The 56788-nt window shown below is 71.3% G+C and carries 52 protein-coding genes (2 of these 52 only partly in view); 18 read left to right on the forward strand and 34 right to left on the reverse strand.

Annotation, left to right across the window (positions count from 1 at the left end; genetic code table 11):
• Positions 1-1663 carry the 5' portion of a transketolase-like TK C-terminal-containing protein gene (locus tag BC793_RS25660; RefSeq protein ID WP_109596558.1) on the reverse strand. Its footprint begins 674 nt before the window's first position, so only the first 1663 of its 2337 coding nucleotides appear in the window; it begins with the start codon at positions 1661-1663; the stop codon falls past the left edge of the window.
• A complete protein-coding gene (locus BC793_RS25665) occupies positions 1660-2847 on the reverse strand; it encodes a trans-sulfuration enzyme family protein (protein ID WP_109596560.1) in 1188 nt (395 codons plus the stop codon). Before BC793_RS25665 ends, BC793_RS25660 begins: the two co-directional genes overlap by 4 nt.
• A 113-nt stretch (positions 2848-2960) precedes the next feature.
• On the opposite strand from BC793_RS25665, the gene BC793_RS25670 reads away from it, so the two are divergent.
• Positions 2961-3440, forward strand: coding sequence for an Lrp/AsnC family transcriptional regulator (locus BC793_RS25670; protein ID WP_109596937.1), 480 nt, complete (start codon positions 2961-2963; stop codon positions 3438-3440).
• 3 nt (positions 3441-3443) lie between these two features.
• Here BC793_RS25670 and BC793_RS25675 read toward each other — a convergent pair whose 3' ends face one another.
• Together BC793_RS25675 and BC793_RS25680 are read right to left on the reverse strand one after the other, a co-directional pair.
• The gene (locus tag BC793_RS25675) at positions 3444-4217 is read right to left on the reverse strand and encodes a hypothetical protein (RefSeq protein WP_239169915.1); all 774 of its coding nucleotides are present in this window, start codon (positions 4215-4217) and stop codon (positions 3444-3446) included.
• 83 nt (positions 4218-4300) lie between these two features.
• Positions 4301-4771 carry a GNAT family N-acetyltransferase gene (locus BC793_RS25680; protein ID WP_109596562.1) on the reverse strand — a complete coding sequence of 157 codons (471 nt, stop codon included), beginning with the start codon at positions 4769-4771 and terminating at the stop codon, positions 4301-4303.
• A gap of 319 nt (positions 4772-5090) precedes the next feature.
• Here BC793_RS25680 and BC793_RS25685 point away from each other — a divergent pair, with 319 nt between their 5' ends.
• Both BC793_RS25685 and BC793_RS25690 read left to right on the forward strand, forming a co-directional pair.
• A complete protein-coding gene (locus tag BC793_RS25685; RefSeq protein WP_109596564.1) occupies positions 5091-6317 on the forward strand; it encodes a L,D-transpeptidase in 1227 nt (408 codons plus the stop codon).
• 43 nt (positions 6318-6360) lie between these two features.
• Positions 6361-6975: a hypothetical protein gene (locus tag BC793_RS25690; protein WP_109596566.1), complete on the forward strand. Its 615-nt coding sequence runs from the start codon at positions 6361-6363 to the stop codon at positions 6973-6975.
• Between the two features lie 263 nt (positions 6976-7238).
• On the opposite strand, the gene BC793_RS25695 is transcribed toward BC793_RS25690, so the two are convergent.
• The gene (locus BC793_RS25695) at positions 7239-7619 is read right to left on the reverse strand and encodes a DUF2750 domain-containing protein (RefSeq protein ID WP_109596568.1); all 381 of its coding nucleotides are present in this window, start codon (positions 7617-7619) and stop codon (positions 7239-7241) included.
• Positions 7620-7860: 241 nt separating this feature from the next.
• Between BC793_RS25695 and BC793_RS25700 the strand changes: the two genes are divergently transcribed.
• Positions 7861-9456, forward strand: coding sequence for a lysyl oxidase family protein (locus tag BC793_RS25700; protein WP_109596941.1), 1596 nt, complete (start codon positions 7861-7863; stop codon positions 9454-9456).
• A gap of 46 nt (positions 9457-9502) precedes the next feature.
• Here BC793_RS25700 and BC793_RS25705 read toward each other — a convergent pair whose 3' ends face one another.
• A complete protein-coding gene (locus BC793_RS25705; RefSeq protein ID WP_203896133.1) occupies positions 9503-10000 on the reverse strand; it encodes a GAF domain-containing protein in 498 nt (165 codons plus the stop codon).
• A gap of 289 nt (positions 10001-10289) precedes the next feature.
• On the opposite strand from BC793_RS25705, the gene BC793_RS25710 reads away from it, so the two are divergent.
• Positions 10290-10664, forward strand: coding sequence for a hypothetical protein (locus BC793_RS25710; RefSeq protein WP_109596572.1), 375 nt, complete (start codon positions 10290-10292; stop codon positions 10662-10664).
• Positions 10661-11131, forward strand: a complete 471-nt coding sequence (locus tag BC793_RS25715) for a roadblock/LC7 domain-containing protein (RefSeq protein WP_109596574.1) — start codon at positions 10661-10663, stop codon at positions 11129-11131. The genes BC793_RS25710 and BC793_RS25715 overlap by 4 nt, the downstream gene beginning before the upstream one ends.
• Here the strand turns inward: BC793_RS25715 and BC793_RS25720 are convergent.
• Both BC793_RS25720 and BC793_RS25725 read right to left on the reverse strand, forming a co-directional pair.
• Positions 11122-12108, reverse strand: a complete 987-nt coding sequence (locus BC793_RS25720; RefSeq protein ID WP_109596576.1) for a phosphatidylinositol-specific phospholipase C — start codon at positions 12106-12108, stop codon at positions 11122-11124. The genes BC793_RS25715 and BC793_RS25720 overlap by 10 nt on opposite strands.
• Before the next feature lie 33 nt (positions 12109-12141).
• Positions 12142-12651, reverse strand: a complete 510-nt coding sequence (locus tag BC793_RS25725) for a peptidase M23 (protein WP_109596578.1) — start codon at positions 12649-12651, stop codon at positions 12142-12144.
• Between the two features lie 126 nt (positions 12652-12777).
• Here BC793_RS25725 and BC793_RS25730 point away from each other — a divergent pair, with 126 nt between their 5' ends.
• A complete protein-coding gene (locus BC793_RS25730) occupies positions 12778-15042 on the forward strand; it encodes a putative bifunctional diguanylate cyclase/phosphodiesterase (RefSeq protein WP_158319362.1) in 2265 nt (754 codons plus the stop codon).
• Here the strand turns inward: BC793_RS25730 and BC793_RS25735 are convergent.
• The 10 genes from BC793_RS25735 to BC793_RS25780 all read right to left on the reverse strand — a co-directional run bounded on the left by BC793_RS25735 (position 15039) and on the right by BC793_RS25780 (position 24436).
• Entirely contained in the window at positions 15039-15500 is a 462-nt protein-coding gene (locus BC793_RS25735) for a VOC family protein (RefSeq protein ID WP_109596582.1), read from the reverse strand. The two genes, BC793_RS25730 and BC793_RS25735, sit on opposite strands and share 4 nt — an antisense overlap.
• Positions 15497-15874 (reverse strand): nuclear transport factor 2 family protein, encoded by a 378-nt coding sequence (locus BC793_RS25740; protein WP_109596584.1) that lies wholly within the window; start codon positions 15872-15874, stop codon positions 15497-15499. The genes BC793_RS25735 and BC793_RS25740 overlap by 4 nt, the downstream gene beginning before the upstream one ends.
• Positions 15875-15887: 13 nt before the next feature.
• Positions 15888-16070: a nuclear transport factor 2 family protein gene (locus BC793_RS25745; RefSeq protein WP_109596586.1), complete on the reverse strand. Its 183-nt coding sequence runs from the start codon at positions 16068-16070 to the stop codon at positions 15888-15890.
• Positions 16067-16480 carry a nuclear transport factor 2-like protein gene (locus tag BC793_RS25750; RefSeq protein ID WP_109596588.1) on the reverse strand — a complete coding sequence of 138 codons (414 nt, stop codon included), beginning with the start codon at positions 16478-16480 and terminating at the stop codon, positions 16067-16069. The genes BC793_RS25745 and BC793_RS25750 overlap by 4 nt, the downstream gene beginning before the upstream one ends.
• Positions 16477-18204, reverse strand: coding sequence for a thiamine pyrophosphate-binding protein (locus tag BC793_RS25755; RefSeq protein WP_203896132.1), 1728 nt, complete (start codon positions 18202-18204; stop codon positions 16477-16479). The genes BC793_RS25750 and BC793_RS25755 overlap by 4 nt, the downstream gene beginning before the upstream one ends.
• Complete coding sequence (locus tag BC793_RS25760) at positions 18201-18800, reverse strand: DJ-1/PfpI family protein (protein ID WP_203896131.1); 600 nt, start codon at positions 18798-18800, stop codon at positions 18201-18203. The genes BC793_RS25755 and BC793_RS25760 overlap by 4 nt, the downstream gene beginning before the upstream one ends.
• On the reverse strand, positions 18797-19660 hold the full coding sequence (locus tag BC793_RS25765; protein WP_109596590.1) for a type 1 glutamine amidotransferase domain-containing protein: 864 nt from the start codon (positions 19658-19660) through the stop codon (positions 18797-18799). Before BC793_RS25765 ends, BC793_RS25760 begins: the two co-directional genes overlap by 4 nt.
• Positions 19657-21543 (reverse strand): AGE family epimerase/isomerase, encoded by a 1887-nt coding sequence (locus tag BC793_RS25770; protein WP_109596592.1) that lies wholly within the window; start codon positions 21541-21543, stop codon positions 19657-19659. The genes BC793_RS25765 and BC793_RS25770 overlap by 4 nt, the downstream gene beginning before the upstream one ends.
• Positions 21540-23585 (reverse strand): glycogen debranching protein GlgX, encoded by a 2046-nt coding sequence (gene glgX / locus BC793_RS25775; protein ID WP_109596594.1) that lies wholly within the window; start codon positions 23583-23585, stop codon positions 21540-21542. Before glgX ends, BC793_RS25770 begins: the two co-directional genes overlap by 4 nt.
• A 62-nt stretch (positions 23586-23647) precedes the next feature.
• Positions 23648-24436: a bestrophin-like domain gene (locus BC793_RS25780; RefSeq protein ID WP_158319363.1), complete on the reverse strand. Its 789-nt coding sequence runs from the start codon at positions 24434-24436 to the stop codon at positions 23648-23650.
• Positions 24437-24553: 117 nt separating this feature from the next.
• Here BC793_RS25780 and BC793_RS25785 point away from each other — a divergent pair, with 117 nt between their 5' ends.
• Positions 24554-25720: a serine hydrolase domain-containing protein gene (locus BC793_RS25785; RefSeq protein WP_109596598.1), complete on the forward strand. Its 1167-nt coding sequence runs from the start codon at positions 24554-24556 to the stop codon at positions 25718-25720.
• A 62-nt stretch (positions 25721-25782) separates the two neighbouring features.
• Here the strand turns inward: BC793_RS25785 and BC793_RS25790 are convergent, their stop codons facing one another.
• A complete protein-coding gene (locus BC793_RS25790; RefSeq protein ID WP_239169914.1) occupies positions 25783-27258 on the reverse strand; it encodes a DUF1996 domain-containing protein in 1476 nt (491 codons plus the stop codon).
• 286 nt (positions 27259-27544) lie between these two features.
• On the opposite strand from BC793_RS25790, the gene BC793_RS49740 reads away from it, so the two are divergent.
• Positions 27545-28024 carry a hypothetical protein gene (locus BC793_RS49740; RefSeq protein ID WP_158319364.1) on the forward strand — a complete coding sequence of 160 codons (480 nt, stop codon included), beginning with the start codon at positions 27545-27547 and terminating at the stop codon, positions 28022-28024.
• On the opposite strand, the gene BC793_RS52395 is transcribed toward BC793_RS49740, so the two are convergent.
• From BC793_RS52395 to BC793_RS25810, 3 genes are read right to left on the reverse strand one after another with little or no spacing between them, the layout of a single operon-like run.
• Positions 28011-30407 (reverse strand): M48 family metalloprotease, encoded by a 2397-nt coding sequence (locus BC793_RS52395; RefSeq protein WP_146246445.1) that lies wholly within the window; start codon positions 30405-30407, stop codon positions 28011-28013. The two genes, BC793_RS49740 and BC793_RS52395, sit on opposite strands and share 14 nt — an antisense overlap.
• Positions 30404-31258 (reverse strand): hypothetical protein, encoded by an 855-nt coding sequence (locus tag BC793_RS25805; RefSeq protein WP_109596604.1) that lies wholly within the window; start codon positions 31256-31258, stop codon positions 30404-30406. The genes BC793_RS52395 and BC793_RS25805 overlap by 4 nt, the downstream gene beginning before the upstream one ends.
• Positions 31255-32064 (reverse strand): hypothetical protein, encoded by an 810-nt coding sequence (locus BC793_RS25810; protein WP_146246446.1) that lies wholly within the window; start codon positions 32062-32064, stop codon positions 31255-31257. Before BC793_RS25810 ends, BC793_RS25805 begins: the two co-directional genes overlap by 4 nt.
• A 170-nt stretch (positions 32065-32234) precedes the next feature.
• On the opposite strand from BC793_RS25810, the gene BC793_RS25815 reads away from it, so the two are divergent.
• Both BC793_RS25815 and murJ read left to right on the forward strand, forming a co-directional pair.
• On the forward strand, positions 32235-32486 hold the full coding sequence (locus tag BC793_RS25815; protein ID WP_109596609.1) for a hypothetical protein: 252 nt from the start codon (positions 32235-32237) through the stop codon (positions 32484-32486).
• Between the two features lie 113 nt (positions 32487-32599).
• The gene (murJ, locus tag BC793_RS25820) at positions 32600-34156 is read left to right on the forward strand and encodes a murein biosynthesis integral membrane protein MurJ (protein ID WP_109596611.1); all 1557 of its coding nucleotides are present in this window, start codon (positions 32600-32602) and stop codon (positions 34154-34156) included.
• Between the two features lie 4 nt (positions 34157-34160).
• On the opposite strand, the gene BC793_RS25825 is transcribed toward murJ, so the two are convergent.
• Positions 34161-34745, reverse strand: a complete 585-nt coding sequence (locus BC793_RS25825) for a tyrosinase family oxidase copper chaperone (protein WP_158319365.1) — start codon at positions 34743-34745, stop codon at positions 34161-34163.
• A gap of 211 nt (positions 34746-34956) precedes the next feature.
• Between BC793_RS25825 and BC793_RS25830 the strand changes: the two genes are divergently transcribed.
• Together BC793_RS25830 and BC793_RS25835 are read left to right on the forward strand one after the other, a co-directional pair.
• Positions 34957-35427, forward strand: coding sequence for a tyrosinase family oxidase copper chaperone (locus BC793_RS25830; RefSeq protein ID WP_109596615.1), 471 nt, complete (start codon positions 34957-34959; stop codon positions 35425-35427).
• Between the two features lie 32 nt (positions 35428-35459).
• Positions 35460-36266, forward strand: coding sequence for a tyrosinase family protein (locus BC793_RS25835; RefSeq protein ID WP_109596617.1), 807 nt, complete (start codon positions 35460-35462; stop codon positions 36264-36266).
• Positions 36267-36269: 3 nt separating this feature from the next.
• Here the strand turns inward: BC793_RS25835 and BC793_RS25840 are convergent, their stop codons facing one another.
• On the reverse strand, positions 36270-36689 hold the full coding sequence (locus BC793_RS25840) for a hypothetical protein (protein ID WP_109596619.1): 420 nt from the start codon (positions 36687-36689) through the stop codon (positions 36270-36272).
• 171 nt (positions 36690-36860) lie between these two features.
• Here BC793_RS25840 and BC793_RS25845 point away from each other — a divergent pair, with 171 nt between their 5' ends.
• A complete protein-coding gene (locus BC793_RS25845; RefSeq protein WP_109596621.1) occupies positions 36861-38816 on the forward strand; it encodes an elongation factor G in 1956 nt (651 codons plus the stop codon).
• A 40-nt stretch (positions 38817-38856) separates the two neighbouring features.
• Here BC793_RS25845 and BC793_RS25850 read toward each other — a convergent pair whose 3' ends face one another.
• The 5 genes from BC793_RS25850 to BC793_RS25875 form a co-directional block, all read right to left on the reverse strand.
• A complete protein-coding gene (locus tag BC793_RS25850; RefSeq protein WP_109596623.1) occupies positions 38857-40086 on the reverse strand; it encodes a putative acyl-CoA thioester hydrolase in 1230 nt (409 codons plus the stop codon).
• 63 nt (positions 40087-40149) lie between these two features.
• Entirely contained in the window at positions 40150-40599 is a 450-nt protein-coding gene (locus tag BC793_RS25855) for a hypothetical protein (protein ID WP_109596625.1), read from the reverse strand.
• A 241-nt stretch (positions 40600-40840) separates the two neighbouring features.
• Complete coding sequence (locus BC793_RS25865) at positions 40841-41110, reverse strand: DUF2277 domain-containing protein (protein ID WP_109596629.1); 270 nt, start codon at positions 41108-41110, stop codon at positions 40841-40843.
• Between the two features lie 52 nt (positions 41111-41162).
• A complete protein-coding gene (locus tag BC793_RS25870) occupies positions 41163-42551 on the reverse strand; it encodes a DUF6114 domain-containing protein (RefSeq protein WP_109596631.1) in 1389 nt (462 codons plus the stop codon).
• A 70-nt stretch (positions 42552-42621) separates the two neighbouring features.
• Positions 42622-43260 carry a DUF6230 family protein gene (locus BC793_RS25875; RefSeq protein WP_109596633.1) on the reverse strand — a complete coding sequence of 213 codons (639 nt, stop codon included), beginning with the start codon at positions 43258-43260 and terminating at the stop codon, positions 42622-42624.
• A gap of 351 nt (positions 43261-43611) precedes the next feature.
• On the opposite strand from BC793_RS25875, the gene BC793_RS25880 reads away from it, so the two are divergent.
• A complete protein-coding gene (locus tag BC793_RS25880) occupies positions 43612-45543 on the forward strand; it encodes an ATP-binding protein (protein ID WP_109596635.1) in 1932 nt (643 codons plus the stop codon).
• Here BC793_RS25880 and BC793_RS51590 read toward each other — a convergent pair.
• The 4 genes from BC793_RS51590 to BC793_RS25900 form a co-directional block, all read right to left on the reverse strand.
• Positions 45488-47401, reverse strand: a complete 1914-nt coding sequence (locus BC793_RS51590; protein ID WP_239169913.1) for an amino acid ABC transporter ATP-binding/permease protein — start codon at positions 47399-47401, stop codon at positions 45488-45490. The genes BC793_RS25880 and BC793_RS51590 overlap by 56 nt on opposite strands.
• The gene (cydD, locus tag BC793_RS25890) at positions 47398-49041 is read right to left on the reverse strand and encodes a thiol reductant ABC exporter subunit CydD (protein ID WP_109596637.1); all 1644 of its coding nucleotides are present in this window, start codon (positions 49039-49041) and stop codon (positions 47398-47400) included. The genes BC793_RS51590 and cydD overlap by 4 nt, the downstream gene beginning before the upstream one ends.
• A gap of 98 nt (positions 49042-49139) precedes the next feature.
• On the reverse strand, positions 49140-50135 hold the full coding sequence (gene cydB, locus BC793_RS25895) for a cytochrome d ubiquinol oxidase subunit II (protein ID WP_109596639.1): 996 nt from the start codon (positions 50133-50135) through the stop codon (positions 49140-49142).
• 14 nt (positions 50136-50149) lie between these two features.
• Entirely contained in the window at positions 50150-51532 is a 1383-nt protein-coding gene (locus tag BC793_RS25900) for a cytochrome ubiquinol oxidase subunit I (RefSeq protein ID WP_109596641.1), read from the reverse strand.
• 154 nt (positions 51533-51686) lie between these two features.
• Between BC793_RS25900 and BC793_RS25905 the strand changes: the two genes are divergently transcribed.
• Complete coding sequence (locus BC793_RS25905) at positions 51687-52475, forward strand: FAD binding domain-containing protein (protein ID WP_109596643.1); 789 nt, start codon at positions 51687-51689, stop codon at positions 52473-52475.
• A gap of 46 nt (positions 52476-52521) precedes the next feature.
• Positions 52522-55185, forward strand: coding sequence for a molybdopterin-dependent oxidoreductase (locus BC793_RS25910; RefSeq protein ID WP_109596645.1), 2664 nt, complete (start codon positions 52522-52524; stop codon positions 55183-55185).
• Positions 55186-55259: 74 nt separating this feature from the next.
• Here the strand turns inward: BC793_RS25910 and BC793_RS25915 are convergent, their stop codons facing one another.
• Entirely contained in the window at positions 55260-55886 is a 627-nt protein-coding gene (locus BC793_RS25915) for a dihydrofolate reductase family protein (protein WP_109596647.1), read from the reverse strand.
• A gap of 167 nt (positions 55887-56053) precedes the next feature.
• Between BC793_RS25915 and BC793_RS25920 the strand changes: the two genes are divergently transcribed.
• Positions 56054-56788 carry the 5' portion of an alpha/beta fold hydrolase gene (locus BC793_RS25920; protein ID WP_109596649.1) on the forward strand. It continues 102 nt past the right edge of the window, so the window shows 735 of its 837 coding nt (coding positions 1-735); the start codon lies at positions 56054-56056; its stop codon lies beyond the right edge, outside the window.

Raw genomic sequence — 56788 nt, forward strand, 5'->3', positions numbered from 1 at the left:
CGCCCTCGGGTGCCAGGGTCACCCCGGACGGCGTGCCCACCAGGATCGACTGGCCGCCCGCGTAGATCCCGTACGACCAGGGTTCCAGCGCGCGGGAGACGAACGGGTCGTAGAGGGTCGCGATCGGGATCAGCCGCTCACCCCACCGGGACCAGGTCGCACCCAGCTCACCGAGCAGCGACACCAGGTTGACCTCGGCGATGCCCAGCTCGATGTGCTGGCCGTTGCGGTTCTCCTGCCAGCGCAGCACCCGCTCGGCGTCGTCGGCGAACCAGTCGTGCCGGTCCTGCACCGACCACACACCGGTCTTGTTGATCCAGCCGCCCAGATTGGTGGAGGACGCGACGTCGGGGGAGCAGGTGACCACCCGGGCCGCCGCCGCGGGGGCGTCCCGGGGCAGGTCGGCCAGGAGCCGGCCGAGCGCCGCCTGGGTGCTGATCGGCTTGCGGTAGGCGTGCCCCAACTGGGCCGGAACGGTCACCGGCGCCGGTGTGGCGACGGGCTCCCGGCGCAGTGCCCGCCCCCGGTCGGCACACAGCCGCCCGGCCGGGGTGTCCGGATCGAACCGCTGCCACGGCAGAGCCCGGTCCACGCCGGAGGCCACCGCCAGCTCCTCCATCTGCGCGCCGGTCAGCAGCGCCGAATGGTTGTTGGGGTGCCCCTCGGTCGGCAGGCCGCGGCCCTTCACGGTGTAGGCGAACACCACGGTGGGGCGGTCGGCGTCCGCGTCGACGGCCCGGAAGGTGTCGACCAGCAGCCCGATGTCGTGGCCACCGAGGTCACGCACGGCGGCGGCCAGCTCGGCCGGGTCGATCTCGTCCAGCAGCGCCTTCAGCTCGGACGCGCCCGGCAGAAGGTCACCGGCGGCCAGGATGCGCTCGGCGGTCTGCGCCGGCCCGGCCCGTAGCATCCGCTGGTACTCCTCGTTGGGCATCGCCTCGAGCCGGGCCCGCAGCGCCTGCCCGCCGGGCCGTTCGAACAGCTCGGAGATGATCCGGCCCCACTTGAGGACGACCACCTGCCAGCCCGCGGCGGCGAACATGCCCTGGAGCTTGGCGATCTGGATGTCCGGCACGACGCGGTCCAGCGACTGCCGGTTCAGGTCGACGACCCAGAGCAGCTCGCCCATCCGGGCCACCGCCGGGTCCATCACCGCCTCCCAGATGGCGCCCTCGTCGAGTTCGGCGTCCCCGAGCAGGCTGACGAACCGGCCGCCGTCGGGCGTACCGGAGAACTGCGAGGTCAGGTAGCGGTGGGCCATCGCCGCCCACAGCGCGGCCGTCGCCCCGATCCCGACCGACCCGGTGGAGAAGTCGACGGTGTCCGGGTCCTTCAGCCGCGACGGGTACGACTGGAGGCCACCCTTCTCCCGCAGCCGCGGCAGGTACGACTCGTCGAGATCACCGAGCAGGTAGTTGACCGCGTGCAGCACCGGCGAGGCGTGCGGCTTGACCGACACCCGGTCCTGCGCGGTCAGCTCGGCGAACCACAGCGCCACCATGATGTCGACCATCGACGCACTGGAGGCCTGGTGACCACCGACCTTCACCCCGGAGTCGTTGGGCCGGCCGGCGTTGGCGGCGTCGACGATCGACGCCGACAGCCACAGCACCCGGCGGGCGATCTCGCGCAGGACGTCGACGTCGGGGGCGGGACTGGTCATGACGGTCTCCGGGTCACGGTGGTGAGGGCTCGGTCGAGGTCGGCGATCAGGTCGTCGGCGTGCTCCAGCCCGACGGAGAGCCGCACCAGGTCGGCGGACGGGCGGGCGTGCGCCGCGACCGGCCGGTGGGTGAGCGCCGCCGGGTGCTGGATCAGCGAATCCACGCCGCCGAGCGAGACGGCGTGGGTGAACAGCCGGGTGCCGGTGGTCAGCCGGCAGGCGGCCTCGAACCCGCCGCGCAGCGCCACCGAGATCATCGCGCCCGGGCCGCGCGACTGCCGGCACAGCAGCCCGCGGGGGTCACCGTCGAGCCCGGGGTAGTACACCCGGGTGACGGCCGGGTGCCCGGCCAGCCAGGCGACGATCCGGCCTGCGGTGTCCTGCTGGGCGCGCATCCGGACCGGCAGCGTGGCCAGGCCGCGGTGCAGCAGATAGGCGCCCCACGGGTGCAGCAGCCCACCGGTGACCGCCCGGACCTGCCGCAGCCGGGCGGCGGTCTCCTCGCCACAGGCGATCACCCCGGCGACGACGTCGCCGTGGCCGCCGAGGTACTTGGTCGCGCTGTGCAGGGCCATGGTGGCCCCGAGAGTAACCGGATTCTGCAGGACCGGGGTGGCGAAGGTGTTGTCCACCAGCACCGGGACGCCACCGGCCCGCTCGACGACGGCCGCGATGTCGGCCAGGTCCAGGGTCGGGTTGGCCGGGGTCTCCAGGATCACCAGACCGGTGTCGCCACGGATCCGGTCGGCGACCTCCGCCTCGGTGCAGAACGTCACCTCGGTGCCGAGCAGCCCGGTGGCCAGCAGGTGGTCGGTGCCGCCGTACAGCGGGCGTACCGCCACCACGTGCCGCCGGCCGGTCATCGCGGTGTGCGCCAGGATCGCCGCGGTCATCGCCGCCATCCCGGAGCCGAACGCCACCGCCGTCGCGGTCTGTTCGAGCTGGGCCAGCGCCGCCTCGAACCGGGCCACCGTCGGATTCCACAGCCGGGCGTAGACGGCACCACCGTCGGCCAGCGGGTGGCCGCCGGTCGCCATCGCCTCGTACGACTCCCCGCCCCGTGCCGGATCCGGCAGGGGATAGGTCGACGAGAGGTCCAGAGGGGGAGCGTGTACGCCGAGCGCGGTGAGGTCCTCACGGCCGGCGTGCACGGCCACCGAGTCGCTGTGCAGGGGGCGCGTCATGCTCGTAGGGTTCCGGAATTCGCAACCCGAACATAGAGTCGCCGTCGAATCGGTAATCAGTCGGCCATAATTCGACTTTTTCAGCAGTCCGGCGACGGTTGGGAGCGATCACTTTGCGGAACCCGCAACGGCCGGTCACCCTCGACCACGTCGACCGGCGGCTGCTGCGGGCGCTCGCCGGGGACGCCGGCGTGACCAACAAGGCCCTGGCCGGCCGCCTCGGTCTGGCCGAGTCCACCTGCGCCTACCGGATCCGGGCGCTGCGCGAGGCCGGGGTGGTCACCGGCGCCCGCGCCCAGCTCGACCTCGCGCTGCTCGGTTACCCCCTGCAAGCGATGATCAAGGTACGGCTGGGCAGTCACACGATGGCCAACGTCAGCCAGCTGTACGACGCCCTGGCCGCGACCCCGGGGGTGTTGCAGGCCTTCCACGTGGCTGGTGCCGACGACTTCTACCTGCACGTCGCCGTCGAGAACGCCGAGGCGCTGCGCGACTTCGTGCTGCGCCACGTCACCAGCCACCGGGTCGTCCGCCAGACCGAGACGCACCTGGTCTTCGAGGTCCGCCCCGGTGCCGGTGTGCTGGGGGACTGACCGTCAGCAGCCCAGCCGTCGGGTGGCCAGGGCGATGTCGTCGATCCGGACGTCGAAGGTGCCCGGCGTGGTCCCGGCCTGGTAGAGCTGCCAGCCGATCTTCACGTCGGTCACCGACGGCAGCACGAACGGCACGTCGTTGCCGCCGTGCCGGGTGGTGGAGGCGGTCAGCTCCGGGTTCGCGACCCCGTCGATCCAGACGGCGACGCGGTTGCCGTCGGTGTCGAGCATCCACTCGAAGCACTGCCAGGTGTCTTCGGTGACCGGCGCCGACTGCCGCCAGTCGGTCCAGTCCCCGGTCGGCCCGCCGTCGGCACCGACACCCCAGAAGATGCCGGGAACCGTCGGCGCGTACTGACCGCCGACCGGGCGGACGACCTCCGTGCTGCCGGTCCCGGTCGCCTCGACGAGCGTGAAGTGCGCCCAGTCCGGAGCGATGGGGAAGGCGTCGACGCGCAACCGCATCCGGCCGTACAGCCGCGTACCGGTGACGGCGAGGTCGTCGACGCGGAGGAAGGCCCGGCCGTTGTCGACGGTGTGCACGTGCAGCACCCGGCCGCGGCGGGCGCGCTCCACGGTGAGAGTGCCGTTGCGGGTGTCCACGCCCCAGTCCAGCGTGGCCGGGCCGCCGAGTGGCTGCCTGTCGAAGTCCTCGCAGAAGAGCAGGTCACGAGTGCAGGACCCGCGGTGGGCGGCGTCCGCCGCGCCGGCCGGGACACTGGCGGCCGCGGTACTGAGCATCGCGGCCGTGACGACCGCGGCGAAGAGGGTGCGCAACGTTGCCTCCTACGATTGGGAGCGCTCCCGGGAATCGTAGAGCATCGATGTCCGAACGGCATCGCATCGTGGCGCGCGGCCTGTCAGGTGGTGAGCGGCAGGTAGTAGGCGGCGAACGTGTCCGGCTGGAAACCCTCGGAGCGGTAGAGGGCCTGCGCCACCTCGTTGTCCGGCGCGGTCTGCAACTGGACGGCCACCGCGCCCGCGGCCCGCGCTCCGTCGGCGCACGCCCGGACCAGCGCCCGGCCCGCGCCGGCGCCCCGGGCGACGGGTGCGACGAACAGGTCGTTGAGCGTCCACACCGGAGCCATCGAGAGTGACGAGAAGGTCGGGTAGACGTTGACGAACCCGGCCGGTGTGCCGTCCGCGGTGCGCGCCAGGAACACCACCGACTCGCCGCGCCCGTGCCGCTCCCGCAGGAACGCCAGCACCCGTTCGGCCGGGGCCGGGCGCCGGTAGAAGTCGAGGTATCCGGAGAACAGCGCGGCCACCTCGGGCAGATCCTCGGTGCCGGCGCGGCGAACCGTGATCACTTCGGCCGGGGTGCTGGTCATGGCGGCGTTCCTCTCCTCGACGTGTGGGGCGCGACCATCCTGCCCGCGCCGGATCCGGGCGGGCGGTGGCGGGCGTGGCCGTACCGCCCACCGGGACGCTGTGATGATCACCCCCGGCCGCTCCGAATCGGTGCCTTCGCCGCCGCCGTTCCGGGCGGTCGAGGCACAGATCCGGGATATCGCGGGAGATTCAGATCTGTCAGGATGATGGCCCTCGACGTTTTGATCGACTCGGCAGGCAACGTTTCCGGACGCAGCCCCGTCATCTATCTGTACGGCCATGGATGGCGCCGACCGGGACCCCTCGATTGTGAGAGCCATGATTCAGCGACGTAAAGTCATCATCGGCACACTGGGCGTGGCCGCAGCCGCCACCGTCACCGGGTGCACCACCTCCGGCAAGGGTGGCGAGGGCAACACGGCCTGGGTCGAGCCGGTGGCCGCCACCGAGCAGCCGGCCACGCCGGTCCGGCTCGCCATGACCCCGGTGAGCGGTGCCAAGGACGTGTCGCCGACGAGCCCGATCGTCGTGGCCGCCGAGGAGGGCACCCTCAAGTCGGTCACCGTCACCGCCGGTAAGGCGAAGATCAGCGGGTCGATCCAGTCCGACGGGACCTGGAAGTCCGACGACGAGCTGGCCTACGGCAAGAGTTACAAGGTGGTCGCGACGGCCGCCGACAGCAAGGGTGTGGACAGCGAGCACACCTCCACGTTCACCACGGTGAAACCGGCCAACGTCGCGAAGGTCACCTTTCAGGCGAACGCGATGACCGCCCTCAAGGACGGCAAGACGTACGGCGTGGGCCAGCCGGTGATCGTCGCGTTCAGCCGGGCCGTGAACAAGGCCGCGGCCGAGAAGGCGATCAAGATCGAGACATCGCCGGCCGTCGAGGGCAAGTTCTACTGGCGCGACGACAAGACCGTGCACTGGCGGCCGAAGAAGTACTGGGCCTCCGGCACGACGATCAAGGTCGCCGTGAACGCGTTCGGCGTCAAGCTCGGCAAGACGGTCTACGGGGCCAGGAACACGTCGGCCAGCTTCAAGATCGGGCGTGAGCTGATCGCGATCAGCGACAACCGCACGCACATGACGAAGGTCTACGTCGACGGCAAGCTGGTTCGTTCCATGCGCAGCAGTCTCGGCAAGGGCGGCTACACCACCGGGGCGAACGGGCAGAAGATCAATTACTGGACCGCGGGCGGCCCGCACGTCGTGCTCACCAAGGAACGCGTGCATGCCATGAGTTCGGCGAGCTACGGCGTCACCGACCCCAACGATCCGAACTTCTACGCGCCGAAGGACATCGAGTACTGCGCCCGGATCAGCTACTCCGGCGAGTTCCTGCACGCTGCCCCGTGGAACGGCTCGCTCGGCCGTGCCAACCTGTCGCACGGCTGCATCAACCTGAGCACCGCCGACGCCAAGTGGATGTACGAGAACCTCATGCTCGGTGACATCGTCGACGTCAAGAACAGCCCCCGGGACCTCGAGGTCTGGAACGGCATCGGCGACTGGATGGTCCCCTTCGACAAGTACGGCGACTGACCCGGCGGGGCGTGCCATGACCGAAGCGGCGGTGCGCTGACCGATGGACGTGCTCTTCGACGCCCTGGACCGCGCGATGGAGAGCGCCCGCCGCCGCTGGCCCACCACCCTGTTCGTCATCGGCGCGGTGCTGTGGGTCCTGGTCACGGCGGCCCTGGTCGGTTTCGCGCTGCTCGACAGCAACCCGACGGCCGGCGTCGTGCTGGCCGCGCCGCCGGCCGCCCTGCTCGCGATCGTCGTGGCGCGGGGCATCACCCGGCTGCGGTGGCCGGTCTGGCCGGTGGGCGTCGCACTGCCGGTGATGCTCGCCGGTCTGGTCGCCCCGCAGGCCGCGCGGTACGACGACGTGTTCCGCTGGGTGGTCCCGGTCGTGGTCTTCATCTACGCGCAGATCCTTCTGGGCACCGTCGCTGCCGGCGACGAGCTGTTCCGGCGCCGGGTGGGCCGGACCGGCAAGGGACGTGCCCTGATGAGCGCGATCGGCCGACGGCGGATCCTCCAGGTGAAGGTGCTGGTGGCGACGATCGTGGTGCTCGCCTCATCGCAGATCCCGGTGGGCGTCGGCATCGACGACTACGCGCCGGGCAACGCGGTCGGGTGGTCGACGTTCGAGTTCATGTTCTCGTGCGCGGCGGTGCCGATGTTCGTCGGCGTGTGATGGCGCAGGCCCGGCCTGGCCTGGTACGCGGTGGTCGTACTCCCGCTGGTCTTCGCTCTGAGTCTTCTGCCGCGCACCCCGGACGCGCGCTGGGAGGCCGTGCTGGGGCAGGGCTGGATCGTCGTCGCGGCGACGTGGCAGTGGTCCCGGGCAGCCGTCAAACCCTTCTGGCGCCGTCAAACGCGTCAGCGAATATGACCATGGTGCATCACGCCGCTCGTTTGCCGGCTACTCGGTGACCCAGCTGACCTGGGACCTGAGGCCTAGACCTTGAGGCGGGAGCGGAACTCGGCGAGCGTCACGACCGCCGCGTTCCGCTCCTCCACCGGGAAGATCGCGATGTCGGCGTCGTCCTCCTCGAGCTGCGGCAGCCACTCGGCGAGGAAGACCTTCACCGGGATCCGGATGGCGTGCTCGCCGTCGACGTCACCCTCGTTCTCCAGGCGGGCGACCGTCGCATACGGCCAGATCGGCAGGAGGTTGCGGCGGCGCCCGTCCTCGGTGAAGAGGATGTCGCCCTCGTCGCCCCAGACCCAGAGGGCACCGCGGTCGGCGATGGCCTCGAACGTGCGGGCCACGCGGGCCGGTTCGTCCAGCTCGCGCAGCTGCTCGGCCTCGCGGCGGGGGATGTCATCCGATGCCATGGAGCTGATCGTATCGGCCACCCGGCGGCCCGCTGCCGGCCACCCGGTGGGACCCGGATCAGGCCGATCGTGGTCGAGCCGGACCGCCCGCGGAGCGTGTCTCCGGGAGCGCTGCCGGCGTCGTACTTCTCTCCCCGTTTCGTGCCAACGGGTGTCTATTTCACAGCAAACGCATAGCTGTCCGATTTGGATGGTCCGGCTGCGGCCGGATCACCGCCGGCCGCCCGACCGGAAGGACAGCATGACTGAACCGACGAACCGTCGCAGTCGCTCGCGCCTGCTCACCGCGGGTGCCGTGACGGGCGCCCTCGCGCTCACCGCGGCCGGAGTGGGAGTGGCGCAGGCCGCGGCCGCCCCGCCGGCGCTCTCGTTCGTGGCCGCCACCACGGCGGTCACCGCGGAGCGGTACTCGTACGACGGCGACGTGTGGCTCTCGTTCGACCTCGGCCTGCACGTGATCGCCGGCAAGGACCCCTTCGAGATCTGGGCCAAGCGGTCCGGCTACGACAAGCCGATCGTCGCCGAACAGGTGGTCGTCCAGAACGGCAAGAAGAAGAAGGTCACCCTGCCGGCCGGCACGGTGTCCGACTTCAACGGTCTCAAGGACTTCACGAAGATCACCATCGTGGACGGGGCTGGCAAGCCGGTCACCGAGTACACGACGGCGTTCTGCGGCAACACCTGGGGTTCGGCGCGCACCCGGCCGGACGCCCCGGCGACCAGCCCCTACCCGACCAGCTGTGGCGGTTCCAACCCGTTCACGCTCGGGGCGGTCTGGGGTGTGCAGGCCGGCTGGAACGGGGCGGTGCGCGACCGGCCCGGTGACGAGCGCGACGATACCCCGTTCGACCTGGCGCCCGGCGAGTACACCGCCACGGCCACGGTGAACCCGACGTACCAGAAGATGTTCGGCATCCCGGAGAAGTCGGCGACCGTCAGCGTCGCCGTCACCGTGGTCGACATGACCGAAGAGGGCAAGGGCGGTCTGGCCCGGGCGAAGAAGGCCGACGTCGCCGAGGACCCGACCCTCGCGCCGCCCGCCGACGAGCACTCGCTGCACGCCGGCCAGGGTGACGCGGCCCGCCAGGTGTCGTCCTACCTGCCCGAGTTCCGGGCGCCCGCGAAGCGCCCCGCCACGCTGAAGGCCGCGCCCGCCGCCGGCCCGAAGCCGGACCTCCGGTCGCTGCCGGCCTGGGGGATGGAGCTGTCCGAAGAGGACGGCAAGTGGTACGTCAACTTCGGCGCCACCGTCTGGAACGCGGGCACCTCGCCCCTGCTCGTCGACGGCTTCCGGCGTTCCGGCACCGAACTGATGGACGCCTACCAGTACTTCTTCGACGCCAAGGGCAACCAGGTCGGCTCGAAGGAGGCCGGCACCATGGAGTGGGACCCGCGGGAGGGTCACAAGCACTGGCACTTCACCGACTTCGCCCAGTACAACCTGCTCTCCTCCGACCAGAAGCTGGCCGTGCGCAGTGGCAAGGAGGCGTTCTGCCTGGCCAACACGGACGCGGTCGACTACACCATCGCCGGTGCCAAGTGGCGGCCGGAGAACACCTCGCTGGAGACCTCGTGCGGCGCGGACACCGTCGTCGCGGTGCGTGAGGTCCTCGACATCGGCAACGGCGACACCTACAGCCAGAGCCGTCCGGGCCAGTCGTTCGAGATCACCGATCTGCCGAACGGCACCTACTACATCCAGGTGCTGGCCAACCCGGACAACAAGCTCGCCGAGCTGAACACCAAGAACAACTCGGCGCTGCGTGAGGTCATCCTCGGCGGCACCCCGGAGGCGCGGACGCTGACCGTGCCGCCGGTGCACGGCATCGAGGGCTGACCCTCGCCGACGGCCGCCCTTCGGCGAGGGGCGGCCGTTCACCGGCTCAGTATCGTGGCGTCTCCGGAAGCAGGCGCTCCAGTGCCGTGCCGGTCGCCTCGGCCAGCGTGGACAGCAACTCGACCTGCTCGTCGGTGGCCCGGCGTGCCGTCGACCAGTAGACGCCGACCGCGCCCAGCGGGTCGGCCGCCCGCACCGGGATCATCGCCAGCGAGCGGACGAAGGTGGGCCGGTACGCCTCCTGCGGGATGCGGTCGTCGACCCGGATGTCCGGGATGACGGCGGGCGTGCGGGACAGCATCGCCCAGCCGCTGATGCACTCGGTGATCGGGAAACGCTGGCCCTTCCACAACGGGCTGATCGCGTCCTCGTCGGCGTAGAAGCAGCGGTCCCCGTCGCGCAGGACGACGGTGGCGCCGTGCGCGTCGGACAGTGCCCGCGCGTTGCTGCGCACCAGATGCTGGACGACCGTCAGATTCCGTGCCCGGCCCAGGGCGGCGACCACATCCCGCAGCATGTCGTCCTTGGTATGCAGCCGACTCACCTCCGCGGACAACCTTAGGGGCGAGCGCGGATCTCTGCCGCCGTGCCACTCCGGAGAGTGACGGTGGCATCCGTTACATCCTATTCGTTCACGTTGCGCTCGAGCTGGACCGATGATCGAGCCCGATTCGGACCGTGAGGCGGACGCGGCCGACCGAACGGAGCCGTTGAAACGATCTTAAGTCCGGGTTGGGAGACAGTTGTTCCCCGGAACAAGTTTCCTGTGCCAGGGTTGGCCCTTCCCGCCGATCGGCGCCGGCGCGATCCGGCGCGAGAAATGTGGAGGACCCGTGGCGAACATCGAGACCGCGCTGAAAGAAGCCATGACTCTCGAAGGCGCCATCGGCGTCGCGCTGGTGGATTACACCAGCGGCCTCACTCTCGGCTACCTGGGCGGTGACGGCGTCATGGACATGACCGTCGCGGCGGCCGGCAACACCGACGTGGTCCGTGCCAAGATGCGCGCACTGGAGCTCCTCGGCCTCCAGGACGGCATCGAGGACATCCTGATCACCCTCGACTCGCAGTACCACCTGATCCGCCTGCTCCGCGCCCGCCGCGGCGGCGACGCGCTCTTCCTCTACCTGGCGCTGAACAAGAGCCGCGCGAACCTGGGCCTCGCCCGCCACCAGCTCCGCAAGATCGAGGCGGAACTGGACGTATGACCAGCCCTCATGGCGGTCTGCCGAGCAGGCTGGCCCCGCGGCACGCCGCACCGCAGGCCGCGGGACCCGTCCGGTTCGATCCCGCGACGGACCCGCGACGGCCGCTGCGCCTGGAGCTGGCCGGCCTGCGGCACCAGGTCGTCGGGGTCACCGGCTGCATCATCGCCGGTGTCGACGGCCTGCTGATCCTGCACGACTCGCGGTCGGCCGGTGAGCCGCACGACGTGGCCGCGATGGCGGCGGCCGCGCACGGCATCAGCCGTACCTGCGGTGGTGCCCTGGCGCAGGGGGAGTTCCAGGAGGTGACGATCCGCAACCGGCAGGGGTGCCTGGCGGTCTACGGGATCGGCGACCTGGCGCTGCTGGCCGTGGTCGGCGACGGCACGGTGAACATCGCCCGGCTGCACCTGGAGGCGCGGCCGGTGCTCGCCCGTCTGGCGACGATGCTCGACGTGACTCAGTTGTAGGAAATGATCTTGTTGATCAGCCCGCCGCCGGGGAAGTCGAGCATCATCACCCCGGTACGGGTGAACGAGCCGGCGTTGAGCCGGCCCAGCAGGTACGGGTTGACGCCCTGCTGGAACAGCGCCCCGCCGGCGACCCAGTAGGGCGGGGCGAGCGCGCCCGAGCCGCTGGTGAAGTTGACGTGGATGCGGCCGGGGTCGCCGGTGTTCGTGGTGGCGAGAAAGTTGTTCACGGCCGTGCGCTTGTCGGCGATCTGGGCGAACGTCGGCACGTTGTACCGGTCCTGGACGTAGGTCGACGATCCGTCGGCCCACCCGGAGAACTGGGCGAGCCCGTAGTCGGCGAAGCGGCCACCGCGCGGGCCGTTCAGCACCGCGAGGACGACCTTGCCGCGGACCGCGCCGAGGGTGGGTACCGCGGCGGCGGACGAGCGTGTCACCGACGGCGTCCAGAACAGGCCGGGCCGGGCGGCGACGTACGAGTCGAAGATGTCCGGGAAGCTGCGCTGCCCGGTCGCGTCGCTGCACGAGCCGGTCTCGCCGGTGCATTCGTGCTTGAAGCGGAGCAGGACGGTCTCGCCGGGGTGCGCGGTGAGGAACGCGGACAGCCTGTTCAGCACGTCGTCGAAGTTCGCCACCTGGTAGACGGCGCCGTGGTGGATGGTGAACGTGTTGCCGTCGTTGATCCGCGCCCGGATGTCGATCGCCCGGATGCCGGCGTTGAGCTGCGCGGTCAGGGTGCCACCGCTGTCGCCGAAGTTCTCCTGCGTCTGCGTGTAGTCGCCGCCGTGGATCGACATGGTCTCGTGGGTGCCCGGGATCGAGAGCGCGGCCAGGCTGGTCGCGGCGGGCACGCCGGCCATCCAGTCGGGGTGGTGCGCGCCGCTCAACGTCCGGTACGAGGTGTCGGCCGCATGGGCGGGCTGGGGGAACAGGAGCAGCGTGGCGGTGGCGACCGCGGCGGCGAGAAGGCGCTTCATGCGCGAGAAGATATCGACTGGGCTTTATAAGCGCTAGTCGCAGCCTTGATCAGTGTCCCCGCGCAGGCCGGCGACGAGCGCGGTGGCCGCGTCGGTGTGCTTCGTGTACGCCTCCGGGAAGGCCGAGATCTGCACGGCCTGGGCGGCCTCGGTGAGCCGCATCCGCTGCCAGCCGTCGACGTCGAGCAGCTTGTCGTAGAACTTCCCGGTCTGATAGGCCGGATCGGACAGCTGCTTCGGCGTGCCCCAGCCCTGGCTGGGGCGCTGCTGGAACAGGCCGATCGAGTCACGGTCGCCGCCGCGCAGGTTACGCAGCCGGGACTCCTGAAGGGCGGTCGCGACCGCGATCACCAGCCCCTGTTCGGGCACCCGCCGCTCGGTGCCGATGGTGACGATGGTGCGCGCGTTAGCGAGCTGTTCATCGGTCCACCGGTCGGCGGACGACGGAGCGGGATGGGGAGTGCAGCCGGCGTCGGCGCGTACCAGCGGGCTGATCAGGAAAGCGACGAGGACGGCGACGGCGGTCACGAACAACGCGCGCACAGAGAAGCTGCACCTTTCCGGGGAATGGGGGACTGGCGAAGGGTACCGATCTATCCCGGCCATGTGAATCCTCACGGGATCGGCTGTTCGGCCGATCAAGATTCTGTGGAGAGCACGGAGACGGTCGTGCCGCGGTGGAGGCCGACCCGCACACTCGTCGCGTCGATCGGCGTGGCCGCGGTCGCGTGGGCCTGGTTCGGGGTCGGGTTGTTCCGGCACATCCCGCCGGCGGTCGGCTGGGGGATGCTGATGTTCGCCGTGCCGATCGCGATCCTCGCCAGTTGGCGGGCCGGTGCGGCGGGGCGCACGTTCTGGCGGTACGTTTCGATCGGCATGGTGGGGCTGGGCCTGGCGTCGGTGTCCGCCGCCCGCGACTACTTCAGCGGCGAGCAGCCCGGCCAGCACATCGGGGGCGTCACCGCGACGTTCTACGTCACCGCCCTGATGCTGATGCTGTTCGGCCTGCTGCGCATCCCCGGGGCGCAGCGCTCCCGGATCGAATGGACCCGGTTCGGCCTGGACGTCGCCACCATGGTCGTCACCGTGACCACCTTCAGCTGGTACCTGATACTCCCTCGCTGGGAGAGCTGGACCGGAGGCAGCGCCGCCGGTGCCGCCTCGGTCGTGGTCATCGCCACCGCGGCGGTCATCGGCATGCTGGCCTTCGTCAAGGTCTCCTTCACCGGCACCGGCCCGATCGACCGCCGTGCCCTGTACATCCTCGCGCTGACCGGCGCGGTGGGGGCCGGTGGTGGCGCGATGGCGCCGTTGCTCGCCGAACGGCCGTACCTGAACACCGGGCACGTCCTGCTGCCCACCACGTGCATGCTGGTCTGCCTGGCCGCCGACCGCCAGATGCGGGCCTCCCGGGCCGGCGTCCCGGCGCCCCGGCCACTGTCCCGGCGGCCGAGCGTGATGCCGTACACCGCGGTCCTGGCCACCGGCGCGCTGCTGCTGACCGGCGCGGCGTCCGGCACCGGGGAGCTGCTGGCGGTCGCGGCCGGCTCGTTCGTCGTCACGCTGCTCGTCGCGGCGCGGCAGGTGATCGCGCTACGGGACAACGTCCGGCTGCTCGACGACCTGGACGCCCGCCAGCGGGAGCTAGCCCACCAGGCCGGTCACGACAGCCTCACCGGTCTCGCCAATCGCAACGTCCTGGTCGCGGAGATCACCGGGGCCCTCGCCGACGGCTCACCGGACGTGACCGTCGCGCTGCTCGACCTGGACGACTTCAAGGAGATCAACGACGACCTGGGCCACCCGGTGGGCGACGCCCTGCTCGCCGCCGTCGGGGAACGCGTCACCGCGCGGCTGCCGGCCGGCTGTCTGGTGGCCCGGCTCGGCGGCGACGAGTACGCGCTCCTGCTGCGCGGCGACCACACGGCCATGGTCGCCGCGATCGCCGCCGACCTGCGCCGGCCGGTGCGCGCCGACGGGCACGAGCTGGTCGTCGAGGCGAGCATCGGACTGGCCCCGGCCCACCCCGGTGACACCGCCGACGAGCTGCTGCGCCGTGCCGACGTCGCGATGTACGAGGCGAAGAGCCAGGGCAAGGGCCGGCAGGTGGTCTATGACGAGCGGATGGACCACCGGACCGCCGAGCAGTCGCGGGTGGCCGCCGATCTGCGCAGCGCGCTCGACACCGACCAGTTGCACCTGCTGTACCAGCCGATCGTGATGCTGCCCGGCGGTGAACTCTTCGGCGTGGAGGCGCTGGTCCGCTGGATGCATCCGGAGCGCGGCCCGATCGGCCCCGGCCTGTTCATCCCGGCCGCCGAACGTACCGGGCTGATCGTGCCGCTCGGTGCCTGGATCCTCGAGGAGGCGTGCCGGCAGGCGGCGCGCTGGCAGCACGAGCTGGGTGACGCCGCGCCACGGACCGTCACCGTGAACGTGTCGGCCCGGCAGCTTCGCGAGGCGGGGTTCGCCGGTGAGGTGGACGCGGTGCTGCGGCGGACCGGGTTGCCGGCGCATGTGCTGACCGTCGAGGTGACCGAGACCGCGGTGTTCGACGGCGGCACGGCGCTCGACGAGCTGAAGGCCATCGCCGCGCTGGGTGTGAAGATCGCCCTCGACGACTTCGGCACCGGCCACTCGTCGCTCGGCCTGCTGCGCACCTGCCCGGCCGACATCCTCAAGGTCGACAAGTCGTTCGTCGACGACGTCACCGAGGGCGGTGAGCCGGCCGTCATCGTGGCGGCGCTGCTCACGATCTGCGACGGCATGCGGCTGCGTGCCGTCGCCGAGGGTGTGGAGACCGCTGAACAGGCCGCTGAGCTGCACCGGCTCGGTTACCGCTACGCGCAGGGCTACCACTACGCCCGGCCGATGGCCGCGGAGGCGATCGCCGCGTACCGTCCGGCGCACAGCGCGCAGCGGGTCGCCGCCTAGACTCCCGGGTCGTCCGCGCCGGTGGCCGGCCCGCCGGGCGGCTCCTGGTCGGTGTAGCCCTGGCTGATCTCGACGATCACCCCGTCCGGGTCCCTCACCCACACGGTGCGCCAGCCCGGGATGAACTCGTCGAAGGCCAGCGGCCCCAGCGAGACGTCCAGTCCGCCGGCGGCGCGGGCCAGGAAACCGTCCAGGTCGTCGACCTGGAAGGCCAGGTGCCGGATCGTGCCCGGGTGCTGCGGCCCGTCCCCGTCGAAGGTCTCCGGCTCCCGGCTAGCGGCGTCGAACAGTTCCAGGTGCACGTCGCCCTGCCGCAGGAACACCACCTCGGCGCCGCCGGCGGTGACCACCCGGGACCGCCGGAAACCGAACACGTCGCGGTAGAAGCGTTCGGTCTCCCGCTGGTCCCGGCAGTTGAGGCCGACGTGCGCCCAGCGCACCGCCGCCGGGGCGGTCATCGGCTCCCGCTCCGGACCGGCCCGAACGGTACGGTGTCGTGGAAGTTGGCCATGTACGTGATGTGCCCGTCGCTGACCTCGAAGTAGTTGCATACGTCCGCCTCGACCGTGTCACCGTGCCGGGTCCGGCCGGAGATGTGCGAGACGACCGCCGCGTGGGTGTCCGACACGACGACGTGCCGGGGGAGGTTCGCGAAGCTGGCGTACGTCTGCGGGAAGCCCTTCATCATCGCCCGCAGGGTCTCCCGGCCCTCGACGTGCCCGGCGAGCTGCTCGTCCATGCGGGTGTCGGTGGCGAACAGGTCGCACCAGTCGTCCCACTGTCCGGCGTTGGCGAGTTCGTAGTAGCGGTCGATGACCTGCCTGGTGTCCATGTCGCTGGCTCCTTCACTGCGGGAGGGTGACGCCGACCTGGCGCATCAGCCCGGCCGTGTCGGCCTGCACCCAGCGTTCGGCCGGGTTGTGGTCGACGAAGTCCGGGGCGAACAGCGCGTCCATGTCGTCGTAGCGCCGGTCGTTGACGGCGTCGCTGACCCGCCGGCAGAGGTCGAGGTTCTGTGCGGTGGTCACAGGTCGGCCAGGTCGTCGACGCGGTACTCGGTGATCACCAGCCCCGGCCCGGACGGGGTGCGCGCCAGCCGCCAGGTCTGTTTCGCGCGCATCGCCAGGCGGGAGCCGTCGGCGGTCTGGGTGGCCCGCCAGATCACCGACACGGCCACGTCGATCCGGTCGTCGGCCACGGTGGGGGTGACCTCCTCGATCTCGTGCGTCTCGTCGGTGTAGAGGCCGCACACGGTCCGGTACCAGTCCCGGAACTCGTCGACCGAGCGCAGCGTGCGCTCCGGGAAGACCATCACCAGGCCGTCGGTGGCGAGGCAGCCGGCCAGCCGGTCGGCCGGCGCGTGCACGTCGAGATACTGGAACCACTGTGCGGCGAACGCCGACACGGCGTCGGACAGGGTTTCGGACTTGGTTGTCACCGGTTGTCTCCAGGTTCGTCGAGGACGGCCTCCACCAGGTAGGGACCGTCGTGGTCGAGCATCGTGCGCAGGACGCCGGGCAGGTCGGCGGCGTGCCGGACCCGGGCGGCGGGCACGCCCATGGCCGCCGCGAGGTGCACGTAGTCGACGCGCGGCTCGCGCACGTCGAAGAAGGACGGGAAGGCGGTGGCCGGGTCGTCGCCGCGGTCCCGCCGGTAGTGCGCGAGATTGTCCTTGAGCAGCTGGTAGCCACCGTTGTGGCAGACCACGAACTTCGCACCGACCCGGTGGTGGGCGGCGGTCCACAGTGCCTGGCAGGTGTACATGCCTCCGCCGTCGCCGGTGAAGCCGACGACCGTACGCTCCGGATGGGCGATCTTCGCGCCGATCGCGCCCGGGATGCCGACGCCGAGCGTGCCGCCGGGGGTCTGGAAGAAGTGTCCCGGCCGGGTCGGTGGCAGCCACCGGGTCAGCGCCGGCGAGTTGGTGAGCGCCTCGTCGAAGACGATCGCGTCGTCCGGCAGCAGCCCGGCCAGCGCGGCCGCGACGGCGGCCATCCGCAGCGGTGCGGAATCCGCCTCCAGACCGGTCCCCAGATCGTCGGTGAGCGCCTTGTCCAGTGCGGACGCCCGCAGCGCGGCGCGCCGCCGGACCCGTTCGGCCGCGGCCTGCCGTTGCGGTTCGGTCAGCGCCTCCCCGAGCGCCTCGGTCAGGGCCCGCAGCGTCAGCCGCGGGTCGCCGAGCATCCCGGCGGTCACCGGATGGTTCTTGGCGATCGCGTACGGGTCGAGGTCCACCTGGACGACCGCGGCGCCGGGCCGGAACGGGCTGCCCAGTGCCGGGAACACGTCGGGGAAGACGTAGGTGCCGACGACGAGCACCGCATCGGCGTGTGCCACCAGCTCGGCGCTGTCGGTGCCGAACATGTGCCCGGTCAGGCCGCCCCACAGGGGATGGGTCCACGGCATGAGCAGTTCCGACGCCATCGCGCCGTGCACCACGGCACCCCAGGTCTCGGCGAACCGGGTCAGCTCGTCGACCGCGCCGGAGGCGGCCACGCCGTCGCCGGCCAGGATCACCGGTGCGTGCGCGCCGGCCAGCAGCCGGGCCGCGGACTGGATCGCCGCCGGTTCCGGCACGACCCGGGTGTCCGGCACGCTCGTCGGCACGACCGCCTCGTCGGCGAGCTGGTCCAGGACGTCCTGCGGTACGGCGAGGAACACCGGCCCGCGCGGCGGTGTGGCGGCCACCTTGAGCGCCCGCCGGACCAGCCGCAGCAGGCTCTCCGGGTGGGTGACGCGGGTGGCGTACTTGGTGACCGGCCGGGCGAGGTCGACCAGGTTCACCGACATGTGCGCCTCCAGGGCGTCGTACGCGACCCCGGCCTCCCCGGCCAGCACGAGCATCGGCGTCTGCCGGTGCAGTGCGTGGTAGAGGCTGCCCACGGCGTTGCCCAGGCCCACCCCGCTGTGCAGCAGCACCACGGCGGGCCGGCCGGTGGCCTGCGCGTAACCGTCGGCGGTGCACACCACCGCGGCCTCCTGGAGACCGAGCACGTAGTCGATGTCCGGGAACCGGGCGATCTCCTCGAGCAGCCCCTCCTCGCTGGAGCCGGGGTTGCCGAACAGGTACCGGACCCCGTCGGCGCGCAGCTGCTCCAGGAGCCGGCGGTGCCCGGTGCGCAGGGTGCCGGCGACCGCCGGGCGGGTGGTGGCCGCGGTCACGACACACCCGCCGGGACGGCGGCCCGGGCGTGGATCTGCTCGATCACGGTACGGGCGAACACTCCCGCCTGCGCCCCGGTGCGCCCGGTGACCAGGTCGTCGTCGACCACCACGTCGGAGTCCACGTACTCGGCGCCCATGTTGAGTGCGTCGCCGTACAGGTTGGGGTGGCAGGTCAGCCGCCGCCCGCGGACCAGTTCGGGCACCCGCGACAGCAGCCAGAGCCCGTGGCAGATGATCCCCTTGACGATCCGTGGCTCGGCGAAGGCCCGGCGCACGAAGTCGGTCGCGGGCGGCAGCTTCGCGAGGTCCTCGCTGTAACGCAGCCGGTCGCTGACCATCGCCGAGGGCACGATGATCGCCGAGTACGACCGCAGAGTGTCGTCGTCCAGACCCTCGAACGACGCGGCGCAGACGAGCGGCGCCTTGTATTCGTGGCCGGTGAACGTGATCGACTCCTGGCCCCAGAGCCGGGTGAGGAAGTGCAGTTCGGCGCCCTCCTCCGGGAACCGGTACGAGTAGTACCAGATCTCGTGCTCGTAGAAGTCGCTCTCCACGAGCACGGCGATCCGGTGCCCGGCCAGCGGGCCGCTCACCAGCCGTACCTGCGCAGTCCGTGATCGAGGACGTCGACGATCGCCCGTCCGCACCCGACCGACGATTCGGTGGAGCGGGCCGTGATGAACGGGTGGTCGACGATGACGCTCTCGGCGTGCCCGACGTTGCCGATGAACTCGCCGTCCGGCCCGACCGCGTCCCGCAGGACGAATTCCAGCGGGTAGAACGGCGGCCCGAAATTGACGTACCCGTCGCCGAAGCCGGAGTTCGAGCCGTCCAGCGCGTGCGGTCCCTCGAAGCCGGTGCCGTCGTGGTAGTCGTAGTCGATCGGGTGGCCGGTCACCCGCCTGCCCTTGATGATGCTGAGTTTGCGCAGCGGGTCACGGGCGAAGGCCAGCGCCGCGACGCCGTAACAGACGGCGGCGACCGGCCGGTCCAGCCGGACGAAACCGAGGATCAGCTGGTGCAGGCGCTGGTTGTTGGCCAGGTCGACCATGGCGCCGCTGCCGCCGACGATCACCAGGGCGTCGTACGCGGGCAGGTCGTGGGTGACGATCCGTTCGATCTTGCGGTAGTACTCCTCGCTGTCCCGCAGATACGCCGGGGAGCTGGGGTAGGGCCGGGCCGGCACCCAGCCGGCCAGGTCGTGCGGTTTGTCCAGCCGGTCCGAGGCGTCCACCTCACGGGTCCGGCGGGCCATGTCCCCGGCGGTCACCGAGCGGCCCTGCGGCGGATCGACGTACGTCGTGTCCATGCTGACGGCCAGTGGGGTGGGCCGGGCTCCGGTCGGGGTGACGAACTCGACCTCGTACCCCGCGCGATCGCAGGCGTCGAGCGGCCCGATGAGTTCCTCACCCCAGTAGCCCCACTCGGAGACGGCGAACAGGATCTTGGTCATGCGAGTCCCCCGATCGCGCCCGCGCCGGCTCCGGCCAGTTCCTTGATCAGCGCGGTCGGGGTGAGCCGGACGCGGACGTTCTGCGGCTGGTCGCTGTGCGGCAGGGCCACCGTCATCGCCTCCGGATCGAAGTCCCGGTGCTCATGGCCGTTGACCCACACCTGCGAGATCCGCACCCGGCCGGCGGGCAGCAGGTCGGGTGCCACCCGCAGGGTCGCGCCGAACGCGCCGGGCTGCGGCTGGAACCACAGGTCCATCGGCTGCTCGCGGCGCAGCAGGTTGCCGTAGACGGCGGCCAGGTAGCCCAGTTCCGCGCTGTGGTACATGGCCATCGCGTGCGAGCCCTTGCTGCGCTCGCTGCCCAGTTCGAACGGGACACCGTTGGCCAGCACGTTGAAGTAGACACCGCCGGCGCCGGTGTCGAGCATCCACGCGTTGTAGAAGGCGGCGCCCTCCCGGGCCTGCTTGGCGTACTCGGGACGGTCCAGGACGCCGTCCAGGATCAGGTACGCCAGGATGCCCTGCTCCTGCTGCCACCAGGCCTTCCGGTCATGCCACACCAGACGGTGGAAGCGCTCGCCCGGCGCGGTGACCCGCTCGACCATGTCGTACCAGCCGCCGCGCTGCGGGTCGGCACCGACCGACGGCATCAGGTCGGCGATCCGGGTGGCCATCGCGACGTACGCGTCCTTGGGCCGCAGGCTGTTCATCCGGGTCAGGTTCCACGCGATCTTCAGGTTGTGCCCGACGATGGCCCGGTTCCGCTGCTGGCCGTACTCCTGGTCCTTGCGCCAGTCACCGAAGAACTTCTCCTGCACGAACGGGCTGTTGTCGTAGTCGGGGAACCGCTGGGTGATGGTGTCGCAGCAGTCCTCCAGCATGTCGGCGTACTTCTGCTCGCCGGTGGCGAGGAACAGGTTGATCAGGTACGCCGGGATGTGGTCGCCGACGGAGTTCCAGTTCTTCCGGTCGGCGTTGGTGTGACCGCCGGTGTCCAGCGCCGGGCTGCGCGGATCGAACGTGACCGGGTCGATGTGCGAGAAGTAGCCGCCGTGGTCCGGGTCCCGGAAGTACTTCTGGAACAGGTTGATCGTCAGGTCGATGATCTCGCGCAGCCGCGGCGCCCCGGTGAGCCGGTACAGCTGGGTGAGCCCGGCGATCGCGTAGATCTGTTCGTAGCAGGGGATGGCGTTGAAGTCGTCGCCGGACTCCGAGGCCAGGATCTTGCGTTCGCCGCCGTCCGGCAGCACGTCGATGGCGTGGTACCAGTAGGCGATCTGCTGACTGCGGTCCACCTGGCAGAAGTGCTCGATCAGGTAGTCGGCCCCGGCCCGCGCGGCGTCCAGATAGGGCTGACCGCCGTTGAGCAGGTAGGCGGTGGCCAGTCCGTACACCAGGCGGGAGATGGTGTCGGTCTCCTGCCGTACCGACTGGGTCTTGGTGCCGAGGATCGACAGGTCGGTCCGGTAGCCGCGGTAGTCGAAGATGCCGGCGCCGCCGAACTCGGCCTGGAGGTAGAAGTCGGCGATCGCCCGGACCTGCCGCTGCCACCAGTCCGGCGACTCGAAGCGGTACTCGTCGGCCTCCTTGGCGAACAACAGGACGTGCTTGGCCTCGAACCCGGTGCCGTTCGCCTCGCCGGGGTAGAAGACGCCGTAGACGTGGATGAAACGGCCCGGCTGGAGCAGGCCGCGGAACTGCGCGCCGGCGTCCACATAGGCCTCGCCGAGGTTGCGCAGCATCTCGGCGACGGTGTTCGGGGTGAGCCGGGCGGCGAACGGCCGGCCGTCGGAGGTGTTCAGCGTGACCGTGTCGGTGGACGGGTCGTAGCCGGTGACGTATCCGGCGACCAGGTCGGAAAAGGTGAAGGTGAGCTCGTTCACGAGGTTTCTCCAGAGAGGGTCCGCAGCAGCACGATGCTGTGCGCGGTGACCAGGTAGCCGGCGGTGGTGACGTGCTGCTCGGTGCCCGGTCCGGCGATGTCGGCCGGTGAGCCGAGGGCGGTGTCGACGACCCGCGCCCAGCGGCGCCGCGGGTCGAGGGTGAACTCCAGCGGCTCGGTGTGCATGTTCATCATCAGGTGCAGGTCGGGCTCGCCGCCGATTCCGGTGAGGGTGCAGGCGAAGGCGCGGCCCTGCGGGTCGTCGAAGTCCGGCGGCGACAGCAGGGTGCCGTGCCAGGTCACGTCGGCCGGGGTCCAGAACTCGTCGCGCCGCAGCACCTGATGGCGGCGGCGCAGCGCGATCAGTTCGGTCCAGAACCGCAGCAGCCCGGCCTGGGCATGCGGCAGTGACCAGTCGAACCAGCTGATCGGCCCGTCCTGGCAGTAGGCGTTGTTGTTGCCCTGCTGGGTCCGGGCCACCTCGTCACCGGCCGTGATCATCGGGACGCCCCGGGAGACCAGCAGCAGGGTGGCGAAGTTCTTCATCTGCCGGGTGCGCAGCGCCAGGATGCCGGGGTCGCCGGTGTCGCCCTCGGCACCGCAGTTCCAGCTCAGGTTGTCGTCGTTGCCGTCCCGGCCGCCCTCACCGTTGGCCTCGTTGTGCTTGCGGTCGTAGGAGACCAGATCGGCCAGTGTGAACCCGTCGTGGCAGGTGACGAAGTTGACGCCGTTGGTCGGCCGGTGCCCGCGGGGCTGGTAGAGGCCGGCGCTGCCGCCGAGACGTTCGGCCATCTCACCGATCAGCCCGGGATCGCCGCGCACGAACCGGCGCACGGTGTCGCGGAATCGCCCGTTCCACTCGGCCCAGCGGTAGCCGGGGTAGCTGCCGACCTCGTACGCCCCGGCCGCGTCCCACGCCTCCGCGATGATCTTCGTGGTGGCGAGCGTGTCGGACAGTTCGATCTGCCACACCACCGGCGGTTCGTCGAGGATCACCCCGCCCGGTCCCCGGGTCAGCACCGCGGCCTCGTCGAACCGGAAGCCGTCGACGTGCATCTCCCGGACCCAGTACTCCAGGCACTCGACGATCATCTTGGTGACGATCGGATGGTTGGTCATCAGTGTGTTGCCGCAGCCGGAGTAGTCGTCGTAGTACCGCCTGTCGGCCTGGTGCAGGTAGTAGTAGTTGGGGTTGTCCAGGCCGGCCCAGCAGAACAGCGGCCCCAGGTGGTTGCCCTCGTCGGTGTGGTTGAAGACGACGTCCAGAATCACCTCGATGCCGGCCGCGTGCAGCGCCTTGACCATGTCCCGGAACTCCCGGACGTGGCCGGCCGCCTCGGGCCGGTCGCAGTAGCCGGCGTGCGGCGCGAAGAAACCGGCCGTGCTGTAGCCCCAGTAGTTGTTCGTCGTGTGGTCGAAGTCGAAGACCGGCAGCAGTTCCACGGCGGTGACACCGAGCGCGGTGAGATACGGGATCTTCTCGATGACCGCGGCGAACGTGCCGGGCCGGTCCGTGCCCGCGCCGGGCGACCGGGTGAACCCGCCGACGTGCATCTCGTAGACGACCATTTCGGACATCGGACGATTCAGTGGCTGGTCGCCCGCCCAGTCGTAGCCGCGCTCGTCGATGACCGCGCAGCGCAGCGAGGTCGCCAGCGTGTCACCGGGCACGCAGGCGGCTTCTCTCTTCCAGAGACTCCGATCAAGACCACGGGCGTACGGATCGGCGAGCACCTTCTCCGGCTGGAAGCGCATCCCGTCACCGTCCGGGCCGGAGACCCGCAGCGCGTAGAAGGCGGGCGCCCGCAGGCCACGCAGATGCACGTGCCAGACGGCGAAGCTGCGGTGCGGTTCGGGGTCGAGGGCGACGGTCTGGACCGGCTCGATGTCGCCGGCGTTCGCGAAGATGAGTAGTTCCATCCCGGTGGCGTGTTCGGAGAAGAACGCGAAGTTCACGCCGTCGTCGTCAGTGGTGGCGCCGAGTGGATGGCTGCGCCCCGGTTCGGCCTGGTAGACGGGCCGTTGGAGCTGGCTCACGCTCATGGTCAGAGCCTAGGTAGCAGCGTGAATAATTTTCATGTTTCCGGGTATCCGCGTCGGCGGGATCAGCGCGACTGTTCGAGGTGTGCCACGACGCGCTCATAACTCTCCGGTTCGATCCGGACGGCGCCCGCGAACGGGTAGTTCAGCTCGACGGCCAGGAACACATTGACCCCGATCGTCGCGGCCACCCCGCCCACCAGCACCCGCCGCAGCATGTCGTCGCGGACGCCACAGGTCACGCAGAGCGACAGCACCACCATCGATCCGATCAGTACCGAGATCCACACGACGTCCGGCAGTTGCTGGTCGTGCGCCAGGCGTACCGCCTCGGCCCGCAGCTCGGTGGCCCGGGTGAGCCGCTCCATGGCATCGCGGACGAACGCCTCCTGCGCCGCGGTCTGCGGGGTGATGCCGCCGATCACGGTGAGCAGCGAATCCACCGCCTCGCCGACTGCCGGGACCGCCTCTCCGCGGACCCGTTGAGGCCAGGCCGCGAGCACGTCCCGGTTGTAGGCCAGCACCCCCGCGTCGATGGCCGCCCGCACCTGCGGATCGCAGACCCGGCCGCCCTCGGCCACGGCCAGCAGGTTCAGCGCCTCCGCCTCGGTGGCCACGCGGGCGTCGTTGCGCTTCTCCCACAGGGTCACCACGCACAGGCCGATCGCCACCGAATACACCACCGCCGCGGCGGACAGCATGATCCCGGTCGCGTCGTTGTGCTCCCCGCGCCGCCAGTGCGGCAGCCGCCGGTGGACCAGGGACTCGAGCAACACCATGAGTACGGGCAGCCCGATCACCAGGGCGATCAGGGTGACCCATTCCGGTAGTTCCGCCGCGAGCCACTTCGCCATCGCCCTGTATCCCATCCCGTCGAGGAGTTCACAGGCATTGTGTCCGCGGCACCCCGAACCGGACGTGTTTTCGCTGATAGTCGCCATGATCGCCGGCGAGCCGCGGACAATGGACAGATGCGACGCGCTCTTTTGTCCATCTTGATCGCCGGCGTGCTGGTGGCCCCCGCGGTCCCGGCGGTCGCCCGCACCGTTGATACCGGGTGCGCGCCGACCGCCCGCCCGGACGGCGTCGCCGCGCGGATCGCCGGGATCGCCGAGGCGGCCCGCCACGAGTTCGGCCTGAACGCGGTCATCCTCCGGGTCTCGGCCGGCGGGCGGGCGATCGTCACCGCCGCGACCGGCGAGTCGACGGCAGGTGTCCCGGCCACCACCGGCATGCGGTTCCGCACCGGGGCGGTCGGTATCACCTACATGACCACCCTGCTGCTGCAACTGGCCGGCAAGGGCGTGCTGGGCCTCGACGACCCGGTCGCCCGCTGGTACCCCGCATTGCCCAGGGCCCGCGACGTCACCCTGCGGATGCTCGGCAGCAGCACGTCGGGCTATCCCGACTACGTGACCTACCAGCCGTTCATCGACCGGATCTACGCCGACCCGTTCCGGCACTGGACCGAGCAGGAGCTGATCGACCTGGCCATGGAGCGGCGCCTCTGGTACGAGCCCGGCACCAACTGGAGCTACTCGCACGCCAACTTCGTCATCCTCGGCCGGATCCTGGCCCGCGCCACCGGCACCCCGCTCAAGGACCTGATCCAGCGGGACGTCCTGAACCCGCTGGGCCTGCGCACCACGGTCGTCGGCGACACCGCGGAGATTCCGTCGCCGGTGCTGCACGCCTACACCATCGAGCGGGACCGGTACGAGGACTCGACCTACTGGAACCCGTCGTGGACCACCGCGGCCGGCGCCGTCCTGACCTCCGACATCTGCGATCTGGAGACCTCGGCGCGGGCCGTCGGCACCGGCCGGCTGCTGTCCGCGGCCGATCAGCGCATCATGCTCGACCCGGGCACCGTGGGTCTCGGCGGGCCGACCGCCGGCTGCCCCGCGCCGATCTGCGTCCACCACACCGCGCAGCGCCACTACGGGCTCGGCGTCATGGTCGACGACGGCTGGATCCAGCAGACCCCGTCGTTCGCCGGCTACGCCGCGGTGCAGAGCTACCTGCCCGGCCGGGACATCGCCATCGCCGTCGCCACGACCCGTGGCCGTACCACCACCGAGGTGAACGCCGCCAAGACCGTGGCCGCGCGGATCGCCGCCGAACTCACCGCGGGCTGACGGCGACGCGGCCGCGCACGAGGCAGGGGAACGACCTGCTCGTGCGCAGCCGGCACGGATTCTCAGCCGAACGACGGCGTCGTACCGCACTTGGCGTCGGCATTGATGCAGACCTTCACCAGCGCGGCCAGCTTCGCCGGGTCCCACGCGTTCATGAAGTCGCCGTGGATCGAGGACGCCATTCCGGACGACAGGGTCAGCCCGTCACCGCCGAGCGAGTCGTAACCCAGCATCATCGAGATGTTCGGGACCGCCACCGGGTACTTTCCGGTGCAGACGCCGTTGACCGCCGGGCCCATGTGCGACCGGTGATCCGGCGAGTCGATGTGCTTGCCGTCCCAGCAGTCCTGGTAGGTGAGCTGGTAGATCAGGTTGCCGCCGGCCGCGCACTTCGGCCAGTTGCCGTCGGCGCTGCGGCCGATCTCGGCACTGCCCGCGCACCAGAACTGCCCGCTCGCGCCCTTCGGCGTCGCCACCTGCCGCTTGGCGTCGCCCTGCACCATGACCAGGCCGGGCGGGAACGGCACGACCGTCGCCGGATCCTTGACCTTCGCGCCGTAGTAGGCCCGGAAGTCCTTCATCTTCACCGGCCTGCCGTTCAGCAGCAGCGTCGGCGCCCAGTAGGCACTGTTGTCACCCGCCGCGTCACACGTGGTCGACTGCGTGCGCAGCTGGGCCGGTGTGCTGCCCGCGGTCACCTTCGGCCCGAAGAAGGTGTGCAGGTGCGACGCGCCCGGCAGGTTCGGCAGGACGATCGGGTCGTCCGCCGCCTCATTGGCGACGGTGCAGTTGGTGTGGAACTCCGGAACCCGCACGATGCCGGCCGGGACGGCCTTCGGCTGGACCGCCCGGTGCAGGGCGAGCGTCTCCTTCCAGGCCGCCTCGTCGACCGGCACCCAGCCACCCGGGCTCGCGGACGGGCTGGTGGGCGCGGCACCGGAGGCGGCGGGCCGGGCCGGAGTGGCACTGGCCGGGGCCGGGGTCGCCGGGGTCGCCGACGCGGAGGCGGCGACGCCCACGGTGAGGTGGTTGATGTTGACGAAGTCCGAGCGCGACCGGCTTTTCATGACCAGCACCAGCGTCTGCCTGCCGGCGGGCACGGCGGCGGCCTTCGCGGTGACCGTCGTCCACTTCTGCCATCCGCCGGTCGACGCGACCGGGAAGGTCGCCAGCAGCGTGCCGCTCCGGGTGCCCAGCCGCGCCTCGATCGAGCCGCCGTCGGGGTTGCCCGAGGCGATCCGGGCGCTGAGCGACGTGCTGCCGATCGTGACGTCGCGGTACTCCAGCCAGTCGCCGTTCGCCAGCCACCCGACGTTCCGGCCGCCGCCGGCGTCCGAGGTGTTCTCCGTCTTCGCGCCCGACTGCGCCGCGTACGCCTCGGCCTGCAGCGTCCCCGGGGTGGTCACCTCGCCGGCGCCCGCGGTGGCGATGTAGATGCCGCTCGCCCCGAGCGCGGCGACGACGGCGGCGCCCAGGACCACCCGGGTGGTACGGCGGCGGCGCCTCGGGCCGGGCGGGGCGGCGTGCTGGGATTCCATGCCCATATCGATCCTCAGAATGGCGGGGAAAGGGGTGCGGCACGAATTATGCAGACGCATCACAGGTAACTCAATACGTCAAGAACAAATTCATTTCCCCTGGTCAGAGCGGTGCTGGTGGCCGTCGTAACGCCTTTCAATAACAGTTTTTCGTACGCGCTTTCTTAAGTTCTCTTTAATTCGGTACGGGTCGATGCCCGGGTACTCCGAACGGGTGTGCCGGTCGCCAGGCACGGCTACGGTGGGAACCCGGTAGTGGCCGTCGAGCACCCCGGGAGCGCCGATCGTGCAGACCAGTGACCGCGAGTTCACCGTCGAGATCGCCCGTGCCATCGTCGGCGAGACGGAACCGGACCAGCTGCCCTATGTGGACGCCGACGCCGAGGCGTATTTCGCCGACCCGCGCCGGGCGCTGACCACCCGGCGACCGGGCACGCCCCTGGGCAGCGGCGTGGAGGTGGCGGTCGGACTGACCGCGGTGGCCCTCTACATCGCGAAGGCGGCCCTCGACGTCGTTCTCGAGGAATCGATCAAGAAGGGTGTCGACGGGGTCCGCGGATTCCTGAAACGCCGCCGCAAGCCGAAGGACGAACTCGTCGCCCGGTCCGACGTCCCCACCTTCAGCGACGAACAGATCGAGCGGGTCACCGACGCCGTCACCGGTCTGGCCAAGGGCCGCGGGCTCGATCCCGCGGCGGCCGCGGCACTGGCCGCCGCGGTGCGCGACCGGCTGCCCCGGGCACCCGGCCCCACTACTGGAGATTGAGCCAGGTCGCGGCGGCCAGCACGACGACGGCCGCGGCGGCGCCGGAGCCGATCAGCACGGTCACCGGCCGTCCCGGCGGTCGCCGCTCGGCCGACGGCGGCCGGCGCGGTGCCATCGCCACCAGACCGGCCACGATCATGCCGGCCACGACCGTCTTCACCGGAAAGGCCGTGCCGGACATGCCGAACAGCACCAGGTAGCCGCTGAGCGGTTCGTTCAGGCAACCCGGCTCGGCGGGCAGGCCGCACGCGGCCACACCCATCAGTGCCGGGGTGGCCACCGCGCCGGCGAACGCCACGACCAGAGCCGACACCAGCCCGGCGACGACGCTGCGGGACCGGTGGGACGCGGTCGTCACCGCCGCGGCGAGCGCGCCGACCGCGGCGGTCAGCAGAGCGGCCGTGGACAGCAGGTAGTGCAGGAACCCGATCAGGTCCTCGCGGTCCCGCCGGTAGACGTCGGAGATCGTCACGTGCGCCGTCCAGGACAGCACCGATCCCGCGACCAGCAGCACGACCGTCCCGGCCGCCCCGACCAGCACGGCCCGGCCGAGCGGCGGACGGCGATCCGGCGGCCGGACCACCGGCACGATGTCACCACCGCCGAGCCAGTCCGGTGTCCGCGGCGTCCGGGACCGCAACAGGCCCACCGTCGTCACCAGCAACGGCAGCACGGTGAGCCCGGCGACGCCGGGGGCCCAGCCGAGCATGTCCCACGGGATGTAGGTGATCTGTAGCCACTCCGCGCCCGGCAGCGGCGTGAAGCGAAAGGTCAGCGCCTCGGCGAAACCCGGCGTCCACAGATACAGGCGGCCGTGCAGCGGGGTGTCGTGCATCGACCACCACGTCGCGTACCAGGGCAGGATCGCCACCGTGCCGATCGCGGCGCTGCGCCGCGACACCCGGCGCAGCGAGCCGCGGACCGTCGGCAGCCACGCGCCCGCGTTGTCCCACGACCACCGGGACATGGCCGCCACGATGCCGACGAGGGCAGACGCGGACACCACCGCGGGCCCGGCCGAGCCGTCGCCCACCCCGTCGAAGACACCCCAGCGGCTGGCGTTCGCCGCCGACACCGCGGCCGGCTCGCCGGCCAGCATGCCTACGCCCAGGGCGAGAGCCAGCGTCGCGACCGGAGGGCCGCCCGCCGCGAGCCGCCGCTGCCAGGCCGTCGCGTCCACCAGCCAGGCCAGTGCGCCGATCGGGCCGGCCGTGGCCAGCGCCACCACCACGATCAGCACGAACGTCGTCCCCGGCCCGGGCAACGGGTCGAACCCCGTCGCCACCAGCGCCTGCCAGGCGAGGGTCCCGGCGTCCTGGCTCAGCACCGCCAGGCCGATTCCGGCACCGAACAGCTGCGCCGGCGACAGCGGCGGCAGCGTCCACGGCTCGGCGGCCACCCGCAGCCGCTGTGTCGTGTCCGGGTGCGTCCGCAGCATGACCGGAAGACGGGCCCGCCCCGACGGTGCGCCCTGCTTCAGGAACGGCTCCACGACGTGGCCCAGCCGGTGCCGGCCCGCGGTCGCGTCGGCGGTCAGCTCCCGGTCGCGCAGCACCGCCAGCCGGGTCAGCGTCACCAGCGCCAGCATCACCGCGATCGCCAGGACGGAATGCAGGTCGTCGTGCCAGAAGCCGGTCGCCCGTGGCAGCAGACCGGCCACATCGGTGGCCAGCACCGCCAGATACGGCGTCACGCCCAGCGCCAGGAACGACCGCCATGCCGTGCTGAGCAGCAACGTCGGACCGGTGTCCCGATTCTTCAGGTGGGCCAGCTCGTGCAGCACGGTGCCGGTGAACCGCACCGGGTCACCGGCACGTTCCTTGACGATCCGGCCGGCGACGCAGAGATACGGGCGCCGGGCGGTGCCGAAGACGAACGAGTCGTGGCCGTGCGGCGCCACCATGACGGCCGGCGGCCGGGGCAGGTCATAGCCCCCGGCCAGCTCGTCGATCTCGGCGGCGGCCGCCGCGTCGTACCGGTCGAGCGGCTGGAAGCGCCCCCGCCGGTGGCGCAGCCGCCAGCCGGTGGCCAGAGCGTAGGCGACCAGGGCCGACGTCACCAGCGCCACCGGGCCGGCCAGCGCCGACCACACGATCAGGCCCATGTCGGGCGCCACGCACGCGATGACCGGGACGGTGTCGCCGAGCAGCCCCGGCGGGCCGTCCGGCTGGTACGCCGGAAGGCGCGACAACCCGGTCCCGGCCAGGCACTCGGCGACCCTCGCTTCGCCGGGACGGCCGAGCCGCACCCCGAGGTAACCCCAGATCGACGCGGTGGCCGCCAGGATCAGGACGAACAGGACCAGGAACCGGGCCGACAGTGTGGTCGGCAGCACCGACGGATCGCCGGCCGCCCGGCGCAGGTCGGCCGGGGTCCCGGTCACCACACCGACGTGGTCTTCGTGTACGCCCTGGCCGCGGCCCGGACCGTGAGGGCGTCGTCGATGGCCGACAGGCTGGTGTGACTGAGGATGATCAGGGTGCCACCGCGCCGGACCAGAACCAGGTTCTCGACGGCCACAAGCGAGGCGATCTTCGGCCGCATGGTGATGCGCAGTGCGGTCGCCTCGTCGCCGATCCGGCCCACGCCGAGCCGATTCACGCTCACGGTGACCGCGCCCAGCTGGTCGACGGTGGTGGTGAACGTCCCGCAGCTGCCGGGAGCGCCCCGGACCCGGTCCAGCGCGGCCCGGGCCCGTGACTCGCCGAGCTGGCGTACCCGCTCCCGGATGTAGGCCGATTCCGTCGACGCCGACTGGAACAGCAGCACCTCCGCCTTGGCGCTCGCGCCGCTGGAGAAGTCGGTGTCCAGGGCCGGGCAGCCGCCTCCGCCGGCGTCGCCGCCGGCCCCGCCGTCCACCTGGAAGCCGGGCAGGTCACCGGAGCCGAGCAGTGCCTTGCGCAGCTCGGCCCCGGTCGGTACGCGGGGCCGCGCAGCGGGGGCCGGCGCCGGTGGTGGCCCCGGTGGCCGTCCCTTCGTGGTGCCCGTCGGTCCCGGTGACCCGGCCGGCCGGGAGGAGGCCGGTGCCGCGGGCGTCGTCGGCGCCGCCGATCCCGACGGTGCCGATGGCGCCGACTGCGGGTCGTCGGCCGGGACGGCCGGCAGGCTGGCCGCGAGCGACGGCAGGGCGACCTGGCTCGCCTCCGTCGACGTCGGGGTACGCGTGACGCATCCGGCGAGCACACCGATCAGGGCGGTCCCGGCGACCGCGAGCCGCACGGCCGGCGCCCTCACGCGGTGAACCGCACCCGGTCACGCCGCCACCGGAGTGCGCCGAGCAGCAGCAGCCCGGCCACCACCGCGATGAGGCCCAGCACCGCGACCGTGCCCGCCCGGTCACCGGTGATCGGCAGCGTGGCCGCCGGGGTGGCACTCGGCGAGGTGCCCGGTGCCGTGCTCGCCGATGCGCTCGGCGAGGGCGACGGTGCGGCCGGCCGGGAAACGGACGGCGAGGTCGACGGCGAGGTCGACGGCGAAGGCGACGAGGACGGCGGTAGGCACACCGCGGTCAGCGCGAAGGTCTTCGCCGGGCCGGCCGTGCCGCCGGTCACCAGCAGCGCGCCCGAGGCGAGCCGCCAGCCCTGGGGGGTGGACAGCCGTAGTCCGCGCGTGGTCAGCGCGCCGGTGACCCCCGGCGGCGCCGGCAGCAGGTCCTCCGGCCCGAACTGCCCCGCCAGGGTCCGCTCGTTGACGTCGACCTTGTAGAGCTGACCGGCGATCACCCCGAGCAGCGCGGGATTCGCGTTGCCGTCGACCGTCTCGATGAAACCCATGACGTACGCCAGTGGGGTCCCGCCCGCTACCGGCTGGTCGAATTCCCACCCGTCGGTGCCGGATTTCGCCCCTTCGGGGAATCCCGTGCAGGTGCGCAGGGATGACGGCTGGTCGCCGGCGCCTTTGCCGGTCGCGGCCGTGAACCTCTTGTCGAGACTGAGTGGAGCCGGGTCGTCGGCCGCGGCGAAAGCGGCTGTCTGCAGGGCGAACGCGGCAAGACACGAAGCCGTCAGCACTCCGGTGAAGCGTGCGATTCTCGGGATCATCCCGTTCCTTCCGTCGGCGACGGTCATGATTCGCGATGCCGCCGAAGCCTTCCAGGAACCGGGACACAACGCCGTCCACCGACGGGGTGACGGCTCGCGCCGATCATCCACCGGGCACGTCCGCATTGGACGACGAAACCCGTCGATCATTGTCTCCGCGGGGCCCGACCGTGGCCGCCGTCGGCCCGGCCCGCCGGTTGATGGAGGATCCGCGCAGCGCCCGCTACTTCGACGTGCCGGCCGGCCGGAGCGCGTTCTGCAACACCACCCGCTGCCTGCACCGGGCCGGTATCCCGCCGGAGGGCACCACCCGCGGCATGGTGCAGTTCACCTTCGTGCCCCGTACGTCCGGTCCGCGTGGCGCCGACCCGTTCGCCGGCCTGCGCCCCGACCCGAACGTCGCCGAGGGCAACTTCGCCTGAGCCCCGGTCCGCCGGCCTCCCCCGGCCGGGGGACCCGGTGCCGGGGTGTTGCGGTGAGGCGGTATGCAGGTCACGTGACAGATGGATCTTCGATCGGGCGGGCCGGGCAGCGGATGGCGGTGGCCACGCTGGCCTCGCGGGTCGCCGGGTTTCTGCGGATCCTGGTGCTCGCGGCGGCTCTCGGGCTCGGCACCCGGCTGCTCGACACCTACAACGTGGCGAACACGCTGCCGAACGCCGTCTACGAGCTGGTCGTCGGCGGCACCATGGCCAGCATCGTGGTGCCGCTGCTGACCCGGGCGGCGCTGACCGAACCCGACGGCGGGGTGCTCTACGCGCAGCGGCTGCTCTCGCTGATCGTGTACGTGCTGGGCCTGGTCACCGTGCTCGCGATCGTGGTCGCGCCGTGGCTGATCGACCTGTACGCGCCGGGTTTCACCGCCCAGCAGCGGGAGCTGGCGATCGTGTTCAGCCGGTTCTTCCTGCCGCAGATCCTGTTCTACGGGCTCAGCGCGACCACCGGGGCCATTCTCAACATCCGGGGCCGGTTCGCGGCGGGGGCGTGGGCGCCGCTCTGCAACAGCGTCATCGTGATCGCCGTCGGCCTGACCTACCTCGCCGTCGCCGGCGGTGCGGCCGGTGGGACCGGGCTGAGCCGGGGGTCGTTGCTGCTGCTGGGGCTGGGGACGACGGCCGGGGTGATCGCCCAGACCGTTCTCGTGCTGTGGGCGCTGGCGCGCAGCGGGTTCCCGGTGCGGCTGCGGCTCGACCCGCGGGGCATCGGGATCCGGCGGATCGGGAAACTCGGCGTGTGGGTGCTGCTCGCCGTGCTCGCCTCGCAGACCCTGACCGCGGCGGCGACCCGGGCGGCGTCGTGGGCGGGGCCGGGCGGGGTCACCGCCTATCAGAACGCGAGCGCCGTCTACCTCGTACCGTATGCGGTGATCGCCGTGTCGGTGATGACGGCGATCCTGCCGCGCCTGAGTCAGTATGCCGCCCGCGGTGAACGGCAGCGGGTCACCACCGGGCTGTCCCGGGCGGTCCGCACCGCCCTGGTCGTGATGGCCCCGATCGCCGCCGCGTTCCTGCTGCTCGGGCCGCACATCGCGACCGTGCTGTTCGCGCACGGCAACAGCAGCCCGGCGACCGTACGGGTGCTCGGTCTGGTGCTCGCCGGATTCGGGCTCACGCTCGTGCCGTTCACCAGCTACATGATCCTTCAGCGCGGGCTGTACGCGTTGCAGGACACCCGGACGTCCGCGCTGATCACGGCCCTGGTGGCGGTCGTCGGGGTGGCCGGGTGCGCCGCCGCCGGAGCGCTGCTGCCGGGGGAGGACATCGTGATCGGCATCCCGGTGGCGTACGCACTGGCCTACACCGTCGGGCTGAACGTGACCGCACTGGTGCTGCGCCGGCGCCTCGGCTACCTGGACGGGCGCCGTCTGGTCCGTACCCATGTGCGGGTGCTCGTGGCGACGGCGGCCGGCGCCGGATGCGCCGGCCTCGTCGTCTGGGCCGTCGACGCGACGACCTGGGCCGGTGCGCTGGGCACCCTGGCCGGGGCGGTGTCCGCGGGTGCCGCCGGATATCTCGCCGTGGGGCGGCTGATGCGCCTGGCCGAGCTGCGGCATCTGCTGAACCTGGCGCTGCCCGGCCTGCGGACCTGGTGAGCCGTTACCGGCTGGACGCGCCGGACGTGGCGGGTGCGGCGGACGCGGCCGGTGCGGCAGCCGACGTGGCCGGTGCGGCCGAGGTGGCGGGTGCGGCGGACGTGGCCCGTGCGGCGGTCCGGGACTTGGTCGGCACGGGCTTGACGGGCGCGGGTTTGCGGACGGTGAAGGTCGGGCAGTGCGCGGCACCGTCCGGCGGGGTCGTCATCCTGAGCTTGCCGAGGGTCTTCACCGACGCCTTGGTGATCGCCCGGACGCTGGGCTCGTGGCGGAAGCCCTGGAGGTTGCTGCTGTACTTGCCGTCACCGGTCGGGTAGAGCACCAGCTGCACCCCGTCGATGTAGGCGCAGGCCTTCTCGTTCGCGCCCCAGCCCATGATGTGGTGCCCTCGGTAGGTCTCGAAGAACCCGGGATTCGCCACGGCCGGCCGGGCGGCCGCCCCCGACGCCGACGGCACGGGCATCGGGTCCACGTCCGGGCCGGTGCCCGCATGGACGGTGCCGGCGGTGGTGGCCAGCCCGACGGCGACGGCCAGCAGTGCGAGCCCTGCGTATCCTCCGCGGTTCGCCCGTCGTTTGCCGTGGTGCATGGAATTCATTGTCGGACCACTTTCATCGACGTTTACAAGAAGTGCTCGAGCTGTACGCAATCGTACTTCCGGACAACGGCCACGGACTGATTCGAAACGCCGCACCGCCGCTTTCTCATTCCTTTCGGTGACAACGGCGACACGAATTATCCGATGCTCGGTTGAATAAGTCTGCCGACATGTTTTGTCCATTTGAGGATGAGGATTCCGTATGGCGAAGACGAACCGTCGTGACGTCCTGCGCTACGGCGCGGCCGGAGCGGTGACCGCTGCCACGGCCGTGGTCGCCGGCCAGGAGCTGGCCAGCGCCGAACCGCCGCCGGGCGCGGGCGATCCGAAGAACCCGCTGGGCGGCCTCAAGAACGTGCTCGACCCCCGGGACTTCGACGAGGTGTTCAAGGGCAAGAAGATCCGGGGCCTGCACAACCAGCGGGGCCGCAACGAGCTGACGATCAACAACCGGCGGCTGGCCCTCACCGAGATCAGCACGCTGTTCGTGCCGGCGGACGGGTCCCCGCCGTACGTGGGGGTGGGCTGGATCAGCGCCCTGAACCACTACGACCCAGTGGAGATCGACAGCAGCCGCAACCGCGAAGGGCTGCGCAAGCTGGCGCGCAAGGTCGTCGACATCCTGGGCGACTACGAACTCGCCGACGGGGCCGCGGACGAGCACGGCCACTGACGATTTCTTTTCGTGAAAGGCGACTGAAGACCATGGCAGTACGCAAGAGCATCACCGCGATGACCGTTGCGGAGAAGACCGCGTTCACCAACGCGATGCGCCAGCTCAAGACCACTTCGGTGAACGGGCGGAACTACAACTGGTACATCGACCAGCACGTCCTCTATTTCTCCCGTACGTCGGACAACATCAGTCACGCGCACCAGTCGCCGTCGTTCTTCCCCTGGCACCGTGAATACATGCGCCTGCTGGAGCTGGACCTGCAGACGGTGAGCGGCAACGCGAACCTCTTCCTGCCGTACTGGGACTGGACCGGCAGCGCCAGCCCGTTCACCGCCGACTTCCTCGGCGCGATCACCAACGGCAGCGTCTCCAGCGGCAACTTCAGCCCGTCCTGGGGCTGGTCGCTCTACCGCAGCAGCATCCAGACCAGCTTCCTCCAGCGGCGGGTCGGCCAGAGCGCGAGCCGGCCCACCGCCGCGACGGTCACCAACATCCAGAGCTACCAGGTGTACGACCAGTCGCCCTGGAACTCGACGGTGTCCAACAGCTACCGCAACCGCGGCGAGATCGAGCTGCACAACCGGGTGCACAACTACGTCGGCGGTCACATGGCCACCCGGGAGGCGCCCAACGACCCGGTGTTCTGGCTGCACCACTGCAACATCGACCGGCTGTGGTGGCTGTGGCAGAGCAGCCGTGGCATCGACACCTACCAGCCGCGGACCGGCTTCACGGCCGGTGTCGTCGACAACACCGAGGCGATGCGGCCGTTCGGGAACGGGCGTACGCCGTCCGCGGTCCGCGACATCACCCTCCTGGGCTACAGCTACGCCTGACGCTCAGGCCACTGCCCGGCGGCGGCGCGCGAAGCCGCCCCCGGCAGCGGCCTCGGTGATCGCGGCCGCGCGGTTCACGGTGCGGCGTTGCAGGCCCGGGTGCCGGGTCTCCCACGCCGAGCGGACCCGGGACGGCAGATGCAGGTCACGCCAGACCCGGCGCAGCATGGCCGGGTTGATCAGATCCTCCACCTCACCGCAGTTCGCGGCCTCGCACAGGACCTGCTCGTAGGCGTGCCGGACCTGGATCGGGTCATCGAGTTCGAATTGACGGCGGCTGGCATGCCCGCAGGCCATGTGATGCGGCACCTCGAGCACACCGACGCTGTGCCCGTGCAGGTCGTCGATCCGGTCAGGGACGGCGGGGGCCCGGGTGGCGGCGCTGCGATTCTTGCGGCCGTCACGGGCGGCGACGTACGACATGCCCCTCAGGCTAGGCCCGCCGGGCTGCCGGAGAGGGCGGATACGAAATCGGTGGCGGCAGGATGACAGCCGTGCCAGGGTGGTGCCGAGTAGAGCCCACAGACGAGGAGAGACCGATGCGAGCAGCTTCCACGCTCCGGACCCCTGACCGTCCTACCGTGGAGTTCTGCTTTGGCATTGTTGAATCTCGGGATCGTCGCCCATGTTGACGCCGGCAAGACCAGCCTGACCGAGCGCCTCCTGTTCGAGGCCGGGGCGGTGTCCCGGCCCGGGAGCGTCGACGACGGCACCACCCGCACCGACTCGATGGAGCTGGAGCGGCGGCGCGGCATCACCATCCGGGCGGCCGTCACCTCGATCCGGCTCGGTGACCTCACCGTCAACCTGCTCGACACGCCCGGCCACCCCGACTTCATCGCCGAGGTCGAGCGGTCCCTGGCCGTGCTCGACGCCGCCGTCCTCGTGGTGTCCGCCGTGGAGGGTGTCCAGCCGCAGACCGTCGCCATCTGGCGGGCACTGCGCCGCATCGGCGTGCCCACCCTCTTCTTCATCAACAAGGTGGACCGGCGCGGCGCCGACGTGGAGCGGGTGACCGCCCAGATCCGGCGGCGGCTCGCGACCGGCCCTGTTCCACTGACCACCGTCACCGGCCAGGGCGACCGCGGTGCCCGGGTGCGGGCCGTGCGCCTCGACACCGAGCCGGTCGTCGCGGCGGTCGCCGAGGGCGACGACGTCATCGCCGGGAGATGGCTGGCCGGTGAGCCGGTCCGGGCCCGCGACGTGCGGCGTGCGATCCGCCGGGCGGTACGCGGCGCCACGCTCAGCCCGGTCGTGTGCGGCTCGGCCATCACCGGCGCCGGCGTGCCGCAACTACGTCACATCCTCACCGACCTGCTGCCCCGCAGCGACGAACGGGACGGGCCGGTGGCCGGTACGGTCTTCGCCGTCGACCGGGACGACCACGGACGGCGGGCCTGGCTGCGGTTGTGGTCGGGGCGGCTGAGCGTACGGGACCGGGTGCACCTGGCCGGGGCCCGCCCGCAGACCGTCACCCAGATCGCCGTGAGCGAGCCGGACGGCGTCCGGGTGCGGCCGTCGGCGGCGGCCGGGCAGATCGCCGCCGTCCGCGGGCTGTCCGCGCGGATCGGCCAGCACGTCGGTGAACCGCCCGGGCGACGGCTCTACCAGTTCCCGCCGCCGACCCGGCAGGCCCTCGTCGAACCGGTTGACCCGAGCCGGCGCCTGGCGCTGTTCGCCGGTCTCACCGAGCTGGCCGACGAGGACCCGCTGGTCGACCTGCGGCTCGACGAACAGCAGGAACAGGCGGTGATCCGGCTGCACGGCGAGGTGCAGAAGGAGGTGATCGCGGCGCTGCTGGAGGACCGGTACGGCGTGGCGGTGCGGTTCTCCGGAACGCTGACCGCCTGCATCGAGCGGGTGATCGGTTCGGGGACGGGCGAGGATCGGATCAGGGAGCGCGGGAATCCGTACCTCGCCGGGATCGGATTGCGGATCGAGGCCGCCCCCGCCGGTCACGGTGTCGAGTTCCGGCCCGGCATCGAACCCGGTCGCCTGCCTCCGGCGTTCATCGCCGCCACCGAGGAGGGGGTGCGGGCCGCACTGCGGCAGGGTCCGCACGGCTGGCCGGTGACCGACTGCACGGTCACCATGACGTCGTCGCAGTACTGCCCGCGGCAGAGCCGGCCGCACCAGAAGTTCGACAAGTCCATCTCCAGTGTGGCCGGCGACTTCCGTCATCTCGCGCCGGTCGTGGTGGCGGCGGCGCTGCGGACCGCCCGCACCCGGGTGTGTCATCCGGTGGAACGGTTCGACGTGAACCTGCCGCATCAGGTGGCCGACGTCGTCACGGCGCTGCTCGGCCGGGCCGGGGCGGTCATCCGGGACACCGCGACCGCCGGCGGATACCTGGAGATGAGCGGGGTCCTGCCGTCGTCCCGGGTGCCGCGGGTGGTGGCCGCCCTGCCGGATCTGACCGGTGGCGAGGCCGTGCTGACCGCGCGGTTCGACCACTACGCCCCGGTCACCGGTGAGGATCCGCCGGTGATGCCACGGCGCGGACCCGATCCGGCCGACCGTGCCGGGTGGTTCCGCGCCGTACCGCGCTGATCAGTTCCCCCGGGATTCGCCGGCCGGCGGATCCCGGGGGTCAGCCGGCGGACGGGCCGTGGTTGGCGTATTCCCAGAGGCGGTTGTGATGGACGTCGGACAGGCTGCGGCCCGGCTCGATCGGCGCGGAGAAGGGCCGGGCCGTGGTGGCGGCGGGTGCCCACGGGGCCAGGATGTCGAATCCGGCGCCGAGGTGGCTGTCGCGGATCACCAGCTGTCCGTTGGGGGTGATGCCGGGCAGGTATCCGGTGGCGCTCGCGCCCTGGTCCCAGGCCCGGCCCAGGCGGCCGGTCGGTGCCGCGACATAACCCTCGTCGGCGACGATCCGCGACCGGGTGACCAGGAAGCCGTACGGATACCCGGGATGCGTGCTGGGCGCGAAGATCACCCCGCCGGACGACTTGCGGCTGGAGACGAGCCGGAACGTGCAGCCGGTGAAGACGGCGGCGGCCCGCCCGAAGACGAAGTCGGTGTCGCCCTCGACATACGTGTCACGCACCGAGACCCGGGCGATGCGGGTGTCGTCGGCGTTGGCGAGCAGGGTGTCCTGGCGGCTGATCAGCCGCAGGCCCTCCAACTGGGTACGGTCCGCGTCGGTCCGCAGCGCGAGCGCCTGATGGGTGCCGCGGTCCACCGTGTCCAGCAGCGTGTTGGTGATGGTCAGGTTCTTCAGTTGCAGGTCGGTGCTCTGCGCCCAGACGACGGTGGCGCACAGCCCGGCGGTGGCGCTGGTCTTCGTCGCGCACGACTGATACATCGGCCAGGCCGGGTCGCCCTCGGCGTAGCGGCCGTCCGGGTTGACGAGAGCCGCCCACTGGGCCGGGGTGACCGTCGCGTCGATGGTGAACTCCAGCCGCACGTCCCGCGCCCGGCCGGTGCCGTAGACGGTCAGCGGGGGAGTGCCGGCCGGGATGAAGACGGTGCCGGTGTACGTGCCGGGCCGTACCGCGATCCACCGGCGGGCGGTCCCGCCGTCCCGGTACGCCGCGTCGACCGCGTCCTGGACATCGGCGAAGCCGTGCGGGCCGACCACCAGGTCGGGGCGGTGCGGGGTGCGGATCGGCGGGGGCCGCCACGGGTCGGCGACCGGATCGGTGTACGTGCCGGAGAACCCGAGATGGTTCTCCGGCACGAACGCAGCGGCCTCCCCGGCCGACAGGATCGGACGGGCCGTCGTGCCCGGCGGGACCTGCCGTGGCTCCGGGCCGGGTGGCCCGGCGGCCGTCGGCAGGGCCAGTGCCAGGGCGGCAACCGCTGAAACGATGTGCATCGTCCACCTCCAGGAATGCGCTTTCCTGGAGCATCGTACTGTGAAGTACGTCGATGGATTGACTCACTCCGGGGTGATCGTGAAGGTCACCTCGGTCTCGTACAGCCCGTTGTCGTCCCAGGAGCACTCCATGCCGTCGGGTACGTGGCAGCTGTACACGTTGTCCTCCTCGTAGGGGTTGTTCCAGTAGATGACGACGTTGCCGCCGTTCTCCGTCTTGTACTTGATGCCGCCCGAGGTGCCGCCCTGGTCGACGTTGGCCGTCGTCCTCAGCCAGTCCGACGAATGCGCCGGCAGTTCGTCGTTGGCATACGTGACGAATTCGCCGTCGGTTGCCTCCTGCCAGACCACGTCGAATTTCTCCGAGGTCTGGTTGTCGACGGTCACCTTGGCGGTGAAGACGCGCGGATCGGCGTGCGCCGGAACTGCCGGGCCGAGGGTGGTGGCGGCGGTGGCCAGCGCTGAGGCGGCCAGGATGCCCCACGACGAGAAACGAGTGTGCGATGTGGTCATGACGATTCTCCTTCAGCTGTGGAATGGTTCGACAATTGAGGTCGTCCCTGCAATTGCGAAACCAATCATCACGGCGCGGAAAAACCGTCGTTCACGAAATCCGCGGTCGCTGGCCGAATGGCCGGCACCATGGGTCGTTCGGTTTCTCCCGGGCTTCCGGCAGGCCGGGCGGCGGCGATCGGGCGCCGCCGCCGGAGGCCGGGAGTAGGATTCGTCGCCCCGGGCCCGGCAGGCCGCGACCCTAGGAGGCGTAGCGCCGCTCGGCGCGGGCCCTCGCCTTCGCCGCCTCCACCTCACGGTCGCGCGGCGGTGCGGTGGTGACCAGCGCGGCGAGCAGCTCCGCGGTGGCCGCCTGCACGGCGGCCACGGCCTGGTCGAAGGCGGCCTGGTTGGCTTGCGACGGCCGGGTGGAACCGGCGATCTTCCGCACGTACTGGAGAGCGGCCGCGTGGATCTCGTCCGGCGTGGCCGGCGGCTCGAAGTTGTGCAGCTGGTGGATGCTCCGGCACACGGTCGGGTCCCTTCGGTACGGATGCCTCGGACCCTCCCAGCCTAGGTGCCGATCACCCGGCGGCGGTCCCCTCGATGTCGAGGGGCTTGGCGGTGAGCACGTCGGAGCTGACGTAGGCCAGGTCCAGGGTCACGTCGGTGAACCAGAGCACCGGCAGCGTCAACGGCGGCGGTTGCTCCGGGGTGAAGGTGACCGGGATCAGCCCGAACAGCTTGCCCTTGAAGGTGGGGCTGTAGAACTCGACATTGCCGTCGAGGATCAGTTCCCCGCTCTCGATGACGGTGACGGCGTCGCCCGGCTCGTCGATGGTGAGGGTGAACGGCTTGTTCACCACCTTGTCCATGGTGAACTTCAGTGACCGGATCGGCCCGTTGCCGGTCGGCACCTCGGCCACGCCGTCGTAGGACGAGTTGTACATGGTCACCGAGGCGGCCCTCACCACGCCCGGCTTGGCCCCGGCCAGCGGGATGCCGCCGTCGTCGGCCCGCACGTTCATCTGCCGGGCGCCCAGGCAGGGGATCTCCTCCGGCTTGGCGGACGCGGACGCGGACGGGGGCACGGAGGCGGAGGCGGAGGGGGACACCGGCACCGACGCGGACGGGCCGGTACCGGGAGCGGCCGTCGTGGGCTGCGCCGAGGGGCCCGGGCCGGGGGTGCCGGCGGACGGTGCGGGGGACGGCTCCGCCTGCTCCTCGCCGCCGATGCCCAGGAAGTCCCCGACGCCGTTCCAGAAGTCGTTGATGCCGTCCAGCACCGGATTGCCGCTGCCGGTCTGGGACGGCGAGGCCGACGGTGACACCGACGTGCTCGGCGACGGGCCGGAGGCGGTCTTCGTCGGCTTCGGCTTCGGCTTCGGCTTGACCTTCGCGGCCGACGTGGCCGTCGCGCTCGGCGAGGCCTTGCGGGACGGCAGGCCCTCCGGGCAGTCGGCGGCCTCGGCGGGCCGGTTCCCGGCCACCATCACGCTCGTGGCCAGCAGCAACGGGGCCACGATGAGCAGCGCCTTGCGGTGGACGCCGGACGGCTGCTCGTCGGCGACCGGTTCGATCTCCTGGGTGGGCCGCTCGTCCCGCGGGGGCGCCACCCGTGGCGGGCCCCACGCGATGACCAGCGCGCCGCCGACGATGCCGAGCAGCATGCCGGCGATCCAGCCGCCCAGGTTGAGGCCGATGAACGAGTACAGCGCGGTGATGATGCCGATCACGCCGTAGAACAGGCGCTGCGCGGGGGAGAGCCAGGTCAGGATTCCGGCGGCGATCATCATGACCGGCAGGAGGTACGAGTAGAAGCCCTGTGGCCCGATGTGGATCTTGATGTTGTCGAGCTCCATGTTCGCGCTGACGAACATCTCCAGCCCGGACAGCACCAGGAGGAGCCCGCCCCAGAACGGCCGGACGCGCCGCCACCGCCGGAACCTGTCCCGGATGTTCTCCGTCGCCACGCCGAGCCTCCCAGTCACCTCAGAGCGACGGGCCCGCGGAGGAGTGCCCCGCGAGCCCGATGAAACGATGTCAGTCCTCGTCGTAGTAGCACTCGTGCGAGCCGCCGATGTGCAGCTTGAGGTTCATGCCGTTCAGGGTGAACGTGGAGGCGGAGGTGTAGTACGCCTCCTGGCGCAGGCCGTTGATCGTCACCTTTTCGGCCTGCTGGCCGAAGGAGAGCGGCGCTCCGTGGCTGTCGGCGCCGTCCTGGCCGAGAGTGGAGCCGTCCAGGCCGATCTGGATGTCCTCGAAGGTGGCGTCACCCCCGAGGGTGGACATGCCGATCAGCAGTTCGTCGGCGTGCACCGGACGGTTGGGATCGTCACCGGCCTCGATACGCAGGGTCACTGGCCCGACGGCGACCGACTGGCAGAGGTTCCACAGGTCGGCGCTCCGGATGCCGGACATCGCCGCCGGGATCTTGCCGTTCGGGTACTTCTCCTTGTCGGCGGTCGGGAGCTCGCCGCTGTACTGGGTGAAGCCGTTGCCCACCAGCTTGTCCGCGGACAGTTTGAACTGCTTGCCGGAAACGGTGAAGTTCGCTGCCAGGGCACCCTCGGCGAGGGCCAGGACCAGCCCGCCCGCGATCACCGTCGGCACGCCCACCGCGACCGCGAACCGGCGCCAGTTGGTGCGCCCGTACGCCGGAGCGTTTTGCGCATCCTCCACGGAACCTCCTCATGGATGGTTGGACCGGCGACTTGCGCAGTGAGGCACATCGATGGTCGCGGTCGTAATGTGCCGGAAATGTTGCCGCTCCCGGGCCGGGACTACAAGGGCTTGATTTACCGGTCAGTAACCCAGGTCACTAGATCAACATGACGCACCGTGATCTCTGCCACTCAGGTGTCCGAAATTTCCGACATTAGGATCGAGGCTGGCGAGTTACCCGTTACCCGGGGTACGCAAGGCCTGCTTTATTGCGGATGGATAACGAAGTGAATTGGCCTGGAGGACCCTTAGATCACGGCCCCGGCCTGCCGATCGGAGAGGCATGACCGCCCGCGAGGATCGCCGCCGATGAGCGTGCAGCGCCGCCTCAACGCCGGCTTCCTCGCTCTCCTCGTCCTCTTCGCCCTGTTGCTGATCCAGTTCGGCGCCGGTGCACGGCTGCGCGCCCAGCACGACCGGGCGGCCGACCGCGCCGACCGTGCCGAGATCGCCAACGACCAGGTCCTCCAGCGGATGACCGACGCCGAGACCGGTGTGCGCGGCTTTCAGTTGACCGGCGAACCCGCCTTCCTCGAGCCGTACGAGCGGGGCTGGACCGCCGCCCTCGCCGCCCTCACCGACCTCGGGCGCCATGTCAGCGGCGAGGACACGCAACGGCTGCTCGACCGGGAACGTGAGGCCGTCCACGCCTGGCTCGACGGGTATGCGGCCCCGATCGTCGCCGCCGGAGTGCCCGACGCCGACACCACCCGCGCCGTCCGCGGCAAGGGGCTGTTCGACGAGCTCCGGCTGGCCAACGCGGCCGTCGCCGACGCCGTCGCCCGGGAGTACCGGCGTGTGCAGGCGGCCGGCGACTCGTCGCGTACCTCCCTCGATGTGGTCGCGACGGTCCTCGTCATCGCGATCATCGTCATCGGGGTGTCGGTGGCCCGGACCGGGCGGCGGCAACTGCTCGTCCCGCTCGCGCAGCTCGGTATGACCATCCGCCGCCTCGCCGGGGGCGACCGCTCGGCACGGGCCGAACCGGTCGGGGCGGAGGAGTTGCGTACCGTCGTGGAGGCCCTCAACGACCTCGCCGAGCAGACCGAGACCCTGCTCGCCGCCGAACAGGCCCGCGCCGCGCGCGCCGGTCTCCGGCAGGCCGTCGCGGCCGAGATGCAGGAGATGACCGATCCGGTGGCGACCGGCCAGCGGATCGCCGAGCTCGTCGCCGTCGCGGTCGGCGCCGCGACCGTGCACAGCCGGATCACCGTCACCGGCAGCGGTGAGGTGCACTCCTGCTGGCCGGACGGCGCCGCCGAACCGCCCGGCGAGCCGGCCACCGAGATCCTCGCCGGCAGACCCCGCCAGCCACGGGTCCGCCCCGACGGCGGCATCTGGCTCGGCATCGGCGGCGACGCCGACTGCGGCCCCGGATACCTCTACGCCCATCGCCCCGGCTCGCCGGTCTGGACCGAGGCCGAACAGCGGCTGCTCGCCGGCGTGGTCCGCGACATCGAACGCGCCCTGCGCCAGGTCAGCCTCCAGGACAAGCAGGCCCGCCTGATCACCGAGCTGCGGATCCTGGACCAGCGTAAGGACGTCTTCATCCAGACCGTCACCCACGAGCTGCGCACGCCGCTGACCAGCATCCTCGGCTACACCGAGATGATCACCGACGAGGGCGGCGGCGAACTCACCACCCTGCAACAGCGCGCCCTCAACGCCATCCTGCGCAACGCCCACCGCCTGCACGACACCATCGGCGACCTGATCCTGCTCGACCGGCCGGACCGCGACACGGCCGCGCACCCCGAGGCCCTCGACCTGGCGGCCCTCGCCGACCTGGTCCGCGGGGAACTCGCCAACGCGGCGGCGGCCAAGAACCTCACCGTCACCTTCGACACCGCCGAGGCCTGGGTACGCGGTGACCGCACCCAACTCCAGCGGGCCCTGCGCAAGCTCGTCGAGAACGCGATCAAGTTCACCCCCGACGGGGGCCGCGTCGACTGCCGCCTGACCGGGGACACGCATTCGGTCGCGATCGCGGTCACCGACACCGGGATCGGCATCCCCGCCGAGGACGTGCCCGGCCTGTTCACCCCGTTCCACCGTGCCGGAAACGCCATGGACCAGGCCGTCCAGGGGCCCGGACTGGGGCTGGCCATCGTCCGGGACATCGTCCGCGACCACGGTGGCACCATCGCCGTGCAGTCCGTCGTCGGCCGGGGCAGCACGTTCACCGTCACTCTGCCGGCCTGCCCGGCCCCCGTCGAACCGCGGTCACCGGCACACGTGTGAGGCACTCGTCCAGGTCGGTGGGGTGCGTGATCAGCAGAACGGTACGCTCGCCGGCCGCCGCCAGCAGGTCACGCGTCAGGGCGACCGCGGTGGCCTCGTCCAGATGCTCGGTCGGTTCGTCGAGGATCAGCACCCGGGCGTCGGTCAGCAGCAGCCGGGCCAGCGCCAGGCGCCGCCGCTGCCCGCCGGACAGCGCCATCCCGTGCTCACCGACGAGCGTGTCCAGGCCGTCCGGCAGCGTCGTCACCCACTCCAGCAGCCGTGCGGCGCGCAGGACCTCCCGTAGCTGTCCGTCGGTGGCGTCCGGGCGGGCGATCCGCAGGTTGGCACCGATCGTGGTGTCGAACAGGTAGGCGTCCTCCGGCAGATACCCGACGACCGCCCGCACCTCGTCGGCGGGAACGTCCCGCAGATCGACGCCGTCCATCGTCACCCGGCCCGCCCACGGATCCAGGAACCGCACCAGCAGCGCGGCCACCGTGCTCTTGCCCGACCCGCTCGGCCCGGTCAGCGCGACCCGGCTCCCGGCCGGCAGCACCAGATCGAAGCCGCCGACCGCCGTCCGCCCCGCCACCCACCCCGCGGTGACCCCCTCGACCCGCAGCTCAGGCACCCCGGCCGGCCCGGCGTGCCGGTCGTTTTGCCCGGCTGGTTCTGGCCGCTGTCTCAGGCCGGTCGAGACGTCGGTGGGAGCCAGCCGGGTGTGCGGGTCGTTTTGTCCGGCTGGTTCTGACCGCTGTCTCGGGGCGGTTGAGACGTCGGTGGGAGCCAGCCGGGTGTGCTGGCCGTTTTGTCCGGCTGGTTCTGACCGCTGTCTCGGGGCGGTCGAGACAGCGGTGGGAGCCAGCCGGGGGGAGTGCAGCGGGTCGGGAGCGGTCCAGATCTCGGCGAGACGGTGCAGCGAGGCACGGGCGGCCGCGTAGTGCTGGGCAGCCGCCGGGAGCGGCCCGGCGATCTCGAACACCGCCAGGGGAGTGAGCACCACCAGCGCCAGCAGTTCCCCGCGCAGGGTGCCGGACCGCACCGCGTAGGCGCCCGCGATCAGTCCGGCCAGCACGGACACACCGGTCACGAGGACGGTCACCGCCGCGCCCAGTCCCGCCGTCGCGGCCGAACGACGCGATGCCGCGGTCAGCCGGGCATCGACGACGGCGAGCCGGTCGAGACGGTCGCGCGTCGCCCCGTACGCGAGCAGATCGGGCAGTCCGTGCACCAGATCGACGACGCCGGTGGAGAGTTCGGCCCGCAGTGGCGCCAGCCGCCCGTCGGCCCGCCGTGCCGCCGCCCTCTGGAGCACCGGCACCCCCACCGCGGCGACCAGCAGTGCCGCCGCCAGGACCAGCCCGGCCGCCGGTGCCAGCGCGCCCACCACCAGCACGGACGCGAGACCGACGACGGCCGCGACCGCGTACGGCAGCAGCACCCGGGTGACCAGATCGAGGACCGCGCCGACGTCCGAGGCGAGCCGCCGGGCCAGATCGGCGCGCCGGAAGTCGGCGAGACCGGCCGGGGCGAGGCGTTCCAGCCGCTCGAACAGCCGCACCCGCACGTCGGCGAGGATCCGGAACGCCGCGTCGTGCCCGAACAGCCGCTCCAGGTAGCGCAGCACGCCCCGGCTCAGCCCGCACGCCCGGACCGCGACGATCGCCACCATCAGATGCAGCACCGGTGGATGCAGCGCGGCCCGCGAGATCAGCCAGGCCGACACGGCGGTCAGCGCGACCGCCGCGCCGGCCGCACCGGACCCGGCGAGCACGGCGAGACCCAGGCGGCCCGCCGCCGGCTTGAGCAGCGGGTACAGGCTGAATCCGCGCCCGGCGCCCGGTGCCGAGCGGTCGGTCGCGGCGGCGGCGGTCATGCCGGCACCAGCTCGGCGGTCAGGCGGATCTCACGATCGGCGAGGGCGATCAGTTCCGGACGGTGCGCCGCGATGATCACGGTACGGCCGTGGGCGAGGCGGCGGATCGCGTCCATCACCCCGGCCGCGGTGGCACCGTCCAGGTTGGCGGTCGGCTCGTCGAGCAGCACGATCGGAGCGTCCCGCAGAAACGCCCGGGCCAGCGCGATCCGTTGCCGCTGCCCGGCCGACAGCCCGGCGCCCGCGTCCCCGAGCACCGTGCCGTAGGCCTCCGGCAACTCCTGCACGAACACGTCCGCGCCGGCTGCCCGGGCCGCGGCCACCACCTCCGGCCCGTCGGCATTTCCGGTCAGCGCGATGTTCTCGTACACCGAGGAGGCGAACAGATGCGGACGTTGCGGCACCCAGGCGATCCTGCGGCGCCAGGCCGCAAGGTCAAGATCTTCCAGCGGTACGCCGTCCACCCTCACCAGACCTGATGAGGCGGTCACGAAGCCCAGCAGCACGGCCAGAGCGGTCGACTTCCCGCAGCCGGACGGCCCGGTCAGCGCCACCACCTCGCCGGGCCGGATCGTCGCGTCCAGGCGCAGCGCCGCCCCGGCCCGCCCGGGGAACCGTACCTCGACGTTCTCGAACACGATGTCCCCGTCCCGCGGCGGCACCGTCCCGGCCACCGGTGGCGGCGTCTCCAGGATCGTGAACACCTCCTCGGCCGCGGCCAGCCCCTCCGCGCTCGCGTGGTAGTTGGCACCGACCTCGCGCAGCGGCCGGTACGCCTCCGGGGCCAGGATCAGCACGAGCAGCGCCGTCGCCAGGTCGAGGTCGCCGTGCACCAGGCGCAGCCCGACACCGACCGCGACGAGCGCCACCGACAGCGTGGCCAGCAACTCCAGCACCAGCGACGACAGGAACGCGGTCCGCAGCGTCCGCATGGTGTGCCGCCGCTGGTCGTCGCTGATCCGCCGGATGATGCCGGCCTGTGCCCGCGCCCGGCCGAACAGTTTGAGCGTCGGCAGCCCGGCCACCACGTCGAGGAAGTGGTGGGAGAGCCGGGCGAGCAGCCGGAACTGCCGCCGGTTCTGTGCCTCGGTGTGCATGCCGACGAGCGCCATGAACACCGGGATCAGCGGCAACGTCACCGCGATGGTGACCGTGGCGACCAGGTCCGCGGGCAGCAGCCGGGCCAGCAGCAGCCCCGGGACCAGCACCGCGAGGAGCAGCTGGGGCAGGTAGCGGGCGAAGTAGGCGTCGAGCGCGTCCAGCCCGCCCCCGGCGAGCGCCGCGATCTCCCCGGCGGGTCGCCCACCGGCCGGCCCCCGCGCGGCGATGTGGGTGAGGAGCCGGCTGCGGAGCTGGCTCTTCACCGCGGCGGCGGACCGGGCCGCGGCCACCTCCTGCAGCCACGCCACCGCGGACCGGGCCGCGACGACGAGCGCCAGCGCGACGAGGACCGGCAGCCCGGAGGCCTCGACCGCGGTGATCGCGGCCCCGTTCAGGAACACCGCGGTGATCGCACCGGCGAGCAGGACGGCCTGCGCGATGAGCAGGGCGGCGTGCCCGAACCCGAGGACGACGGTGGCCGCCAGGTAGGCCCGGGTCGCCTGGGCGTACCCGAGCAGGCGGGGGTCGAGTGGCTTCATCGGAGTCCTTCCGGGGACCGGCCGTTTGGGTGCGTTCGTTTCGGGGATCCGGCCCGTCACCTCGCCTGCGGTGATGGGCGCCGCAGGCGGGGCCGGGGTCAGGCGGGGATGTCGCTGAGCTTGAGGCGCTTGCGGAAGACCCAGTAGGTCCAGCCCTGGTAGAGCAGGACGATCGGGGTGAAGGCGGCGGCGACCCAGGTCATCACGGTCAGCGTGTACGGGGTGGACGACGCGTTCGTCACGGTGAGGCCGCCGGCGGGGTCGAGGGTGGACGGCATGACGTTCGGGAACAGCGTCACGAACAGGGCCGCCACCGCGAGCACGATGGTCGCCCCGGTCGCCGCGAACGCCCGGCCCTCACACCGTGCCCGGGTCATCGGCACGGCGGCGAGCAGGGCCGTCGCGGCCGACACGGACAGCGCGATGCCCCAGCCGTCGAGGTTGGCGAGACCGGTCCAGATCAGGAACGCGGCGGCGATCGGGACGGCGACCAGTGCCAGGCGTGCGGCGAGCCGGCCGGCGTCGGCACGCATCGGACCGTCGGTCTTCAGGGCGAGGAAGACGGCGCCGTGCAGGGTGAACAGGGCGAGCGTGGTCAGGCCGCCGAGCAGGGCGTACGGGTTGAGCAGGTTGAGGAATCCGCCGACGTACTCGTGCGACGCGTCCAGTGGCACGCCGCGCAGGATGTTGGCGAACGCGACGCCCCACAGGACCGCCGGGATCAGGCTGCCCCAGAAGATCGCCAGGTCCCAGCCGCGTTTCCAGCGGACCGAGTCCCGTTTGCCGCGGTATTCGAAGGCGAGGCCCCGGACGATCAGCGCGACCAGGATGAGCAGCAGCGGCAGGAAGAACCCGGAGAACAGGGTGGCGTACCACTCGGGGAACGCCGCGAACGTGGCGCCGCCGGCGACGAGCACCCACACCTCGTTGGCGTCCCAGACCGGGCCGATGGTGTTGATGGCGAGGCGGCGGGACCGGTCGTCGCGCCCGAGCACCGGCAGCAGGATGCCGACGCCGAAGTCGAAGCCTTCGAGCAGGAAGTATCCGGCCCACAGGACGCCGATCAGAATGAACCAGACGGTGGTGAGTTCCATGGCTCCTCAGCGATTCAGTACGCGAACGCGAGCGGTTTGTCGGCTTCATCGGTCTCGGGTGCGATCACCGGGGCTCCCGCGGCCGCATATTTCAGGAAGAGCCCGATCTCGATGACCGCGAGGATCCCGTAGAGCACCGTGAGGACGATCAGTCCCGTGGCGGCCTCCGCGGTGGAGACCGCCGGCGACCCGGATTCGGACGTCTTGAACAGGCCGAACACGGTCCACGGCTGCCGGCCCATCTCGGTGAAGATCCAGCCGAACGAGTTGGACAGCAGCGGCATCGCCACCGTGCCGACCGCCGCGATCCACAGCCACCGCGACCGTGGGCTCCGGGTCCCGCGGGTGAACCAGAGTGCCGCCGCCGCGATCAGCATGGCCAGCGCGCCGAAACCGATCATCAGCCGGAACGACCAGTAGGTCACCGGCACGTTCGGCACGTAGTCGCCCGCGCCGTACTCCGCGGCGTACGCCTGCTGGAGGTCGTTGATCCCCTCGACCTCACCGGACGGATCACCCGTCGCCATGAAGGACAGCAGCGACGGGATCCGTACCGAATAGAGCTCCTCCGACCCGTCGAGGGAGCCGACCGTGAAGATCGAGAACGAGGCGGACGAGGTGTTCTCGTAGAGCGCCTCGGCGGCCGCCATCTTCATCGGCTGCTGCTGCGTCATCACCCGTGCCTGGAGGTCGCCGGTGACCAGCACACCGAGCCCGGCGATCAGCACCACCCACGCGCCCAGCCGCAGCGACGGCCGGAACACGTCGTCCTGGTTCCCGCGCCGCAGGTGCCAGGCGCTGACCGCGAGCAGCAGCGCCCCCGCGGTGAGGAAGCAGGCGGTGATGGTGTGCGGGAAGGTGACGAGCGTCGTCGAGTTGGTGAGCACCGCGGTGATGCTGGTCAGTTCGGCCCGCCCGTCGCCCATGGTCCAGCCGACCGGGTGCTGCATCCACGAGTTCGCGGCCAGGATGAAGTAGGCCGACAGCATCGTGCCGATCGACGCCGTCCAGATCGTCGCCAGGTGCACGCGTGGCGGCAGCCGGTCCCAGCCGAAGATCCACAGGCCGAGGAACGTGGACTCCAGGAAGAAGGCGAGCAGCCCCTCGATGGCGAGCGGGGCACCGAAGACATCGCCTACGAAGCGTGAGTAGGCCGACCAGTTCATGCCGAACTGGAACTCCTGCACGATGCCGGTCACGACACCGATCGCGAAGTTGATCAGGAAGAGCTTGCCCCAGAAGCGGGTGGCCCGCAGGTACTTCTCCTTTCCGGTGCGTACCCAGGCGGTCTGGAGTCCGGCCACGAGCGCCGAGAGCCCGATCGTTATCGGAACGAAGATGAAGTGGTACACGGTGGTGATCCCGAATTGCCACCGCGAAAGATCGAGCGCGTCCACTGGCGTCCTTTCCCCGACGTCGATGCACACTCTTGATCAGGCACTTCACGCCCGATCAGGGCCGAAGGTCCCGCGTTGTGGGAACAGAGGGCAGGTTCGCCGGGGCCCTCGAAGATCGCTGAGAACGGAAACATGAGACGCGTAGCGTGATTTCGTGGATCTGCACACCGTCACCGAAGTGATCAGCCCCGCCCGGCCCGGTCAGTGGCGGCCCGGCGACGCCTGGATGGGCGGGGGGACCGCCCTTCTCGGCGAGCCGCGCCCGGACGTGACCCGGCTCCTCGACCTGGCGGCCGCCGGCTGGCCACCGCTCACCGTCCGTGACGACGGGGTGGAGATCGCGGCCACCTGCACCATCGCCGAGCTGGCCGACCGGCTCGGGCGGCATCCGATCGTGCTCCAGTGCTGCCACGCGTTCCTGGCGTCGTTCAAGATCTGGAACGTGGCCACGGTCGGCGGCAACCTCTGCGCCGCGCTACCGGCCGGGCCGATGATCTCGCTGAGCGTCGCGCTCGACGGGACGTGTGTGCTGGTCGGCCCGGACGGCGGGGAACGGCGGGTGCCGGCCGCCGCGTTCGTCACCGGCGAGGGGACGACCGTGCTGCGCGACGGGGAGTTCCTCCGGGCGATCCACCTTCCCTCCGGTCCGCTCGGGGCGCGTACGGCGTACCGCCGAGGGTCTCTGCACCGGCACGGCCGCTCGGCCGTCCTGCTGATCGGCCGGGCCGACCCCGACGGCGCGATGTCGCTGACGGTGACCGCCGCGACCCGCCGGCCGTACGTCTTCCGTTTCCCGTCGCCGCCGTCGGCGGCGGAGGTGGAGGCGGCGCTGGACACCATCCCGGCCGGCGACTACGTCGACGACGTGCACGGGCGGCCGCTCTGGCGGCATCACCTCACCCGCCACCACGCGCGTCAGATCAGGGCCGATCTCGTGTCCTGACAGGTGCTTCCGGCCGCACCCGGCGGCCGGCAGGAAGGCAACGCAGATGACCATCGAGATCAACGGAACACCGCACGACCGCACGCCGCTCCCCGGCCAGTGCCTGCGCACCTACCTGCGCGAGGAGGGCTGCTTCGGGGTCAAGAAGGGCTGCGACACCGGCGACTGCGGAGCGTGCACCGTGCACGTCGACGGCACCCCGGTGCACTCCTGCGTCTATCCGGCCTTCCGGGCGCGGGGACGCAGCGTGACGACGATCGAGGGCCTGGCCGGCCCGTCCGGTCTGCATCCGGTGCAGCAGAGCTTCCTCGACGCGCAGGGTTTCCAGTGCGGCTTCTGCACCGCCGGCATGATCATGACGACCGCGGCCCTCACCGGGGAGCAGCGCGCCGACCTGCCGCGCTCCCTCAAGGGCAACCTCTGCCGATGTACGGGCTATCGCGCCATCACCGACGCGATCGAGGGCAGGCCGTCGGCCGTATGCCCGGCACGAGGCGCCGCCGTCGGATCGAACCTCGGCGCCCCCGCCGGACCACAGGTGGTCACCGGCACCGCCCGCTACACGTTCGACCTGGACGTGCCCGGCCTGTTGCACCTCAAGGTGCTGCGCTCCCCGCACGCGCACGCCCGGATCCTGTCGATCGACACCGCCGGCACGCTCGCCGTGCCCGGGGTGGAGGCGGTGCTCACCCACAAGGACGCGCCCGACCGGCTGTTCTCCACCGCCCAGCACGAGAACGAGGCCGAGGACCCGTACGACACCCGCGTCCTGGACGAGGTGGTGCGTTTCGTCGGCCAGCGGGTCGCGGCGGTCGTCGCCACCTCGGAGGCCGCCGCCGAGGAGGGCGTCCGGCGGCTGCGGGTCGACTACGAGGTGCTGCCCGCCGTGACCGACCCGGTGCGGGCGATGCTGCCGGGCGCGCCGCTCGTGCACGGCGACAAGGGGATCGCCGAGGGCATCGTGCGCGCCGACGCCAACGTGGTGGGGGAGCTGCACGCCGGGATCGGCGACGTCGAGGCCGGGTTCGCCTCCGCGGACGCGGTGTACGAGGCGACGTTCCGGACGCCGCGGGTGCAGCACGCCAGCCTGGAGACGCACGGCGCGGTCGGCTGGCTCGACGACGACGAGCGCCTGGTCATCCGGTCCAGCACGCAGACGCCGTTCCTGACCCGGCGGGCCGTGTCCCGGCTGTTCGGGCTCTCCCAGGACCGGGTCCGGGTGGTCGCCGGCCGGGTCGGCGGCGGGTTCGGCGGCAAGCAGGAGATGCTGGTCGAGGATCTGGTGGCGATGGCCGTGCTGCGGACCGGCCGCCCGGTGAAGTGGGAGTTCACCCGGGCCGAGCAGTTCACCGCGGCGACCACCCGGCACCCGTTCGTCATCACGGTCAAGGCCGGCGCGTCCCGGTCCGGGGAGATCACCGCCCTGCAGCTGAACGTGCTCGTCGACACCGGCGCCTACGGCAACCACGGGCCGTCGGTGATGCACCACGGCTGCCACGAGACGGTCGCGGTCTACCGGTGTGCGAACATCCGGACCGACGCCGTCACGGTCTACACCAACACCGTGCCGGCCGGGGCGTTCCGTGGCTACGGGCTCGGCCAGGTCACCTTCGCCGTCGAGCAGGTCCTCGACGAACTCGCCCGCATGATCGACATGGACCCGGTCACGTTCCGGGAGATCAACGTGGTCCGGCCCGGCGACGACCTCACCGCGCCCGGCGCACACGTCCCCGACCTCGGCATCGCCAGTTACGGCCTCGACCAGTGCCTCGACCGGATGCGCGCCGCCGCCGCCACCTCGGACCCGGCCCCCGAGGGCTGGCTGGTCGGCGAGGGCATGGCGATCGCGATGATCGCGGCCGGCCCGCCCGGCGGCCACTTCGCCGACGCCACCGTCACCCTGCTCCCCGACGGCCGCTACGAACTCGCCGTCGGCACCGCCGAATTCGGCAACGGCAGCACCACCGTGCACGCCCAGATCGTCGCCGACGAACTGCGCACCACTCCCGACCGGGTGGTCATCCGGCAGTCCGACACCGACGTGGTCCGGCACGACACCGGCGCCTTCGCCTCCACCGGTGTCGTCGTCGCCGGCCAGGCCGTGCTCCGGGCGGCCCGCGCGCTGCGCGCCCGGATCCTCGCCGCCGCGGAGCGCTCACCGTCCGACATCGGCTGCCTCACCGCCGACCGGGTCGCCGGGATCAGCCTCGCCGGGCTCGCGCCCCTCACCGAGAGCGGACATTTCGACGGTACGCCGCGGTCGGTCGCCTTCAACGCCCAGTGGTTCCGCGTGGCCGTCGACCCCGGCACCGGCGAACTGCGCATCCTGCGCTCGGTGCACAGCGCCGACGCCGGTGCCGTGCTGAACCCGCTCCAGCTCCGTGGCCAGATCGAGGGCGGCGTCGCCCAGGCCATCGGCGCCACTCTCGCCGAACACGTCGACATCGACGACTCCGGGCGGGTCACCACGGCCGCGTTCCGGCAGTACCACCTGCCCACGGTCGCCGACGTCCCGGTCACCGAGGTGCATTTCGCGCGGACCGTCGACACGATCGGGACGCTGGGTGCCAAATCGATGAGCGAGTCGCCGTACAACCCGGTGTCGCCCGCCCTGGGCAACGCGCTCCGCGACGCCATCGGCCTTCGTCTCACCGACCTGCCCTACACCGCCGACCGCATCTGGCTGGCCATGCAGTCCGGCCCCGCCTGAGCACCCGGCGTTTTCCCGGCTGGTCGTGAGCGCTGTCTCGAGGCCCTCGAGACAGCGTTCACGACCAGCCCGATTCAGCTTCGTGCGGTCATGTCGCCGGTGGCGGGTGCGCCCTCGGCGAGCGCGTACCGCAGGAGCACGGCTCCCTTCGGGGTGGTGAACGGCGGCTCGACCAGCGTCAGGTTGGCCGGGACCTCGCCGCCGTCGAACACCTTCTTGCCGATGCCCAGTACGACCGGGTGCAGCCACAGGTTGAGCCGGTCGAACAGGCGCTCCCGCAGCAGGCTCTGCACCAGGTCGAGGCTGCCGATCACGTGGATGTTCTCGTGCCGGTCGCGGATCTCGTTGACGGCGGTCACCAGGTCCGGGCCCAGCAGCGTCGAATCCGCCCACTCCAGGTTCGGTGCGCCGCGCGAGGCCACGTACTTGGGCACGCTGTTGAACAGGGTCGCGATCCCGCCGTCGGGACCTTCGTCCTGCTTCGGCCAGTACCCGGCGAAGATGTCGTAGGTCTTGCGGCCCAGCAGCAGGGCATCGAGCCCGCGCATCCCGGCGGCGACCTGCTCACCACCGGACTGGTCGAACAGCGGTGCCTGCCAGCCCCCGAACGGGAACCCGCCCTCGGTGTCCTCGTCCGGTGCGCCCGGAGCCTGCCCCACCAGGTCGAGCGTCGCGAACAGGTCGAGATGAATCGTGCCCATCGTGTCCTCCGGTTCGGTTTCGTCAGGAGTGCGTCACCGATACAGACCGGCCCCGGCTCCCGAACTCATCGGTCCGCGGAGACACGATTCCCATCGATGTTGACATCCGTTGGCTAATGCCAGTAGCTTATTGGTTAACGGAGTTAGCCAAGCTGGGGAGACGGAACATGACCGAGTACATGAGCATCGCCGGTGGCACGATCGCCTACGACCTGGCCGGTGAGGGGCCGCTGGTGGTCCTCGCGCACGGCATGGGCGACAGTCGCCACTCCTACCGCTTCGTCGCCCCGGCCCTGGTGGCGGCCGGATACCGGGTCGCCAACGTGGACATCCGCGGCTGTGGGGACTCCAGCCTCGGCTGGGACGGATACAGCCGCGCCGACATCGCCGGCGACCTGGTCGCCCTCGTGCGTCACCTGGGCGGCCCGGCCGTGATCATGGGGCAGTCGATCAGTGGGGGCGCCGCGACGATCGCCGCCGCCACGGCGCCGGACGTGATCGCCGGAATCATCGAACTGGCGCCGTTCACCCGCACACAGACCGTCTCGCTGGGCGGGCTGCTCCGCGTCAGGCGTCACCGGACCGGGGTCATCCGGCTCGGGATGACCATGGCCCTGGGAAGCCTGGCCAGCTGGAAGAAGTATCTTGAGGTGGCGTACCCGACGAAGCCCGCGGACTGGGACGGTGAATTGGCGCGGATCGAGACCACCTTGAGCGAGCCCGGTCGCATGAAGGCACTTCAGGCCATGTGCAAGACCGACCCGGGCCAGGCCGGCGCGCATCTGCCCGATGTCACGTGCCCGGTTCTGATCATCGAAGGCGGCCTCGACCCCGACTGGGCCGACCCCCGCGCCGAAGGCGAGAAGATCATCGCCGACCTGCCCGCCGGGCTCGGGCAGCTG

The organism is Actinoplanes xinjiangensis, assembly GCF_003148685.1.
Taxonomy (GTDB): domain Bacteria; phylum Actinomycetota; class Actinomycetes; order Mycobacteriales; family Micromonosporaceae; genus Actinoplanes; species Actinoplanes xinjiangensis.

What these genes read in the sequence shown, in the direction of transcription:
- BC793_RS25665 (WP_109596560.1), bottom strand. Translation starts at nt 2,847, where the DNA reads ATGACGCGCCCCCTGCACAGCGACTCGGTGGCCGTGCACGCCGGCCGT.
- BC793_RS25680 (WP_109596562.1), bottom strand. Translation starts at nt 4,771, where the DNA reads ATGACCAGCACCCCGGCCGAAGTGATCACGGTTCGCCGCGCCGGCACC.
- BC793_RS25685 (WP_109596564.1), top strand. Translation starts at nt 5,091, where the DNA reads ATGATTCAGCGACGTAAAGTCATCATCGGCACACTGGGCGTGGCCGCA.
- BC793_RS25690 (WP_109596566.1), top strand. Translation starts at nt 6,361, where the DNA reads ATGGACGTGCTCTTCGACGCCCTGGACCGCGCGATGGAGAGCGCCCGC.
- BC793_RS25695 (WP_109596568.1), bottom strand. Translation starts at nt 7,619, where the DNA reads ATGGCATCGGATGACATCCCCCGCCGCGAGGCCGAGCAGCTGCGCGAG.
- BC793_RS25700 (WP_109596941.1), top strand. Translation starts at nt 7,861, where the DNA reads ATGACTGAACCGACGAACCGTCGCAGTCGCTCGCGCCTGCTCACCGCG.
- BC793_RS25715 (WP_109596574.1), top strand. Translation starts at nt 10,661, where the DNA reads ATGACCAGCCCTCATGGCGGTCTGCCGAGCAGGCTGGCCCCGCGGCAC.
- BC793_RS25720 (WP_109596576.1), bottom strand. Translation starts at nt 12,108, where the DNA reads ATGAAGCGCCTTCTCGCCGCCGCGGTCGCCACCGCCACGCTGCTCCTG.
- BC793_RS25735 (WP_109596582.1), bottom strand. Translation starts at nt 15,500, where the DNA reads ATGACCGCCCCGGCGGCGGTGCGCTGGGCGCACGTCGGCCTCAACTGC.
- BC793_RS25740 (WP_109596584.1), bottom strand. Translation starts at nt 15,874, where the DNA reads ATGGACACCAGGCAGGTCATCGACCGCTACTACGAACTCGCCAACGCC.
- BC793_RS25765 (WP_109596590.1), bottom strand. Translation starts at nt 19,660, where the DNA reads ATGACCAAGATCCTGTTCGCCGTCTCCGAGTGGGGCTACTGGGGTGAG.
- glgX (WP_109596594.1), bottom strand. Translation starts at nt 23,585, where the DNA reads ATGAGCGTGAGCCAGCTCCAACGGCCCGTCTACCAGGCCGAACCGGGG.
- BC793_RS25780 (WP_158319363.1), bottom strand. Translation starts at nt 24,436, where the DNA reads ATGGCGAAGTGGCTCGCGGCGGAACTACCGGAATGGGTCACCCTGATC.
- BC793_RS25785 (WP_109596598.1), top strand. Translation starts at nt 24,554, where the DNA reads ATGCGACGCGCTCTTTTGTCCATCTTGATCGCCGGCGTGCTGGTGGCC.
- BC793_RS25790 (WP_239169914.1), bottom strand. Translation starts at nt 27,258, where the DNA reads ATGGAATCCCAGCACGCCGCCCCGCCCGGCCCGAGGCGCCGCCGCCGT.
- BC793_RS25810 (WP_146246446.1), bottom strand. Translation starts at nt 32,064, where the DNA reads ATGATCCCGAGAATCGCACGCTTCACCGGAGTGCTGACGGCTTCGTGT.
- murJ (WP_109596611.1), top strand. Translation starts at nt 32,600, where the DNA reads ATGGCGGTGGCCACGCTGGCCTCGCGGGTCGCCGGGTTTCTGCGGATC.
- BC793_RS25825 (WP_158319365.1), bottom strand. Translation starts at nt 34,745, where the DNA reads ATGCACCACGGCAAACGACGGGCGAACCGCGGAGGATACGCAGGGCTC.
- BC793_RS25830 (WP_109596615.1), top strand. Translation starts at nt 34,957, where the DNA reads ATGGCGAAGACGAACCGTCGTGACGTCCTGCGCTACGGCGCGGCCGGA.
- BC793_RS25835 (WP_109596617.1), top strand. Translation starts at nt 35,460, where the DNA reads ATGGCAGTACGCAAGAGCATCACCGCGATGACCGTTGCGGAGAAGACC.
- BC793_RS25840 (WP_109596619.1), bottom strand. Translation starts at nt 36,689, where the DNA reads ATGTCGTACGTCGCCGCCCGTGACGGCCGCAAGAATCGCAGCGCCGCC.
- BC793_RS25850 (WP_109596623.1), bottom strand. Translation starts at nt 40,086, where the DNA reads ATGCACATCGTTTCAGCGGTTGCCGCCCTGGCACTGGCCCTGCCGACG.
- BC793_RS25855 (WP_109596625.1), bottom strand. Translation starts at nt 40,599, where the DNA reads ATGACCACATCGCACACTCGTTTCTCGTCGTGGGGCATCCTGGCCGCC.
- BC793_RS25880 (WP_109596635.1), top strand. Translation starts at nt 43,612, where the DNA reads ATGAGCGTGCAGCGCCGCCTCAACGCCGGCTTCCTCGCTCTCCTCGTC.
- BC793_RS51590 (WP_239169913.1), bottom strand. Translation starts at nt 47,401, where the DNA reads ATGACCGCCGCCGCCGCGACCGACCGCTCGGCACCGGGCGCCGGGCGC.
- cydD (WP_109596637.1), bottom strand. Translation starts at nt 49,041, where the DNA reads ATGAAGCCACTCGACCCCCGCCTGCTCGGGTACGCCCAGGCGACCCGG.
- cydB (WP_109596639.1), bottom strand. Translation starts at nt 50,135, where the DNA reads ATGGAACTCACCACCGTCTGGTTCATTCTGATCGGCGTCCTGTGGGCC.
- BC793_RS25910 (WP_109596645.1), top strand. Translation starts at nt 52,522, where the DNA reads ATGACCATCGAGATCAACGGAACACCGCACGACCGCACGCCGCTCCCC.
- BC793_RS25915 (WP_109596647.1), bottom strand. Translation starts at nt 55,886, where the DNA reads ATGGGCACGATTCATCTCGACCTGTTCGCGACGCTCGACCTGGTGGGG.